Source organism: Rhodococcus sp. OAS809, assembly GCF_040546695.1.
GTDB classification, from domain to species: Bacteria; Actinomycetota; Actinomycetes; order Mycobacteriales; family Mycobacteriaceae; genus Rhodococcus_F; species Rhodococcus_F qingshengii.
Window position 1 is genome coordinate 3,267,878 of record NZ_JBEPOI010000002.1, and the last position, 57,671, is coordinate 3,325,548.

53 protein-coding genes, 1 pseudogene and 1 riboswitch (2 of these 55 running past the window's edge) are annotated in these 57,671 nt (G+C 61.6%); of the genes and pseudogenes, 24 read left to right on the forward strand and 30 right to left on the reverse strand.

Features of this window, described 5'->3' with window-relative positions; genetic code table 11:
• On the forward strand, positions 1–301 hold the final stretch of the coding sequence (locus ABIE52_RS18365; protein ID WP_054826799.1) for a TetR/AcrR family transcriptional regulator. Its footprint begins 341 nt before the window's first position; only the last 301 of its 642 coding nucleotides appear in the window; its start codon lies beyond the left edge, outside the window; it ends in the stop codon at positions 299–301.
• A 3-nt stretch (positions 302–304) separates the two neighbouring features.
• Here the strand turns inward: ABIE52_RS18365 and ABIE52_RS18370 are convergent, their stop codons facing one another.
• The 3 genes from ABIE52_RS18370 to ABIE52_RS18380 all read right to left on the reverse strand — a co-directional run bounded on the left by ABIE52_RS18370 (position 305) and on the right by ABIE52_RS18380 (position 4,426).
• Positions 305–1,843: a long-chain-fatty-acid--CoA ligase gene (locus ABIE52_RS18370; RefSeq protein ID WP_054826798.1), complete on the reverse strand. Its 1,539-nt coding sequence runs from the start codon at positions 1,841–1,843 to the stop codon at positions 305–307.
• Positions 1,844–1,934: 91 nt separating this feature from the next.
• Entirely contained in the window at positions 1,935–2,714 is a 780-nt protein-coding gene (locus ABIE52_RS18375) for an SDR family NAD(P)-dependent oxidoreductase (protein WP_354541515.1), read from the reverse strand.
• The gene (locus ABIE52_RS18380) at positions 2,714–4,426 is read right to left on the reverse strand and encodes a thiamine pyrophosphate-binding protein (protein ID WP_192711846.1); all 1,713 of its coding nucleotides are present in this window, start codon (positions 4,424–4,426) and stop codon (positions 2,714–2,716) included. The genes ABIE52_RS18375 and ABIE52_RS18380 overlap by 1 nt, the downstream gene beginning before the upstream one ends.
• A 99-nt stretch (positions 4,427–4,525) precedes the next feature.
• Here ABIE52_RS18380 and ABIE52_RS18385 point away from each other — a divergent pair, with 99 nt between their 5' ends.
• The 5 genes from ABIE52_RS18385 to ABIE52_RS18405 all read left to right on the forward strand — a co-directional run bounded on the left by ABIE52_RS18385 (position 4,526) and on the right by ABIE52_RS18405 (position 10,725).
• Entirely contained in the window at positions 4,526–5,461 is a 936-nt protein-coding gene (locus ABIE52_RS18385; RefSeq protein ID WP_192711845.1) for a helix-turn-helix domain-containing protein, read from the forward strand.
• Positions 5,462–5,573: 112 nt separating this feature from the next.
• Positions 5,574–7,013: an aldehyde dehydrogenase gene (locus tag ABIE52_RS18390; RefSeq protein WP_042451887.1), complete on the forward strand. Its 1,440-nt coding sequence runs from the start codon at positions 5,574–5,576 to the stop codon at positions 7,011–7,013.
• 121 nt (positions 7,014–7,134) lie between these two features.
• Positions 7,135–8,541: a 4-hydroxyphenylacetate 3-hydroxylase N-terminal domain-containing protein gene (locus ABIE52_RS18395; RefSeq protein ID WP_064443079.1), complete on the forward strand. Its 1,407-nt coding sequence runs from the start codon at positions 7,135–7,137 to the stop codon at positions 8,539–8,541.
• 32 nt (positions 8,542–8,573) lie between these two features.
• A complete protein-coding gene (locus ABIE52_RS18400; RefSeq protein ID WP_042451892.1) occupies positions 8,574–9,557 on the forward strand; it encodes an NAD(P)H-dependent flavin oxidoreductase in 984 nt (327 codons plus the stop codon).
• Positions 9,558–9,573: 16 nt separating this feature from the next.
• Positions 9,574–10,725 (forward strand): acyl-CoA dehydrogenase family protein, encoded by a 1,152-nt coding sequence (locus ABIE52_RS18405; RefSeq protein WP_192711844.1) that lies wholly within the window; start codon positions 9,574–9,576, stop codon positions 10,723–10,725.
• 78 nt (positions 10,726–10,803) lie between these two features.
• On the opposite strand, the gene ABIE52_RS18410 is transcribed toward ABIE52_RS18405, so the two are convergent.
• The 7 genes from ABIE52_RS18410 to ABIE52_RS18440 form a co-directional block, all read right to left on the reverse strand.
• Entirely contained in the window at positions 10,804–11,580 is a 777-nt protein-coding gene (locus tag ABIE52_RS18410) for an enoyl-CoA hydratase (protein ID WP_192711843.1), read from the reverse strand.
• A gap of 138 nt (positions 11,581–11,718) precedes the next feature.
• Complete coding sequence (locus tag ABIE52_RS18415; protein WP_192711842.1) at positions 11,719–12,813, reverse strand: CaiB/BaiF CoA transferase family protein; 1,095 nt, start codon at positions 12,811–12,813, stop codon at positions 11,719–11,721.
• Positions 12,810–14,357, reverse strand: coding sequence for an acyl-CoA synthetase (locus ABIE52_RS18420; RefSeq protein WP_064111573.1), 1,548 nt, complete (start codon positions 14,355–14,357; stop codon positions 12,810–12,812). The genes ABIE52_RS18415 and ABIE52_RS18420 overlap by 4 nt, the downstream gene beginning before the upstream one ends.
• Positions 14,358–14,416: 59 nt before the next feature.
• On the reverse strand, positions 14,417–15,385 hold the full coding sequence (locus ABIE52_RS18425; protein ID WP_064111575.1) for an NADPH:quinone oxidoreductase family protein: 969 nt from the start codon (positions 15,383–15,385) through the stop codon (positions 14,417–14,419).
• Positions 15,386–15,584: 199 nt separating this feature from the next.
• Complete coding sequence (locus tag ABIE52_RS18430) at positions 15,585–16,421, reverse strand: SDR family oxidoreductase (protein ID WP_019749697.1); 837 nt, start codon at positions 16,419–16,421, stop codon at positions 15,585–15,587.
• Between the two features lie 40 nt (positions 16,422–16,461).
• Positions 16,462–17,253: a maleylpyruvate isomerase N-terminal domain-containing protein gene (locus ABIE52_RS18435; protein ID WP_192711841.1), complete on the reverse strand. Its 792-nt coding sequence runs from the start codon at positions 17,251–17,253 to the stop codon at positions 16,462–16,464.
• Positions 17,254–17,266: 13 nt separating this feature from the next.
• The gene (locus ABIE52_RS18440) at positions 17,267–18,721 is read right to left on the reverse strand and encodes an aldehyde dehydrogenase (protein ID WP_073512052.1); all 1,455 of its coding nucleotides are present in this window, start codon (positions 18,719–18,721) and stop codon (positions 17,267–17,269) included.
• 115 nt (positions 18,722–18,836) lie between these two features.
• Between ABIE52_RS18440 and ABIE52_RS18445 the strand changes: the two genes are divergently transcribed.
• A complete protein-coding gene (locus ABIE52_RS18445; RefSeq protein WP_192711840.1) occupies positions 18,837–19,841 on the forward strand; it encodes an AraC family transcriptional regulator in 1,005 nt (334 codons plus the stop codon).
• Positions 19,842–19,883: 42 nt separating this feature from the next.
• Here the strand turns inward: ABIE52_RS18445 and ABIE52_RS18450 are convergent, their stop codons facing one another.
• Positions 19,884–20,771, reverse strand: coding sequence for a crotonase/enoyl-CoA hydratase family protein (locus ABIE52_RS18450; RefSeq protein ID WP_064111586.1), 888 nt, complete (start codon positions 20,769–20,771; stop codon positions 19,884–19,886).
• 160 nt (positions 20,772–20,931) lie between these two features.
• On the opposite strand from ABIE52_RS18450, the gene ABIE52_RS18455 reads away from it, so the two are divergent.
• The 3 genes from ABIE52_RS18455 (at position 20,932) to ABIE52_RS18465 (ending at position 24,557) form a co-directional block, all read left to right on the forward strand.
• Positions 20,932–21,519, forward strand: coding sequence for a TetR/AcrR family transcriptional regulator (locus tag ABIE52_RS18455; protein ID WP_042451920.1), 588 nt, complete (start codon positions 20,932–20,934; stop codon positions 21,517–21,519).
• Positions 21,520–22,161: 642 nt separating this feature from the next.
• Positions 22,162–23,526: an MFS transporter gene (locus ABIE52_RS18460; RefSeq protein ID WP_042451923.1), complete on the forward strand. Its 1,365-nt coding sequence runs from the start codon at positions 22,162–22,164 to the stop codon at positions 23,524–23,526.
• A 149-nt stretch (positions 23,527–23,675) separates the two neighbouring features.
• Complete coding sequence (locus ABIE52_RS18465) at positions 23,676–24,557, forward strand: iron-sulfur binding domain-containing protein (RefSeq protein WP_007726916.1); 882 nt, start codon at positions 23,676–23,678, stop codon at positions 24,555–24,557.
• Here the strand turns inward: ABIE52_RS18465 and ABIE52_RS18470 are convergent.
• Entirely contained in the window at positions 24,554–25,579 is a 1,026-nt protein-coding gene (locus ABIE52_RS18470; RefSeq protein WP_354541516.1) for a hypothetical protein, read from the reverse strand. The genes ABIE52_RS18465 and ABIE52_RS18470 overlap by 4 nt on opposite strands.
• 59 nt (positions 25,580–25,638) lie before the next feature.
• The gene (locus ABIE52_RS18475; RefSeq protein WP_192711838.1) at positions 25,639–26,550 is read right to left on the reverse strand and encodes a hypothetical protein; all 912 of its coding nucleotides are present in this window, start codon (positions 26,548–26,550) and stop codon (positions 25,639–25,641) included.
• A gap of 227 nt (positions 26,551–26,777) precedes the next feature.
• Here ABIE52_RS18475 and ABIE52_RS18480 point away from each other — a divergent pair, with 227 nt between their 5' ends.
• Both ABIE52_RS18480 and ABIE52_RS18485 read left to right on the forward strand, forming a co-directional pair.
• Positions 26,778–29,465, forward strand: a complete 2,688-nt coding sequence (locus ABIE52_RS18480) for a helix-turn-helix transcriptional regulator (protein ID WP_192711837.1) — start codon at positions 26,778–26,780, stop codon at positions 29,463–29,465.
• Positions 29,466–29,504: 39 nt separating this feature from the next.
• Positions 29,505–29,930 carry an HIT family protein gene (locus ABIE52_RS18485; protein ID WP_161121413.1) on the forward strand — a complete coding sequence of 142 codons (426 nt, stop codon included), beginning with the start codon at positions 29,505–29,507 and terminating at the stop codon, positions 29,928–29,930.
• Here the strand turns inward: ABIE52_RS18485 and ABIE52_RS18490 are convergent.
• Positions 29,915–30,652, reverse strand: coding sequence for an alpha/beta fold hydrolase (locus ABIE52_RS18490; protein ID WP_007726925.1), 738 nt, complete (start codon positions 30,650–30,652; stop codon positions 29,915–29,917). The two genes, ABIE52_RS18485 and ABIE52_RS18490, sit on opposite strands and share 16 nt — an antisense overlap.
• Positions 30,653–30,697: 45 nt before the next feature.
• Between ABIE52_RS18490 and mhuD the strand changes: the two genes are divergently transcribed.
• From mhuD to ABIE52_RS18505, 3 genes are all read left to right on the forward strand, one after another.
• Positions 30,698–31,006 carry a mycobilin-forming heme oxygenase MhuD gene (mhuD, locus tag ABIE52_RS18495; protein WP_007726927.1) on the forward strand — a complete coding sequence of 103 codons (309 nt, stop codon included), beginning with the start codon at positions 30,698–30,700 and terminating at the stop codon, positions 31,004–31,006.
• Between the two features lie 88 nt (positions 31,007–31,094).
• A riboswitch (cobalamin riboswitch) is annotated at positions 31,095–31,233 on the forward strand.
• Between the two features lie 25 nt (positions 31,234–31,258).
• Complete coding sequence (locus ABIE52_RS18500) at positions 31,259–31,453, forward strand: CbtB domain-containing protein (RefSeq protein WP_003945915.1); 195 nt, start codon at positions 31,259–31,261, stop codon at positions 31,451–31,453.
• Positions 31,444–32,220 carry a CbtA family protein gene (locus tag ABIE52_RS18505; protein ID WP_192711836.1) on the forward strand — a complete coding sequence of 259 codons (777 nt, stop codon included), beginning with the start codon at positions 31,444–31,446 and terminating at the stop codon, positions 32,218–32,220. The genes ABIE52_RS18500 and ABIE52_RS18505 overlap by 10 nt, the downstream gene beginning before the upstream one ends.
• A gap of 59 nt (positions 32,221–32,279) precedes the next feature.
• Here ABIE52_RS18505 and ABIE52_RS18510 read toward each other — a convergent pair whose 3' ends face one another.
• Both ABIE52_RS18510 and ABIE52_RS18515 read right to left on the reverse strand, forming a co-directional pair.
• Positions 32,280–34,115, reverse strand: a complete 1,836-nt coding sequence (locus tag ABIE52_RS18510) for a flavin-containing monooxygenase (protein WP_007726929.1) — start codon at positions 34,113–34,115, stop codon at positions 32,280–32,282.
• Between the two features lie 140 nt (positions 34,116–34,255).
• Positions 34,256–35,401: a hypothetical protein gene (locus ABIE52_RS18515; RefSeq protein WP_042451931.1), complete on the reverse strand. Its 1,146-nt coding sequence runs from the start codon at positions 35,399–35,401 to the stop codon at positions 34,256–34,258.
• 219 nt (positions 35,402–35,620) lie between these two features.
• Between ABIE52_RS18515 and ABIE52_RS18520 the strand changes: the two genes are divergently transcribed.
• Positions 35,621–36,400, forward strand: coding sequence for an acetoin reductase (locus ABIE52_RS18520; protein ID WP_042451932.1), 780 nt, complete (start codon positions 35,621–35,623; stop codon positions 36,398–36,400).
• 77 nt (positions 36,401–36,477) lie between these two features.
• Positions 36,478–37,746, forward strand: coding sequence for a GAF domain-containing protein (locus ABIE52_RS18525; protein ID WP_020968367.1), 1,269 nt, complete (start codon positions 36,478–36,480; stop codon positions 37,744–37,746).
• Here the strand turns inward: ABIE52_RS18525 and ABIE52_RS18530 are convergent.
• From ABIE52_RS18530 to ABIE52_RS18540, 3 genes are all read right to left on the reverse strand, one after another.
• Positions 37,725–38,354 carry a DsbA family oxidoreductase gene (locus tag ABIE52_RS18530; RefSeq protein WP_228232432.1) on the reverse strand — a complete coding sequence of 210 codons (630 nt, stop codon included), beginning with the start codon at positions 38,352–38,354 and terminating at the stop codon, positions 37,725–37,727. The two genes, ABIE52_RS18525 and ABIE52_RS18530, sit on opposite strands and share 22 nt — an antisense overlap.
• Before the next feature lie 91 nt (positions 38,355–38,445).
• Positions 38,446–39,072: a response regulator gene (locus tag ABIE52_RS18535; RefSeq protein WP_502944850.1), complete on the reverse strand. Its 627-nt coding sequence runs from the start codon at positions 39,070–39,072 to the stop codon at positions 38,446–38,448.
• Positions 39,073–39,148: 76 nt separating this feature from the next.
• Positions 39,149–40,504, reverse strand: coding sequence for a sensor histidine kinase (locus ABIE52_RS18540; protein ID WP_042451936.1), 1,356 nt, complete (start codon positions 40,502–40,504; stop codon positions 39,149–39,151).
• 24 nt (positions 40,505–40,528) lie between these two features.
• Here ABIE52_RS18540 and ABIE52_RS18545 point away from each other — a divergent pair, with 24 nt between their 5' ends.
• Both ABIE52_RS18545 and ABIE52_RS18550 read left to right on the forward strand, forming a co-directional pair.
• Positions 40,529–41,044: a DUF4352 domain-containing protein gene (locus ABIE52_RS18545; RefSeq protein WP_003945701.1), complete on the forward strand. Its 516-nt coding sequence runs from the start codon at positions 40,529–40,531 to the stop codon at positions 41,042–41,044.
• The gene (locus tag ABIE52_RS18550) at positions 41,041–41,523 is read left to right on the forward strand and encodes a hypothetical protein (RefSeq protein ID WP_042451938.1); all 483 of its coding nucleotides are present in this window, start codon (positions 41,041–41,043) and stop codon (positions 41,521–41,523) included. Before ABIE52_RS18545 ends, ABIE52_RS18550 begins: the two co-directional genes overlap by 4 nt.
• Here the strand turns inward: ABIE52_RS18550 and ABIE52_RS18555 are convergent.
• Positions 41,498–41,932, reverse strand: a complete 435-nt coding sequence (locus tag ABIE52_RS18555) for an OsmC family protein (RefSeq protein ID WP_003945839.1) — start codon at positions 41,930–41,932, stop codon at positions 41,498–41,500. The genes ABIE52_RS18550 and ABIE52_RS18555 overlap by 26 nt on opposite strands.
• A gap of 98 nt (positions 41,933–42,030) precedes the next feature.
• Positions 42,031–43,254, reverse strand: coding sequence for a TetR/AcrR family transcriptional regulator (locus ABIE52_RS18560; protein WP_039972781.1), 1,224 nt, complete (start codon positions 43,252–43,254; stop codon positions 42,031–42,033).
• Positions 43,255–43,593: 339 nt separating this feature from the next.
• Here ABIE52_RS18560 and ABIE52_RS18565 point away from each other — a divergent pair, with 339 nt between their 5' ends.
• The 3 genes from ABIE52_RS18565 (at position 43,594) to fadD5 (ending at position 47,044) form a co-directional block, all read left to right on the forward strand.
• Positions 43,594–44,583 (forward strand): NAD(P)H-dependent flavin oxidoreductase, encoded by a 990-nt coding sequence (locus tag ABIE52_RS18565; protein ID WP_019746804.1) that lies wholly within the window; start codon positions 43,594–43,596, stop codon positions 44,581–44,583.
• Positions 44,580–45,359, forward strand: coding sequence for an enoyl-CoA hydratase (locus ABIE52_RS18570; protein ID WP_042451942.1), 780 nt, complete (start codon positions 44,580–44,582; stop codon positions 45,357–45,359). Before ABIE52_RS18565 ends, ABIE52_RS18570 begins: the two co-directional genes overlap by 4 nt.
• A gap of 95 nt (positions 45,360–45,454) precedes the next feature.
• Positions 45,455–47,044, forward strand: a complete 1,590-nt coding sequence (fadD5, locus tag ABIE52_RS18575; RefSeq protein WP_042451945.1) for a fatty-acid--CoA ligase FadD5 — start codon at positions 45,455–45,457, stop codon at positions 47,042–47,044.
• A gap of 58 nt (positions 47,045–47,102) precedes the next feature.
• Here the strand turns inward: fadD5 and ABIE52_RS18580 are convergent, their stop codons facing one another.
• From ABIE52_RS18580 to ABIE52_RS18600, 5 genes are all read right to left on the reverse strand, one after another.
• The gene (locus tag ABIE52_RS18580) at positions 47,103–47,582 is read right to left on the reverse strand and encodes a nucleoside deaminase (protein WP_042451947.1); all 480 of its coding nucleotides are present in this window, start codon (positions 47,580–47,582) and stop codon (positions 47,103–47,105) included.
• A 77-nt stretch (positions 47,583–47,659) separates the two neighbouring features.
• Positions 47,660–50,203, reverse strand: a complete 2,544-nt coding sequence (locus tag ABIE52_RS18585; RefSeq protein ID WP_003945604.1) for an ATP-dependent Clp protease ATP-binding subunit — start codon at positions 50,201–50,203, stop codon at positions 47,660–47,662.
• A gap of 297 nt (positions 50,204–50,500) precedes the next feature.
• The gene (locus ABIE52_RS18590) at positions 50,501–51,370 is read right to left on the reverse strand and encodes an esterase/lipase family protein (protein WP_502944854.1); all 870 of its coding nucleotides are present in this window, start codon (positions 51,368–51,370) and stop codon (positions 50,501–50,503) included.
• A 26-nt stretch (positions 51,371–51,396) separates the two neighbouring features.
• A complete protein-coding gene (locus ABIE52_RS18595) occupies positions 51,397–52,293 on the reverse strand; it encodes an esterase/lipase family protein (protein ID WP_047269726.1) in 897 nt (298 codons plus the stop codon).
• A gap of 150 nt (positions 52,294–52,443) precedes the next feature.
• Complete coding sequence (locus ABIE52_RS18600) at positions 52,444–52,782, reverse strand: histone-like nucleoid-structuring protein Lsr2 (protein WP_003945673.1); 339 nt, start codon at positions 52,780–52,782, stop codon at positions 52,444–52,446.
• Between the two features lie 118 nt (positions 52,783–52,900).
• Here ABIE52_RS18600 and ABIE52_RS34030 point away from each other — a divergent pair, with 118 nt between their 5' ends.
• Positions 52,901–53,314 (forward strand): DUF8017 domain-containing protein, encoded by a 414-nt coding sequence (locus ABIE52_RS34030; RefSeq protein ID WP_473828759.1) that lies wholly within the window; start codon positions 52,901–52,903, stop codon positions 53,312–53,314.
• A gap of 110 nt (positions 53,315–53,424) precedes the next feature.
• On the opposite strand, the gene lysS is transcribed toward ABIE52_RS34030, so the two are convergent.
• From lysS to ABIE52_RS18615, 3 genes are read right to left on the reverse strand one after another with little or no spacing between them, the layout of a single operon-like run.
• On the reverse strand, positions 53,425–54,936 hold the full coding sequence (lysS, locus tag ABIE52_RS18605; RefSeq protein ID WP_003945834.1) for a lysine--tRNA ligase: 1,512 nt from the start codon (positions 54,934–54,936) through the stop codon (positions 53,425–53,427).
• An 11-nt stretch (positions 54,937–54,947) separates the two neighbouring features.
• Complete coding sequence (locus tag ABIE52_RS18610; RefSeq protein ID WP_047269656.1) at positions 54,948–55,451, reverse strand: anthrone oxygenase family protein; 504 nt, start codon at positions 55,449–55,451, stop codon at positions 54,948–54,950.
• The gene (locus ABIE52_RS18615) at positions 55,448–56,281 is read right to left on the reverse strand and encodes an NAD(P)H-binding protein (RefSeq protein ID WP_050656737.1); all 834 of its coding nucleotides are present in this window, start codon (positions 56,279–56,281) and stop codon (positions 55,448–55,450) included. The genes ABIE52_RS18610 and ABIE52_RS18615 overlap by 4 nt, the downstream gene beginning before the upstream one ends.
• Before the next feature lie 80 nt (positions 56,282–56,361).
• Here ABIE52_RS18615 and ABIE52_RS18620 point away from each other — a divergent pair.
• A pseudogene (locus tag ABIE52_RS18620) lies at positions 56,362–57,322 on the forward strand (AraC family transcriptional regulator).
• A 21-nt stretch (positions 57,323–57,343) separates the two neighbouring features.
• On the opposite strand, the gene ABIE52_RS18625 reads toward ABIE52_RS18620, so the two are convergent.
• On the reverse strand, positions 57,344–57,671 hold the 3' portion of the coding sequence (locus ABIE52_RS18625; protein WP_003945445.1) for a rhodanese-like domain-containing protein. It continues 95 nt past the right edge of the window; 328 of the gene's 423 nt are visible here — the last part of the coding sequence; its start codon lies off the right edge, out of view; it ends in the stop codon at positions 57,344–57,346.

Sequence of the window (57,671 nt, forward strand, 5' to 3'; positions counted from 1 at the left end):
GTTGGCAGCCCTCGAGGGGGAAGTGCGCTACCTCAGCCCCGAACACCGACAGCGATATCGTGTCGTACGCAAGGGCGTCGAAGAATTGGTGCTCGGCATAGTCACCGAGGGTTCGGAACGAGGTCTCTTCTCAGTAGCAGACGTGCCCGAGACCACCCGCGCACTTCTCGCGATGTGCCAGTCGATTCCGCGCTGGTATCACGCCAAGGGAGAACTCACCCCGGAAGAGGTAGCTCAGAAGTACGCCGTCATCGCACTGAATACGGTTGGATGCAAGCCCGGCCGCAAGCGTGCACGTTGATTCTCATACTGTCGAATATCGCGCCCGAAGTTCGCGCTTGAGGATCTTGCCCGTAGCACCCAACGGAAGTTCCGTGACTATCTCGATGGACTTGGGGCACTTGTAGCCGGCAAGTCGGCTTCGAACGAAACCTGAAATCGAGTCGGTATCGAGTTGATGCCCTGCAGCAGCAACTACGACGGCTTTGACCGCCTCGCCCCACAGTGGATCCTCCACTCCAATGACGGCAACTTGGGATACTCCCGGATAGTCGGCGATGACCGATTCGACTTCGATGGGATAGACGTTCTCTCCACCCGTGATGATCATGTCCTTCATCCGATCGGTGATGTAGACGTAGCCCTCGCTGTCGACCCGTCCCACGTCGCCGGTATGGAACCACCCGTCGGTATCTATCGCAGCGGCAGTCTCTTCCGGCCGTCGGTAGTAACCTTCGGTCGTTTGCGGAGACCTGACATAGATCTCGCCGGCCTCGCCGACCGCAACTTCCTCGCCTTCCGGTGACATCACCTTCAAGTCCACCCAGGGGTAGGGTTTTCCGACCGAGCGCAGCAGTCCGACCTTCTCGCCGTCCACCGCATGGTCACAAGAATCGAGTTGTGTTACTGCTCCATGCGTTTCGGTCAGCCCGTAGACCTGGAACAGGGGCTTGCGGAACGTCTCGAGAGCTCGCTTCAAGACCCATGGTGTGATCGGCGAGGAACCGTAAGCGATGGATCGGAGAGTTGCGAAATTGCGCTCTCGCGCGCCTGGTACGTCGACCAGCATCCCGATGACGGAAGGCACGAGAAAGGTATTGGTGATACTCATCCCTTCCAGTACTTCCAACAGACCGGCAGGTGTGAATTCTGGGAGAACGACGTTATGGGCGCCATTCGCAAGTCCCACGAGCGCCCAACCCAATCCACCGATGTGGAACAGGGGCATCGCACACAAGCTGACCGAGGATTCGTCGAATCCCCATGGCCCGCCGGTTCGCGTGCATGCCTCCAGGTTCCTGTTGGATGTGAGAACACCTTTGGGTTTTGCCGTCGTTCCGGATGTATACAGTTGCAGTACAACGTCGTCCAGGCTTCCGCGCCATCCCGGATCGACCGAACTTGCGCCTGCCGATCGCGCTTCGTAGTCGAACTCCTCGGAACCGTCGATCTTCACGACACGCAGCTTCGCCCCTTCCGATGCCTGCACCGCCGAGACCACACCCTCGAATTCACTGTGGAAGAACAACACACGAGCGTCCGCGTCGGCGAGCACCTCGGCAACCTCGGCGCCGGACAACCTCCAATTGATCGGGATTGCCACTGCCCCGATCTTCGCTGCCGCAAGTACGATCTCGACGACTTGAGTCGAGCCTCTGTCCACCACAGCCACCCTGGTTCCAGATCTACAACCCAGGTCGAGAAGAACGTTGGCCAGCCGACTGGTGCGGAGGTCGAGCTCGGCAAACGTCATCGACCCGTCTCGACCTGTCAACGCGAGGGCGTCTGGTCGTGCAGCAGCGTGGCGTCGAGACTCATCGGCAAGGCGATATTGCGAGCACATCGTGAAAAGCCCTTTCTGGATTGGACGTAACTTCCGGCCCGGGCGCGTGGACGACACCGGGCGCTATCAGAACCGACGAACTCTCGACGAGCTATTGCATCGCCTCGATGTGTTTCATCACGTCCGGGTACCGACGTAAGTGGGCACCCCCGTTGACATCGAGAACCTCGCCCGTGATCCACGAAGAAGCATCGGAAGCGAGGAAGAACACCGCTTCGGCAACGTCGCGTGGCAACCCATTACGTCCGAGCGGAGTGTTCTCGGTGAAGTCCGCCTGAATAGCCGGCACACCGGTGAGACCCTCGACAAGTGGCGTTTCGACAAGACCTGGCGAAACCGCGTTGACGCGTATCCCCCGGTCTCCGAGTTCGAGTGCCGCAACCTCGGTGAGCATGGCGAGGCCAGCTTTGGCGGAGCAGTATCCTGCAAAACCTGCAGCCGCCTGCCGTGCGTTCAATGAGGTGATCGAGACGATCGATCCACCGGCAGTCATGGCACGCGCCGCGTGCTTGATCACGAAGAAACCTCCGGTGAGACAGATGTCAACGGTGCGCCGCCAAGTCTGCGCCTCCAAATCCGTTATGTAGCCCAGCAGATTCACCCCGGCACAATTGACCGCGATATCCAACCGACCATGCTGCGCCTCGGCCCCCTCGAATATCCCCTTGACCGATTCTTCGTCGACGACGTCGACCCGGACTGCTTCAGCTCGCCCACCGAGTTCTACGGCGCGTTTCCGCCCGCCTTCGATGTCGATGTCGCCTATCACGACGCTCACGCCTTCGGCAGCCAGCAATTGCGCTGTTGCCCAACCGATACCGGATGCTCCGCCGATCACGACGGCTACTGCACCTTCCATTCGCCCCGGCATCAGCGAGGAATGTTCTCGTAGTACGGGACAACGATTTCGTCCGTACTCGTGACGTCACCGAGCATCATCGTCGTGATGGGGTGGACTACGTGCGGGTCCACCTCGACGTTGATACATGCGGGAACCCCCGCGTCGAACGCGCGTTTCATAGCGTCGGCGATGGAGGCGACATCCTTAACACGCTCTCCGTATCCACCGAAGGCCTCGGCAACCTTCTCGTATGCGCTGTCTGCGAGTTCGGGTACGACAATTCCTTCGTCCCCGTACACCGCTTCCTGGCCGTGGATCGACATCCCCCACACTGCATTGTTGAATATCACTGTCACAACAGGTATTCCATGACGGGCCATTGTGTCGAATTCCTGGATGTGGAATCCTGCCGCGCCGTCACCGGTAATGAGCACAACGGGTGATTCCGGTCGTGCCCGATGTGCGCCGATTGCGAAACCGGGCCCCACACCCAGGCATCCGAGGTAGCCGAGCCTCAAGACACCACCAACCTCTTCGGTGGTAGTGAAGAACTCGCCCCACGACGGCGCCTCGGCACCGTCCATCACGAAAGTAGTACCGGGCGGGCAGGCTTCGACGATCGCGCGCGCTGCAAAGTACGGATGCGCCTTACCGCTTTCCGTCGCTTCGTCCTCGAAACCATGCCGGTGCGCATGTTTCGCACTGGTGGCGGCATCGACCCAGGCACTCCAATCGGGCCATTGACGTTGATCAGCAGCAGTTTTCAAAGCGATGAGCGCTTCTCGACAGTCGGCAAGTATCGGAACGTCCACGTCCTGCATACGCCCGATTTCGGACGCGTCGACGTCGATCTGGACCAACCGCGCACCGGGGAACAAGCTGGTGCGTCCGCCGGTGAACATCCCGGCTCGGGCACCGACAACGAATACCACGTCGGGGGTCGGATACCCAAGGGCAGGCAACGAGCCGATCGCCAACAGTCCGCCGCCGGCCAGTCGATGGCTTGCGGGTACCGCTCCATCGGACTTCCCGGGGTAGAACACCGGCACGTCCACCGTTTCCGCGAACGCCACCAGCGCCGCGCTCGCATGGGAGAAAGTGACGCCACCTCCGATCACAATGGCGGGGTTCGTCGCTTCACCGAGCAGATCGAGAGCGACCTCGACCGCTGCAGCAGTCGGACCCGACCTCGCACTCACGGTGTAGTTCACCGGAAATCTCACGGTGTCTTCGTCGGCTTCACCGAACATCACGTCGATCGGCACTTCGAGCAGCACCGGCCCCGGAATTCCGGTCGTCGCCTTACGAATTGCCAGAGCAACTATCTCGGGGACGCGTGCCGGATCGGTGATGCGGTATGCCCACTTGGTCACCGGAACAGCTGCGGCAATCTGATCGAAACCACCCTGAAGCGGATTCGTCTCGGTCTCACGCATCGGCGGAGCACCGACGACGAAGATAGTCGGCGTGCGATCGAGGAGTGCATTGGTCAGCGCGGTGTAGACATTCGTGAAGCCCGGGCCGGAGGTGACTACACAAACGCCGTAATTGCCCGTCACTCGCGCGTATGCATCCGCAGCGTGTCCCGCAGTGGCTTCGTGTCGGGTGTCGGTGAGCCGGATGCCGTGACGTCGACAGGCTACGAGGAAAGCATCCAAGTGCCCTCCGTGCAGGGTGAAGACCTCGGTTGTGCCCGCTTCAGCTAGTGCTCTGGCAAGTAATTCGCCACCGTTGACAATCATGTATTTCCTTCCGGAGTTTGCCGCTTGATTAACGATCGCTAAGTCATTCCACCGTATCGTGGGTCACAGTGCGACGCCAGAGTGGCATTATGCGAACACATGGCACGAAATTCCCCTCAAACCGATCGAATCGTCATGCTGACCGAACTGCTGGCATCCGACCCCACGGCGGGGCGGAGCCTCGCCGATATCGCACGACACCTCGGCGTCGCAAAGGCGACCTGCTACCCCATGGTCGTCGCTCTCGCCGAGGCCGGCTGGCTCGTCCGCCACCCGATCCGCAAGACCTACCAACTCGGCCCGGCGCTAGTCCCCGTCGGCCAAGCCGCTTCCCGCGCAATCGATGTCGTCGATCTTTCACGCACCGTCATGCAAGAACTGGCCGACACATCCGAACTGGCCTGTCTCGGATTCATCCGATCCGGCGCCGACCTCGTTGTCGCCGAGGCAATTCAACCGATCTCCAGGCGCAGCGGAACTCTCGGGTTGCGCATCGGCGACAATGTGCTGATGGCACCTCCACTGGGTGCAGGCCTTGCCGCATGGCTCGACGAGAACGACCTCCACGAATGGTTTCTCCTCGGCAAGGAGGCATTGGACACGGAGGCCGCACTTCTACGGTCGGAGTACGAGCCAATCCTCACGGCCATTCGAGAGCGCGGGTTCGCCGTGGAATGCCTTCGCCAACAAGAACGTTCAATTTCCGACGCCGTCGCCGAGATGCGCGGCCCGGGAGTCGGCGGCCAGAGGGCAGCACTCGCACTGAGAGAAGCGCGACGTCTTCTGTCCGCGGATGTCGCGGTCGGAACACTCGACCTCGACGGCAATTATCAATTGCTGTCCGTCAATGCCGTCGCCTTCGCCCAGGACTCGACACCGGCGCTGATCCTCTGCTTGGTCGATGCCCCGTCACCACTGACCGGGGAGCGGATCGCCGCACTGGGCAAGCTCGTGAGTGAAGCCGCCGATCAGGTCACCACTCTCATGCACGGCCGGACACCTCGACCATTGACATCCACAGGCGGAGCAACATAGCTTGTGAGTCAAATGACTTATGTAACGATCGCTAAGTCATGAGTGTGGCGGTTTGCCTACGTCCACGTGAGCGCCCCGATCCCCGCACACCCACCCACCGCAAGGAGCCTGCATGATTCTCACTCACTCCGCCCTTTACATAGACGGAACCTGGCAATCACCGACGATTTCGGACGCCATCTCGGTGCACTCGGCCAGTACAGAAGAGAAGATCGGCAGCGTGCCGGGCAGCGCAACAAACGACGTCGATTCTGCCGTCGCGGCGGCGGGCCGGGCCTTTCGTACGTGGTCGCGACTCGAGCCTGCCGACCGAGCCGACGCCTTGGATCGATTTGCCACAGCCTTGGGGCGTCGCGCCGACCTCACAGCCCGATTGGTCAGCCAGCAGAACGGAATGCCCGTATCGATCTCCACTGTCGCTGAAGGACAGGGACCTTCAGGGCTTTTGAGCTATTACGCCGCGCTTGCCCGCACGACCGAGCTCGAAGAACCCCGTCACGCGCTGGCCGGAACGGGAACCACCATCGTTCGGAAAGAACCGATCGGTGTTGTTGCCGCGATTGCACCGTGGAACTTCCCATCTCTTCTCGCAATGATGAAAATCGCCCCCGCGCTCGCATCGGGATGCACCGTCGTACTGAAGCCGTCACCCGAGACCTTGCTCGACGCGTTCGTCCTCGCCGAGGCCGCAATGGAGGCCGGTCTTCCTGCCGGTGTTCTCAACATCGTCACCGGCGGACCCGAAATCGGCAAATACCTCGTCGCTCATCCGGGTGTACACAAGGTCGCGTTCACTGGCTCTACACCGGCAGGCCGACACATCGGAGCAACCTGCGGACGACTTCTGCGTCCGGTATCGCTCGAACTCGGCGGCAAGTCCGCCGCAGTCATTCTCGACGATGCGGACCTCGACGCGACGATGGCAGGTTTGGCGACGGCATCGTTGATCAACACTGGACAAACCTGCTACGCCTCGACAAGAATTCTCGCGCCCGTCGGACGCTACGAGGAAGTGCTCGATGCCGTCACCGCAATGGTCGAGTCGCTGCCGGTGGGCGACCCGTTGGATCCCACCACCTTTATCGGCCCTCTCGTGAGCGCCGGGCAGCGCGAACGTGTCGAGTCCTTCATCGCCGCAGGCACTGCGGAAGGCGCACGGATCACGACCGGCGGATCACGACCGCGCACACTCGAGCGCGGATGGTTCCTGGAGCCAACCGTTTTCGGTAACGTCTCCGCAAACCACACGATTGCAACCGAAGAGATCTTCGGCCCCGTACTCTCTGTCATTCCATACACCGACGAGGCACAGGCCATCGCAATCGCCAACGACTCCGAGTACGGCCTCGGTGGAACCGTGTGGACTGCCGACTTCGACCGCGGGATGGAAATAGCCCGCTCAGTCGATACCGGTTCGTTCGGGATCAACGGCTACACACTCGATTTCGGGGCACCGTTCGGAGGCACCAAGGCCAGCGGCATCGGTCGCGAGCTTGGACCGGAAGGCCTGGCCGCATACTTCCAGACCAAATCGATCTTCACCACGGCCTGATTCGTCACCTGCGCCATCAATGGCCGGAAATCGTCGAGCACATGATGATTGCACACTTACTTAACGATCGTTAATCTAAGTTGAATGCAATAACCGCGACAGAAGATCAAGGAAGTATCCAGTGGCCGTGCGATCCAGTGACCAGTACCGAAAAGGGCTCAGCGACGATCGCCGAGTCTTCTACCGAGGCAAGAAGATTTCCGATGTCTACGCCGAACCCGAACTGACTCTCGCAGTAGATCATTCAGCACTGTGCTACGACATCGCCGACGATCGACCCGACCTCGCGGTCACCGATGTCGACGGCGACCCAGTCAGCGCGTTCTACGTGGCGCCGACATCTGCGGACGACCTGATTCGTCGCGGCGCCCTGATCGAGGAAGTATCGCGGCGCGGCGGCGGAACCATCGTCCTCAAAGAGGTGGGCAGCGATGCGCTGTTCGCCCTTCTTCGTGCAACCAGCGGTGAAGGTCTCGAGAATGCGCGCGCTTTCTACAAGCGGGTCTGCGACGGCGATCTCGCACTCGCCGTCGCGCAAACCGACGTCAAGGGTGACCGGTCACTTGGACCGCGCCAACAGGCAGACCCAGACCTCTACCTGCACATCGTCGACGAGGACGCCGACTCCATCACCGTGCGCGGCGCGAAGTGCCACACTTCGTTCTCGGCGAACGCCGACGAGTTGATCGTGCTGCCCACCCGCGCAATGGGCCCCGAAGACGCCGACTACGCAGTGTCCTTCGCCATCCCGATCGACACACCAGGTCTCGAGCTGTACGTCTCTCCCTACGCAGCCGGAGAACGCAACTCCTTCGAATTTCCGATCTCCACGAAACACAAACTCCTCGAATCGCTCACCGTCTTCAACGATGTCCGAGTACCGAAAAATCGAGTCTTCCTCAACCGTCAACCCGAACTTGCCGGACCACTCGCGTTGGCGTTTGTCGATTACCACCGTTTCACCGCCATCAACTACAAGTTGCCCCTGCTCGACATCATGGTCGGAGCAGCTTCACTGATCGCCGAGGCCAACGGCATCAACAAGGCAGGCCACGTGAAGGGCAAGATCACCGAACTGATCACCTGGAGCGAGACCGTGCGCGGACTGGCTCAACTCGCCGCCGTTCGATCAAAGCCAGGAGCACACGGTGTCAGGCAACCAGATCCGCTTGCCGTCAACATGGCCAAATACCACTTCGCACATGGATTCCACAACGCGGTCGCCATCCTCACCGATCTCTCAGGTGGCCTCCTCGCCACCGGCCCCGGCGGTGAAGACTGGGAGAATCCCGAAATTCGTGTAGTTCTCGAAAAATACTACGCTGCAGCAGTTCCTGCCGAAAAGCGTCTCCGTCTACTCAACTTCATTGCGGATCTGACCGCCCGCGACTACGGCGGATATCAGTCAGTCCTGGCCACGCACGCAGAAGGATCACTCGAGGCCGAGAAACTGCAGATCTCACGCTCCTTCGATCCGACGAGGGCACGCGAATACGTCAGTGACCTCGCCGGAATATCCCACCTCTGACCATTCGTCCCGAGAGAACAACAAGGATTTTCATGATCTCGACAGCATTCACGGAAACGTTCGGCGTTCGCCACCCCATCGTCCAAGGTGGAATGCAGTGGGTCGGCAGAGCAGAACTCGTCGCAGCCGTTGCCAATGCCGGCGCATTGGGATTCATCACTGCACTCACGCAGCCGACGCCGGCCGACCTGGCGAACGAAATCGCCCGATGCCGCGACCTGACCGACCAACCGTTCGGCGTCAACCTCACAATTCTGCCGTCGATCACGCCACCGCCGTACGACGAGTACCGCCAGGTGATCGTCGACTCAGGCGTGAAGATCGTCGAGACCGCAGGTTCCAATCCCGGTCCTCACCTGCCGATCTTCCATGACGCCGGAATCAAAGTGCTCCACAAGTGCACAACAGTCCGGCATGCGGTCAAAGCACAGGATCTCGGTGTCGATGGAATCAGTATCGACGGATTCGAGTGCGCCGGCCATCCAGGGGAAGACGATGTCGCAGGCTTGGTCTTGATTCCAGCTGCCGCAGAAAAGATTTCGATACCCATGATCGCTTCCGGCGGCTTCGCCGATGCACGTGGTCTGGTCGCCGCGCTGGCGCTCGGAGCAGACGGCATCAACATGGGTACGCGATTCATGTGCACCACCGAGTCTCCGATCCACCAGAACATCAAAGAAGCCATCGTCGCTGCAGACGAAACACAGACCGAACTGATCTTCCGACCACTCCGCAATACTGCACGCGTGGCAAGCAACATCGTCAGCCGAGAGGTTGTCGACATACTCTCCCGCGGCGGACAATTCGAGGATGTGCGCGACCTGGTAGCAGGAGCGCGTGGGCGAAGCGTATACGAAACCGGTAATCCCGACGCCGGTATCTGGACGGTCGGCACATCACAGGGGCTGATCCACGACATCCCCACCGTCGACGAGTTGGTCCAGCGCATGGTGTCCGAAGCAGAGGCCATCATCGGGGCACGCTTGCGTTCGATGACCGAACGCGTTTCCGTCTAGGACAGGAGAGCAACCCATGCGTCGAACACTGTTCACAGCCGACCACGAAGCCTACCGAGAGACTGTGCGCGAGTTCATTGCCCGCGAGATCACGCCTCACTACGACAGCTGGGAAGAAGCCAGGCTCGTCGACCGATCAGCGTGGCTCGCGGCCGGCAAGATGGGTATTGTCGGCCTGGCCGTCCCCGAACAATACGGAGGCTCGGGTGAACTCGACTACCGGTACCGGTACGTGGTCGCCGAAGAGATCGCCCGTACCGGCACCACCTCGTTCGGCGCCGGACTAGGCCTTCAGGACGACATCGTCATTCCGTACATCGCCGACCTCGGCACAGACGAGCAGAAAGCACGTTGGCTACCTGGTATGGCTGCCGGTGAACTCATCTGCGCCATCGCGATGACCGAACCGGGTACCGGCAGTGATCTGCAAGGCATCAAGACCTCCGCTGTTCGAGATGGCGACGACTGGATCTTGAACGGACAGAAGACGTTCATCACCAGCGGAATTCACGCCGACATCGTCATCGTTGCGGCCCGCACCGATCGCAAAGCGGGGTCGCGGGGATTCAGCCTCCTCGTGGTCGAACGCGGGATGGACGGATTCACCCGCGGTCGCAAACTCCACAAGGTGGGGTTGGCGGGTCAAGACACAGCCGAGTTGTCGTTCGACAACGTAAGAGTCCCGGCAAGCAACCTCCTGGGCGAGGAGGGCGGAGGCCTCATTCATCTCATGGAGCGTCTTCCCCGTGAGCGTCTGTCGATCGCCGCGAGCGCAATCAGTTCCGCGCGTGCGGCCTACGAATGGACCAAAGACTACGCGTTCGACCGCACCGCCTTCGGCAAGCCGATCGGCGACTTCCAGAACACTCGATTCGCCCTCGCCGAGATGCTGACCGAGATCGACGTGACACAGGCATACGTCGACAACGCAGTCCTGGCCATCAACGACGACCAACTGTCAGCAGTCGAAGCAGCACAGGCGAAGTGGTGGGCCAGCGAACTTCAGAAGCGCGTCGTGGATCGCTGCGTACAACTACACGGTGGATACGGCTACATGATGGAGTACCCGATCGCCCGGGCCTACGTAGACAGCCGAATCCAGACCGTCTACGGCGGAACCACCGAAATCATGAAGGAGATAATCGGTCGCGACATCGCAAAGAGTTGATCAGCACCGAGAACGACCGTGGTCCCGAACATCCTGTGTTCGGGACCACGGTCGTTGTAAGCGCCGTTCTCGCTTCGTCTATCCGAAGACTGCTGCGCGCTTTTCCTGAAACGCCGCAACACCTTCGGCAAAATCACCACTACCCAACAGGTCGATCTGGCCTACGCGCTCGCGTGTGAACGCATCACCGAGTTCGGTGAGCGTAGCGTCGTTGATCGCCTTCTTGGTAAACCGAAAAGCAGGGGACGACCCGACGACCAATCGGTGGGTCAGGTCTGCCAATTCCACCGCGAAGGCGTCGTCCTCGCACACGTGTGAGACCAGGCCGCAGTCGAAAGCATCTCGAGCGGATAATCTTTCGGCCAGCAGCGCCATGCGCATCGCGCGCGCGCGACCGATCGACGCTGCCACCAGTGCGGTAGCTCCACCGTCCGGCATCAATCCCACCTTGGTGAACGCGAGCAGAAAGTAACTCGACTCCGCCGCGAGCACGAGGTCGCACGCCAAAGCCAGCGAAACACCCACACCTGCGGCAGGGCCTCGTACCGCAGCGACCACCGGAAACGGAAACTCTCGAATGGTCTGCACCAAGGCATTGGCGGCATCGATCGTGTCCGCCGACGGCGGACCGGACAACGTCACGTCCGCGAGGTCCGCGCCCGTGCAAAAGGCCTTGCCCTCTCCTTCGAGAACCGCCACCCGCACGTCCGAGGATTGTGCGTGCTCGACGAAGATCGTGGCAAGTCTCTCCAGGGTTTCGGTAGTCAACGCGTTCATTCGCGCTGGCCTGTTGACAACTATGCGGAGCACCCCGCCGTCTTGGCTCGCGTAGACATCCGGTCGCGTTTCGGTCATTGAAATTCCTTGTCAGTCAGACTCGATCGAGTTGTGCTACAAAAGTTGATCTTCGCGATCCATCGACGATGAGTAGGGGGGCAACGTAAGAACGATCGAGAGAGGCTGTCGCGACATTCCTCACCTGTACTTCTTCCCTCAGCCGCCCAGCCAATCCTTCGTCACGACGGTGGTGTCGGCCCCGGGTGGCCGAGCACCTGACGGCTGCGCAGTCCTGGAGCGGGAGAACCGCGGCGCGGGTGCCGCCTGCACTATTCCGTCGGCCTCGACAAGAGTTCCCCGCTGGGCAAGATGCGGGTGCAGCGCGGCTTCGGCGGGACTCAGGACAGGAGCAACACAAGCGTCCGTCGATTCGAACAGCCCTGCCCAGGCGTCTCGCGTACGCGACGAAAACGCCTCCGTGAACCGTTCTCGGATTGTGGGCCAACCCCTTCGATCCATCTGTTCAGGCAACGATTCCGGCGCGATATCCAGGCCTTGGAGGAGCGCCGCGTAGAACTGCGGTTCGAGGGCACCGACTGCTACGAACTTGCCGTCCGAACATTCGTAGGTGTCGTAGAACGGCGTGGAACCGTCCATGAGGTTGGTTGCACGTGAGTCACTCCACTGTCCGCTCCCTCGCAACGACCACATCATCTGCGCCAACACCGAAGTTCCGTCGACAATTGCGGCATCGACCACTTGTCCTTTGCCCGAACTCTCTCGCTCGTACAAGGCAGAGACGATTCCGAGGATCAAGAACATGGAGCCACCGCCGAAGTCCCCGACGAGGTTCAGCGGAACCGTGGGTTTCTCGGCCGGACCGATGGCGTGCAGGACTCCGGTCAGCGCCAGGTAAGTAATGTCATGCCCCGCCCGCTGCGCGAGTGGGCCGTCTTGGCCCCATCCGGTCATACGTGCGTAGATCAGCCGGCTGTTGAGTTCGGTGCACACGTCGGGACCGAAACCCAGCCGCTCGGTCACACCGGGCCGAAAACCTTCCAGGAGCACATCGGCTTTCGAGACGAGGGCTCTCACCAGGTCTCGGCCTGACTCGGTCTTGAGGTCGGCTTCCACCGACCGTCTCCCCCGCAAAAGTTGGTCCTGCTCCCGTGGCGAGATCTCGAGTCCACCAGACGGACGCTCGACTCGAACTACGTCCGCTCCGAGATCTGCAAGCATCATCGCAGCGTGTGGCCCCGGCCCCAACCCGGCGAGTTCCAGCACGCGAACACCGTGCATCGGGCCACTCATCCGACGGATACCTCCCCTGAATAGTGTTCGCGCAGTTTCCCTTTGACCAGTTTTCCGGTCGGAGTTCGAGGTAGATCCGTACTGAACACGAGTCGCCTCGGCAACTTGTACTTGGCGATCTGTCCGCGCAAATGAGAAAGCAGTTCGTCGCGAAGCGCATCGCCGGCTTCGGCTTCGGGGACTGGCTCGACGACAGCCATCACTATCTCCCCCATCTCGTCGTCGGGCAACCCGATCACCGCCGCGTCCAATACCGAGGAATGCTCGATCAGCACGTTCTCGATCTCCTGCGGGTATATGTTCACACCACCCGAGATGATCATGAAGGACTTACGGTCGGTCAGAAACAGATAACCCTCCTCATCCATGAAGCCGACATCACCCGTAGTCGTCCAGGTCGGGTGGGCGGGATGCTGTGCTTCCTTGGTCTTTTCGGGCGCATTGTGATAGTTGAAGGGCAATTCGTCACGTTCGAAGTACAGCGTACCCACCTCGCCGGAGGGTAGATCTTCGCCGTTCTCCCCACATACGTGGAGCACTCCCAGTGCGGCTCGCCCCACTGTGCCCGGCTTTCGCAGCCACTCGTCCGAGTGAACAATGGTCATGCCGTTGAGTTCCGTCGAGGAGTAATATTCGTCCAGAATCGTTCCCCACCAATCGATCATCTTTCGCTTCACATCGACAGGGCACGGTGCGGCTGCGTGGACGGCAAGTCGCAGAGACGATATGTCGTAACGGTCTCGGGTTTCCTGTGGCAGTTTGAGCATGCGCACGAACATTGTCGGCACCCACTGGCTGTACGTGACGCGATAACGCTCGATGTATTCCAGGGCCTTTTCCGGATCGAACCGATTCATCATCACTACGGTGCCACCCAGCGCCTGGACCGACGCGCACGTCCGGAGCGGAGCGGCATGATAGAGCGGCGCCGGGGACAGATAGATGTCGTCTTCGGTTACACCCCAAACACTTTGGTTCATTGTCGTCATCTGATCGCCGGGATCCTGTATCCGGCGATTCGGTAGAGCCGGTTTGATGCCCTTGGGACGGCCGGTTGTTCCCGACGAGTACAACATGTCGGCGCCGCGCGGTTGATCCGGGAGCGGTATGTCCGACTCCATGTCAGCCGCCTGGTCGAGGGAGTCGTATCCGTCTAGTTGACCGCCGAAGGAAAGCCTGGTCACCTGTCGGGGAACGAGTTCGGACAGCGTCTCTGCCAGCTCGCCCAGAGCAGCATCGACGATGACTACCTTTGCCTCGCAGTCCTCAACGATGTATGCACCTTCCGGAGCGGTCAGGTGCCAGTTGACCATCGTCAGGTAGACACCGGATCGCATAGCCGCCCAGTAGATGTCGAAGACCTGAACGTTATTGGTGGCGAGCACGGCCAGGTTGTCGCCTCGCCGCAACCCGAGTCCGTGGAGCACTCGCGCAATCCGAATCGAATTCGATTCCAATTGCGCGAACGTCACCGCTTCACCGGTCTCGGCAACGATTACCGCGGCCTTATCCGGGTTTGTCGCAACATACGCTCCGGGATACATGGTTTACTCCAAGGTTCGTTCGCTAAGGTCGTTTGTTCACAAAGTTGTTCGTGTAGAGATCATTCGAGAGACAGCGCGACTTTTCCTACCGCCGTACGCTCACGCAACGACTTCAATGCATCGGCGGCACGCGCCAAGGGGTAGAGGGTGGGCTCGGGCACCCTCAGAGCTCCCGACTCGAGCAGGGGGTAGAGCTCCTGCCATTGACGCGCCAGATACTTGGGATCAGTTTTCAGATATTCACCCCATCCTGCACCGGTAACAGAAATATTCTTCAGGAGAAGTCGATTGACTTTGACCGTGGGAATATCACCGCCGGTGAATCCCAAAACGACCAGGCGCCCGTTCGGCGCAAGGCTGCGCAGGCTGTCGGTGAAGCGGTCACCACCGACCGGATCGAGAATGATGTCGACACCGCGCCCATTCGTAATCCCTTGGACGCGTTCCTTCCACCCGTCGACCGACACGACGTGCGTTGCCCCGGACTCCGCGGCGATTTTCTCCTTCTCGCCTGTACTCACGACAGCGACGGTCTCCAGACCGAGCGCTGACGCGACATGCAACGCGGCCGTACCCAATCCACCGGCCGCGCCGTGAATCAGGACGGTCTCGCCGGCACGGTATCGCGCGCGTTCGTCGAGGGCGAAATGCGCAGTCAGATAATTCAGGAGAAATCCCGAGCCGGCCGAGAGCGAGACCGCATCAGGCAGAGCAAAGACATTGGACGGCGCGACCGCAACGGTCTGCTGCCACGCACCTTCCCCGGCCGTAAGCACGGCCACGCGCCGCCCGGGTGTGAAGCCGGACCCGGGTGGCGCGCTCCGAACGGTACCGGCGCCCTCAACCCCTAGCGCGCAGGGTAATTCGCGCACCGTTTGGTAGCTGCCCGTGGTCTCGAGAAGATCGGGGAAACTCACTCCGGCGGTGTGCAGATCAATTACCACCAGTGCCGGATCGACAGGTTCGTCGACATCGACCAACGACAGACCTCCGGGCCCCGTCGCCTCCACCAAGTGGACTGCTTTCATTCAAACTCCTCGGACTGGTCCCGGCGACTTCGTTGACAAACGGAATCCGCCGTAGCAACAGTTTAACGATCGTTAAGTAGGACTCTACGGCGACAGGCAGACCATGGCAATGGCGTCTGCCCGCGGGACGCCCCCGGGCCGTCGTCCTCGACGATGTTCGCGAAGCCACACTGGCAGGGAGCGGTTTTCGATCAGGTCGTCAGTACAGGTAATCCTCGCCGCTGGCGCGCACGGTTATGTCACTGATGCTGATACCCCATGGTTGATCAATGATGTGAACAACAGCGTCGGCCAGATCGTCGGGCTTGATCAGCCAGTATTCGATGGAGTCGACGTCCTTCTGCCCGGGGCTGAGGGTGCCGTCGGTTAGATGCCCGACGTTCTCCATGTAGGTTCCCGCACGTTGACCGGTGAGACCCAGGATCGCGTTCTCATTGACGATCCAGCTCGCCAAGTTTGTTCCTGTCACGCCTGTGGGCTTGACCGTCGTCACCTTGATCTTGCCCTTGGCTTCGATTCGCAGTGAATCCGAGATCGTGGTGACTGCAGCCTTGGTCGCGCTGTAGACGCCGGAACCGTCGATGCCTGCGTTTCCGAAGATCGACGAGATGTTGACGACTTGACCGCGTCCCTGCTCGATCATCTGGTCGTATACGGCGGAGATTCCGTTCACGACGCCCTTGATGTTGATGTCGATTGCCTTGTGCCACTTCTGCCACGCACGTTCGTGATCGGCGAAATACGCGAGAGGCATGACGCCTGCGTTGTTGACGAGTACGTCGAGCGCTCCGTACTCCGAAATGCCGTGCTGCGCCGCAGCGATGACCTGATCCATGTCGGTGACGTCGGCAATCTTGTAGGTACCGGTGAATCCCGCGGCCGCGATACCGTCGAATACAGTCTTCAGGCCCGCCTCGTTGATGTCCACGCCGACGACTTTGGCGCCCTGCGCTGCCACCTTCTCGGCGATGAGTTGACCGAACCCACCGCCTGCACCGGTGATGAGAATGACCTTGTCCTGCAAGTACTGAGACATAGCTGTTTCCTCTTGTTCTGGATCTCGGGTTCGTTGTGGGTCAGACGATGTCGATGGCATCGAGGACTGCGGCGACGGTCTTGCGGTCGCCGGAAACCTCGACGGCAGACCGCCATGCAGATCGGGTGGTCCCCCACCGCAGGAATTCGGTGGCCTGGGTGGTCGCGACGTTCTCCGGCACGTCGTCAGCTTCGGTGACGGTCACTCCCCCATCGACATGAGAGATGACGAAAGTGCGCTCGGTGGCGCCGTTGAGGCGCAGTGCCACAGGCGATGTCAAGGCGGAGGCGACAGCTTCGCCGCACATCTGCGGGAGCCCCGCAACCATCCAGTCGATCGCCGGATCGACAGCGGCCGCCACGTCGATCTCACCGTGAGGAAACGGTCCGAACGGCGACAGAAGATCCGACGTCAAATGGACGAGATGGTCGAACGACACTGCGTCACTGAGCTGATGAAGGCGATAAGTCCCGAGGTCGAGCATCTCGAGTGTGTTGTTGCGAAGCTCCTCTGTCTGCAGCGCGGCCAACGTCGCGAGTCCCGCTTCGGATTGTTCCCGGTAGTAGTCCAGGATCTGCTCGTGCGGTAGATCGGCACGCTCGCGGACGGCAGCATCGTTGAGCCGCTCGGACTTTCCACTGGGGTTCGGCGGGAACACCAGATCCGGATCGGCGATGAAGTTGAAGAAGAACGCCATGTGACCGATGAGATCGTGGACGCGCCAACCGTGGCACGCACTGTCTGCTTCCCACTCGGTCGTGCCGAACTGCTCGGCGATTTTCACTGTGTTTTCTGCCAGCGCACGAGCGCCGGCGAGTCCTGCGTCGGACATGGTGGCTCGATTCTTACGAGGATGCGAGGAAAATGGATTTGAGCTGCTGGTACGCCGCGAGCCCTTCGGGACCGAGTTCACGACCCAGGCCGCTGGCTTTGACTCCACCGAACGGTGAACCCCAGTCGAGGTTGAAGGTGTTGACACCGAACGAGCCGGTCTCGACACGTCGAGCAATTGCGATACCGCGTTCCTCGTCGGAGGTCCATACAGTCCCACCGAGGCCGTACTCGGAGTTGTTGGCAAGCGCGACAGCCTCATCGACGTCGTCGTATGAAATGACTGACAGCACCGGCCCGAATACTTCCTGCCGTGCGATGGTGCTGTCGTTGTCGACATCGGCGAACACCGTGGGCTGCACGAAGAATCCGGTGTCGAGGTCGGCGGGGCGTCCGCCACCCGTGGTGACAGTTCCGCCCTCCGAGCGTCCCTGGTCGATCAAGGACAGCACACGTTCCTGTTGCCTTGCGCTCACCATCGGGCCGACGAACGTCGACGGTTCCATCGGGTCGCCGACCTGCAGACCCTCGGCCATCGCGGTAATGGCGTCGACGTACGTCCGACTATGGCTGCGGGGAACCAAGATTCGAGTCGACATATAGCACGTCTGCCCACTGTTGAGCAGGGATGCAGTTGCCAGACCGGTTACCGTCTCCTCGACATCCGCGTCGTCGAGGACCAGGGCCGCCGACTTGCCACCCAACTCCAAGGTAACGGGGCGAAGCATACCGCCACACACCGTGCCGATGTGTCGACCGGCCGCAGTGGATCCGGTGAAGGCTACCTTGTCGATCCCGGGATGCGCCACGAGATACTGACCGATCTCCGGTCCGCCAGTCACGATGTTGATGACACCCGCGGGAAGTTCTGCCGCAATGGCGGCCTCGGCCAATATATAAGAGTCCAAGGTGGTTTCGGGAGAGGGCTTCAGCACGACGGTGCATCCCGCAGCAAGAGCCGGGGCGATCTTGAACATCGAAAGCACAGCCGGGAAGTTCCAGGGCGCGATGGCAGCAACGACACCGATCGGCTCGCGTCGCACGATTGTCGTACCCGGCATCGGTTGGCTGGCCCGTCGCTCTTCGGTAGGCATCGACTCGGCGAGGCCTGCGTAATAGCGCAAAAGCTGGACGGGTGCGGCCCCCTCGGCGAAACGGGCGAGCTCGATAGGCATGCCGTTCTGGTGAGTGACCGCCGACGCGCGGTCTTCGGATCGTTTCTCGAGTTCGTCGGCGAACCTGCGGATGACACGCGCACGTTCTGCGGCGGAAAGATCGGCCCAGTCATTCCGTCGCAACGCTTTTCGAGCCGCTGATACAGCTGCGTCGACATCCGTCGATACGGAGGCGGGGAACGAGCCTATCTGCTGCTCTGTGAAAGGTGATACGGCTCGGATGATTTCGGAAGTATCCGGTGCTCTCCACAGTCCATCGATGAACAGTGCAGTGCGGTCGGTGAGTGTTGTCATTTCTGGCTCCTCCAGGGATGGCGCTCGACGTTGAACCAGCCAACCTGTGTTGATCATCACTGCTCAGGCGACGAGAAAATTGACATCATGCGCCAATTTATTTACATTTCGACACATGGCAGATCTGATCAGTGCCTCGTCGCTGACGCGACTGCCCGAGTTGATCTCCGAACTCGGTGGAGATCCGTACGAATTCCTCGACCGTGTGGGCATCGATCCGGCCATCATCGGCGCGTACGACCACTTCTTGCCGTTCAGTGCCTTGTCCACGCTGCTCGGACTCTGTGCGGATGAATTGGAGTCGCCCGACTTCGCACTCAGGCTCGCAGGCAGACAGGACTCGGACATTCTCGGTCCGGTTGCCATCGTGGCCCGCAGTGCCGAGACGATCGGAGATGCGTTGCATGACGTCGCCCGGTACGCGCACGTGTACAGTCCGGCGTTGGCGGTCGATCTGACAGTCGGCGACACCGAGGTGTCCTACGGACTCGATACCGTGCTGCATCGACTTCCGTATCGGTCCCACGTCGTGGAACTGGCGATGGGCGTAACGCTTCAGACGTTCCGGATGATGGCCGGCCCGGATTTCCATCCGACGCACATCTCGTTTCAACATCCACGTATCTCCGAAATACGCAGGTACGTAGAGCATTTCGGTTGTTCCGTCGAGTTCAGCTCGGATCGGAATCTGTTGACCTTTCCGCGCGGAGTCATGCAGCGCCACCTGCCCCGGGTGGATCCGTTGGCCTACGACTTCGCCGTGCGTTTCATGGCGGGTCGAGATCCGGATGTCGCGTTCCACGACGCGGTGTCGGCTTTGATCGTGCGTTCCCTGCCTGCGGGTGCAGCCACACTGAAGCAAGTCGCGACATTGATGATGCTGCACCCGCGAACATTGCAGAGACGATTGGCGTTGGAAGGCAAGGCGTTCGAATCGCTCGTCGACGATTCACGACGCGAACTTGCTCTCGGTCTTCTCTCGAACAGAGACGTGTCCCTCTCCGAAGTGTCACGCCAACTCGGCTATTCCGAACCGAGCACCCTCACTCGAAGCTGTAGGCGTTGGTTCTCCACAACGCCCCTGGAGAAGCGGAGGGCACTTACCCGCCGCACTGATTGACCGCATGAGCTACAACGCCGACGGTTCGAAGGTCGTAGCGGCTCACCACCGGGGGCGTGGGAGATGGGATGAGAACAGATCTGGCATTGCGTCACTGCAACGGTCGGGAAACACCGCCTCTCGCTTTTCCAGAAACGCCGCAACACCTTCACGAACGTCAGCCTGAGCACCGCGAGCATTAATTCCGATGCTCTCGACGCGATGCGCGACCATGGGATGTTCGACTCCCAGCATGCGCCAGATCATCTGACGCGACAGGGCAACCGATACCGGCGCGCTGTCACGGGTCAGGCTATGCGCGAGCGCCGTCGCCTCCCCTGGAAGATCTTCGCGCGAATGCAGTCGGTAGACCAACCCGGCCGAAAATGCTTCCGCAGCAGTGAAGATCCGTCCGGAGTAGATCCAGTCGAGGGCTCGCTGGAGCGGAACCAGTTTCGGCAGCAACCACGACGAACACGACTCGGGCACGAGTCCTCGCCGATTGAAGACGAAACCCATCCTGGCGTCGTCGGCGGCCAAGCGAAAGTCGGCCGCAAGAGTCATGGTGATACCCACGCCGACCGCCGGTCCGTTGATGGCCGCAATGATCGGCTTCAATGAATCGAACATTCGCAGGACGACGCGTCCGCCGCCGTCCCGACGTAGATCGTCACCGTCCCGACGTAGATCGTCACCGTCCGCGTCAGTTCCGTTCGACTCGGCGCTCCATTCGGAGAATGTCTCTGCCCCCGAGGACAGATCTGCCCCCGCGCAAAACGCGCGGCCCGCTCCCGTCAGGATCACCGCGCGCACAGCGTCGTTCGCGTCGGTGGAGTCGAACGCTTCGATGAGCTCGTTTTCCATCGTCGTGGTGAATGCGTTCAGCTTGTCCGGTCGATCGAGGGTGATCACGGCGATACCGTCTTCGATACTCATCGATATGTGTTCCACAGGTACCTCTTTCTCCGGGTGGCGATCAGCGAACGATAATCGGTATTCTGCCCATATCGGCAGTTCAAGACGGTTCCTTTCCATCAGGTGTGTCCCGCGACTGTTCGGCTCTAAGCTGGGCAAGACGCAGGCACCGAGGAAATGAGAAGGAAACCGAACAATGAGTGGGGCGAAGACAGTCGTTGTCCGGCAACTCATACTCGATTCCGCTGTCCGAAACATGAACGAGCGCGGCTATCACGGGACGTCCATGCGTGACATCTCCGCCGGCGCCGATCTCACTGTCGCGTCCATCTACCACCACTTCAAATCCAAGCAGGAAATCCTTCAAGAAATCATGATTCGGGCGCTCCACGACGCCATCAGCATGACCCGCAGTGCACTGCTGCGCTCCGGCGGCGACCCGAAAGACCAACTGCAAGCAATCGTCCGCGCTTGGGTCATGTTCCATACGACCAGGCGCGAAGACGCCCTCGTAGGAGCGACAGAATTGCGCAGCTTGGACGAATCGGGTCACCGTCTGGTCGTAACCCTGCGTGACGAGCAGGAAAGCATGTTTCGCGACGTCGTCGAACGCGGCATTGAAGAAGGTGCTTTCCACACTCCCTTTCCCCGAGATGCCGTGCGCGCCATCATCAACATGGGGCAGCAAGTCTGTGTGTGGTGGCGCGTCGACGGACCGATGAATGCGGAAGATATCGCGTCTCGGTACTGCGCATTGGCGACCGCGATGATCGAATCAAGCTGAGCTGGGCGACACCTCCGCCAAAGAAGATCTGAAGGGTCGCATTGGCTGAAGCCACTCAACGCCGTCGATGTGCGAGACCAGCGTGCCTCGACTTTCGTCCGCACCCCCGCCGCTCGAATCGGTATCTCCATTCCTGAGACCTGCATCACTGACTAATCATCATCTCAGGCGAACGATCGTTTGGCAACAGATTTCGAATCGCACCCTCCTTGCGGAGAAAGTCGCTGCAAAAACGCACTTTTCCCGACTATTGACATTTAACGATCGCTAGGTCAATGATGACTCGCAGCCGAACGATCGTTTGGCAAATTCGGAACGAAGGAGTGCGGGCCACATGACCACCTCCGCATTGCCACGAGATGACGCTGCACACGTCGCCGGCGGCCTCGACGTGGTCACCTTCGCCACCCGACTTTGCGAGCGCCTCCGGTACGGCAATGGCGGCGAGATATGACTTCTCGTATCGAAGAACCCACTCGCACTTGGATATTGCGTCACCACCTTTCGACCCAATACCCGGCGAGCACGATTCCGTCTGGTGCCGGCGCTCGGGACAAGCTCGTCGTCGGCCGCACACCCAACTTGCCGCAACTCACGTCCTGACCGAACTCAACTGAACGACCCCACAGAGAGCGAATCGCGATGACCAACAACACCGAATCTGCGGTGGAGCGCCCGGGCAGATCTCGGCGCGCGTCCTTTGCAGCCGCTATCTCCACTTCCCTGGAGTGGTACGACTTCTTCATCTACGCGACTGCCGCCGCGCTCGTGTTCAACTCGACGTTCTTCGCCACCGACAGCGAGGTGGTCGCTGCAATGAGTTCGTTTGCCACCGTCGCAGTCGGATTCATCGCCCGTCCTATCGGTGGTGTGCTCGCCGGTCATTTCGGTGACCGGTACGGCCGAAAGCCGGTGCTCGTTGCCGCCGTGGTCCTCATGGCGGTGGCAACCTCCTTGGTTGGTTTCGTCCCCAACACCAATGTCGTGTGGCTTGCCCCGGCCATCCTCGTGACGCTGCGAATCTGCCAGGGCTTGGCCGTGGGAGCACAGTGGGGCGGGGCCGTATTGCTGGCCACCGAGAACGCACCGGCGGACCGCCGCGGGCTCTTCGGCAGCTTCGCCCAACTCGGTGTTCCGATCGGTGTGGTGCTGGGCAATATCGTGTTCCTGGTCCTGACAGCAACTCTTGCGGCTGATTCGTTCCTCTCCTGGGGATGGAGGATCCCGTTCTGGATCAGCTTGGTCATGCTTCCAGTGGCATTCCTCATCCATCGCTATCTCGAAGAAACCCCCGAGTTCAAGGCACTCGCAGAAAAACTCGCCGAATCTCCGGTCGTTCGGAAGTCCCCCATTCTCGAAGTGCTCAAGAAGAATCCAGGCACAGTCCTCGCTGCAGCAGGCGCCAATGCCATCGGCGTGATCTTCTTCTACACGATGATCACCGGTTCGGTTCAGTTCGCGACCACCTACCTGGAAATACCGCGGTCGACGGTCCTCACCTACATCCTGATCGCATGTGCAATACAGATTCCCCTGGTTCCGCTGGCGGGATATCTGTCCGACCTCTACGGTCGCAAACTGGTCTTCGGCCTCGGCACCGCAGCCATGATGCTCTGGGGTATCCCGATGTGGCTGATGATCGGTGGATCCAGCCCGGACACGATCTGGCCGTTTGCCGTCGCGGTTATCGTCGGCGTAGTAGCAATGTCCCTCCAAACTGGCACGCAGGGAACACTATTCGCTGAACTGTTCCCACCGGAGATTCGATTCTCCGGCGCTTCACTCGGTTATCAGATCTCCGCAATCATCGGAGGTTTCGCGCCGATGATCATGGTGATGCTGATCAACGGAAATCCGGACAACGCATGGAAGGTCGGTTCCTTCCTCGCCGCTGCCGGTGCTATCGGATTGATCTGCCTCTACGTGATCATTCGCCGATACTCCGGAACCTCGCCGACCGTCGCAAGCACCCGTGTGGAGACCGCGAACGCTCAGTACGCATCATGATCAACCTGGGGTGAGTGGTCTCGATGCCACTCACCCCAGGTTTTCGGGTACGAGAAATCACTGTCGGCGACTGCCGATAAAGTGGCGTCCACAAGTCGACGTGTCCTTCGTCGACCAGGAGCACAGGTTCGAGGAGTGTGTCGGTAGCAGTGGCAGTGGAATCTTCGGTGCTGCTGAAGTGGTACTCCGAGACGGCTCGCGACCTGCCGTGGCGACGCGAGGGCGTCAGTGCCTGGCAGATCCTGATGAGCGAGATCATGCTCCAGCAGACGCCGGTGGTGCGCGTTGCGCCAATCTGGGAAGAGTGGGTCGAGCGCTGGCCGGTACCGTCGGCGATGGCAGCGTCGAGCCAGGCAGAGGTGCTTCGCGCGTGGGGCAAACTCGGTTATCCACGACGCGCGCTGCGGTTACACGAATGCGCGGGCGTCCTGGCTGCCGAGCACGGTGACGTGGTCCCGGAAGACGTCGATACCTTGCTCTCGCTACCGGGAATCGGTTCGTACACCGCCCGCGCCGTCGCGTGTTTCGCCTACGGACAGCGAGTGCCTGTGGTGGACACCAACGTACGACGCGTAGTTGCGCGAGCCGTCCACGGCAATGCGGAACCCGGGAACCCGTCCAACACGCGAGACCTCGCCGACGTCGCGGCGCTGCTGCCGAGGACGCGTGCGCGCGCCGCCACCTACAGCGCCGCTCTCATGGAACTCGGTGCACTGATCTGCACGGCGCGGAACCCGAACTGCGAGAACTGCCCTTTGCCGAACTGCGCGTGGGTCGCTTCGGGCAAACCGGCACACACCGGACCACCCAAGAAGGTGCAGAAGTTCGCGGGCACAGATCGCCAGGTTCGTGGAAAATTGATGGCCGTTCTTCGCGAGAGTCACCGTCCGGTCGAGCGCGCGCAACTCGACATCGTCTGGCCGGCCGATCCGGGTCAGCGTGACCGTGCGTTGCATTCACTGCTGGTCGACGGACTGGTCGAGCAGACCGACGACGGCCTGTTTGCGCTGGCCGGAGAGGGTACGGCTTAGCCGACTCGCAGCGGGGTGCATTCTTCGGCTGTGGGTTCGTCGGTCTGGAGCGGTGCGACTTCCGGATCAGAACGCCGAAGTACTGCAGGAACGGCAGGCACCACTGGATCGCAAGGCGCAAGTGTCGGAATCTGTAGGGCAGCGCCGGGCGGGGGCCCGCTGGTGGAGGTCGCCGACTCGGCGCCGATGTTCGGGCTATCCGTGGACACCGCGCGCGACCCGTCTGGGGACAGCGCGATCAGCAACCCCGTCAACATGAGTAGAAGCGGCAGTACTATTGCCGCCGCCCACCGGACCCTGTTGACGGGCCGGACAGCCATGCCGCCACCGGACCGAACTTCGCTTCCGCGATCGGCCGCTACCAGCGCAGCCCCTATCGCCAGTTGGGTCCGCTCGCCGAGAAACAGGAAGCCGAGACCTGCCAGTTCAGCGGCTTCCGCGGACGGCTGCCGAGAGTCTTCCTTCACGAGCATCGCGACGAGCATCTTGGGCACAGGGTCTCGTTCGGCGACGAGGAGGTCCAATGTCGCAGCAAATGTCGAGCTGTCCGCAAGCAACTCGGCCGTGTCGTAACGATGCGCCGAGTCCACGACGCCTGCTCTCGGGTCGACGGCCGCGATCACGGTCTCACTGCCGTCCGGCCAGAACGCGAGAATCGGCGAAACACCAATGAGAGCGTCGACCGTCCGCAGGTAGGCAAGCCGTGCGTCGAGACCGTTGACCAACTCGATGTTCTCGAAAGGACTGGAGGACAACGAATCCGAGACATGTTCGCGCACGTCCGCACGCTCGCACATCACTCCGATGACGGTGGGGCACAGATTCGAGCGCAGGGCTCGACCGGTGGCGACCTCGGCCGCGGAGGCGAGTGCGCGCGCCGACGCTTGCGGAGAGGGAACAGTCCCGTCTGCACCCCAGGGGTGACGGAACTCGTCGATCGAGCCCAGAAGGGGTGTGTCCGCATCTACGAGAGCTGTTGAAATTGACTGATTTTCGAATACAACGCCCAGGCTTTCACGCACTGGATCCTCCATTGACTGCTACTGACTGTTACGAGTGTTGCCATTCCTGCGAAGCAGTATCAGAACGTCAGGCCACCGACCGCCATTGCACCTGGTTCCAGCACCACATCCACCGGCGCTCGGCCGTCGACCGTGACGCGATACGTCCCCGGTAGCAGTCCGACAAACGAGAAGTGACCCTCGAACGGTTTCACCGTCCGCGCTGTCGCGTGCCCGCATTGATCGACGCCGTCGATCACCACCGCCTCCGAGATGCCCGATGTCACCAGACCTGAGATTCGTCCATCTGCCGAGACAGCAGCCCACTGGCTTCTCTGACCACCAACAGAAATCCCGTACGGATCACACACTCCCGGGGTGGTCGCCACCCGCACCGTGACATCGCCCGACCGCACGCGAACCGCCCCCCGATCTGCGGTGACCAGTGCAGCGATCGGTAGACCGTCGGCGTCTTCCCGCTTTCCCGCAGTCATCGTCGCCGTTCGGGTGAAGTACCGGTCCGCGTCCAGATTGCCTATCAGGCAATGTAATCCGACCTCGTCGACACCCGAGCCGTCTTCGCAGTAGTCAGGCACGGACGGCAGAACGAAACCTCGAGGCACCGGAAGTTGCACGACCACGTCGGCGAGCGGGTTGCCCCGGACACCGATGTCGATGACATACGTCACCGGATCACCCTCTCGGACAATGCCGTTGGACGGTCCCGAATCGAGCCCTGGACCGTCAGCGGGATCGAAGGGCGGTGCACCGTCAATCGCCGTCAGCTCGACGGTGAAGGGAGGCACGAACTCTCCCTCGGCCGCCAATCGAACATCCGACTGCATCGGCAGCAAGCCGAGCGCAGCAGCGCCGACCACCAGAGCTCCGGTCACGACAACTATGCCGATACCTCGCACTCCTCGGCGCCACGCTCTCGGCCGGAGTCCGACGACAACGGCCTTCGACCGCACCTCTGACAGACGAGTTCTCACGACGCTCCTTTCGATGTCTGACTCTCTCGGGCCTCCGACAGGCGCTCGCGGCCACATTTGGCGAATCCCGAGCTACGTTCAATAGAAGTCGCTCGAGGGACTCGAAAGCCAATGGTGACGGCGTGATTGTGTGGGTGAACTTCTCTCAGCCGGGGTGAATTCCCGGGTGAATTGCCCGGGATGGCACGCTCTGGATTCGCACCAGCTACGCTCCTCCCTGTAGATAGATGGATCGAGACAATCCGCCCAAACTCTTCAATCATTGCGGGGCGCGAAAGCAGAAAGGGTCCGCGTTGATGTTCGGGATGGACGGCCACGACTGGGCAGCTATTCCCGAAAGGCGCACCCTCGCGACGTCGATTCCCCGGCAAGCGCTCTTCGACAAACTTGACCGACGTGCCGCGCTGACCATCGTCCGTGCACCGAACGGCCACGGGAAATCGTCGTTGATCGCATCGTGGCTGCGCGCCCATTTGGCATCCGAACGAATACTCGTCTGGGTCTCGGCCCCACGGCCCTCGTCGACACTCGAAGATTTCTGGGCCGTTGTCCTCGATCGAATCCACGCTGCCGGAATCGCACTGCCCGACGTCGACGATCTCGCCGATCCTTTCACCGCTGTCGCCAAATCCCTGAACGCCCTCAGCCGCCCCGTGCTGCTCGTGCTGATCAGGCCGGATCTGATATCGGAACCAGAGTTGGACGATCAGTTGATCGAACTCCTCGCCCTCTGTCACAACCTGGACCTCGTGGTCACGCTCTCGGGCTTCGGCATGTTCTCCGAGCCGTACCTGCTCGACACCGACCACGAGGTGATAAGCGCGAGTGAGCTGTTGTTCACGAGAGCCGATACCGCCCATTTGCTCGCACAAGCTGACGTACACACGACTGACGGTGATGCCGAACAAATCACATCCCTGACAGGTGGGCTGCCAGCGCTGGTTCGTGTCGCCGTTTCCGCCGTCCAGACATCGGGTAGCCGCAACCGCGAGCAGATGATCAGGAAGAACATCGCGCAGGCGATCGACGACTACGTGAACAAATCCGTTCTCATGACCGCTGATCATGTGGAACAACTCGAGTTCCTGCTCGCGACGGCCTTTGCGCGATCGATCACCGTCGACATCGCCGCCATGCTGTTCGAGTCCCAACACCCTGAGGATGGCGAGACCGTTCATCAGATTCGCGTGCGCCTGGCGATACTGGAGACAGCCGGGTTGTTGTCACGGGTCGAGACCGAAGCCGAAGAAACCTGGGAGCTGCCTCCCGCCATTCGTCGATCGATACTCGCGCACCAAAAGCGCGCTGGAGTCGATCCGGCGCAACGTCTTTCGTTCCTCGCACACAACCGACTCGACCACGGTCATCACGCGTCGGCGCTGGACTACGCGGTCGAGGCACAGAACTGGACCCTGGCAGTAGACATCGTCGAGCAACACTGGGTGACGATGATCGTCCACAATCTGGACTCGGTTCGCTCTGCTCTCCAACGGATTCCGGCGGAAGCTGCGGACAAACACTCTGCCGTGGAGGCGGGGCGCGCACTGTTCACGATGCATCCGAGCGAGCGCTCGACGGTAGTCGACTTGCTACCCGAATCGCCGGCAGAACTGTGGGCTCTCGGCGCTGAAGCCGGCGCGAAGGACGCCTTGAGCATTGCCTGCGTTCAATCGATCATGCTCAGGATGGCAGGCGAGTACGGGCTCGCAGCAGAAACCACCAGGCGCCTGTCTCATCTCAGTCGCAGTGCGCTGGAGAACAACCCGGAAGCGGTCAGCGCACAGCTCCCTCTCATGCGACTTCAATGGGCGATCAATTTTCAATTGAGCGGCAGGTTCACAGAATCCACGATCAAGGCTCGAATGGCGTACCACGGCGCCCTGTCTCATGGAGTCGACTTCATCGCTCGTAACTCTGCGGGAAGTGCCGCCCTGAATTGGGCGCTGGCTGGTGAGCCGCGGCAGGCCACACACTGGTCCGAACTCGAACAGAAGCATCCGGACCCCGGCGGTTGGCTCGAACCTGTGGTCAAGATCGCCGGCCTGACAGCACGGGCGCTCACTGCTCTCGACACACTCGACTTCGACGACGCACGTCTCGCATTGACCGAACTCGGTCTTCCGTCCGACACCGAGGAATTGTGGGCATTCGTCGTCTATGCGCATTGCCAATTCGCCTTGACCTCCGGCGACCACACTGCGGCACTACTGTTGCTCCACAATGCGATCGAAGCACATTCCAAGCAGTACACGGCTACATCTTTCGCGCTTCCTCTGTTGCAATCCGCAGAGATCGATCTCTTGCTCGCTCTCGGACAGGGGAACAATGCCGTAGCACTGGCCAAGGAGATCATCGATCCTGCCGCCAATCCGTGGACGCTCACGTCGGTGGCGCGTTTACGTCAGCGGATCGGCCAGAACGAGGCCGCGGTGGCGCTGTGTCACCAGTTCGACTGGTCTGGCGTATCCTATCCGCGGGCACAGATGGAATCGCTTCTGGTGCAAGCGGTTGCACACTCCGAGCTGGGTGAGCCACGCCTCGCCTCTCAGGAGTGGTCCAGAGCGTGCAGCATCGCGGATCAGACCGGACTTCTACGTTCGTTCGCGACCATCGCATCGGCGGACGTCGAGAAACTCGAATCGATGGCCGAAACGAAATCGCGTGCACTCGCCGAGTTCTCGAAAAGGTCGCCTGCGGAATCATTTCCGGAATTCGTACATATCGTGGAGTTGACCGAACGCGAGCAGAAAGTCCTCTCACTCCTGGCGCTCGGCATGGGGTCGGCTGCGATGGCCGACAAACTGTACGTGTCCGTCAACACCGTCAAGACTCAACTGCGCACTCTCTACAAGAAGCTCGACGTACACAATCGAAACGAAGCGATCACGAGGGCACGCCAACTGCGCTTGCTGTAGTCCGGGGTCGGATCTGATTTCGGACTACATTCTGTAGGCATGAGCACCGATTCCTGCGTCTTCTGCAAGATCGTCGCGCTGACCGAGCCGGCGATTCTCGTTCACGAGAGCGAGACAACTCTCGCATTCCTCGATGCACGGCCGGTGAGTCGCGGACACACCCTGGTGGTCCCCAAGCGTCACGCAGAGAACCTCGATGCTCTCGAAAGTCACGAAGGCGCAGAGATGTTCCGCGTCGGCACGCTCATCGCCGGAGCTCTACGCCGCTGCGACGTCGCCGCTGACGGAGTCAACTTTCTCGTCAACGACGGGCGTGCCGCGGGCCAAACCGTGTTCCACTCGCACCTGCACGTCGTCCCCCGCCATCGCGGCGACAAGGCGAAGTTCGCTGCCGGACTCCTGGCCAGGCGAGCCGTCGAGCTGGAGCAGGTGGGCGCGTCGATCCGAAGTCAGCTCACCGTGTGAAGGAATTCCGTCACCACTTCGCGATAGCGCTGCGGTTGATCGTCGTGGACCAGGTGGCCTGCATCGGCAATACGTACGTACCGAGTTCCCGGCCTCTCGGCCATCTCTCGCATCTGTCCCTCAGGGGTGATGGTGAACTCTCCCTCGATCAGCAAGGTCGGCACCTCGATCGCCTTCCACTGATCCCAGAAATGCCTCGTGCCCCACTCCTCCGAGATGTCGCGGAAGGTCGACACGTCGCCGTGCAGGTACCACCCGTCGTCGCGGCGGTCGAAAGAGTCGAGAAAGTACTGGCCGGCGACGGGGCCGAAGAATTCCTTCATCGCCTCCTCGGAAGCAAACGGCTGCGGCCACGCCGAGATCATCTGCGCCCAGTCCGCAGCGGTGCGTCCACGAAAGTCCGGGGCCATGTCTTCGAGGACCAGCGCACAAACCTTTTCGGGATGCGCGGCGGCGAAGCACCACGCATGCAGAGCCCCCATCGAATGACCGATCACGATCATCGGCTCCTCGATGGACGCAACCGCCGATGTCAGGTCCTCGACGAATGCCTCGGTAGTCAGTGCCGCTGGCGCCGGCCTGCCGTGACCGGCAGCGTCGAAGGTGTAGACGTGGCCGAACTCGCGGATCCACGGCACATGGCGTCGCCACGTTCGGGAGCTGCCCATGAGGCCGTGCAACAACAGAATCGGTTGTCCCGTTCCACCTTCGTCATGCAACACGAGTGTCACGGTACGCGGTGAAGGTGCGCGGGTAATGTCGCTTGCATGGCAGTCGTGAAGATCAATGCAATCGAGGTCCCCGAGGGCGCCGGCCCCGAACTGGAGAAGCGCTTCGCAGCACGCGCTCACGCAGTCGAGAACTCCCCGGGCTTTCTCGGATTCCAACTCCTCCGCCCCACCGCCGGTGAGAGCCGCTACTTCGTGGTGACTCAGTGGGAGTCCGAGCAGGCGTTCGCCGATTGGCGTGACGGCCCCGCCCGTGAAGCCCATTCCGGCGAGCGCGCGAAGCCCGTCGCTTCGGGTGCGTCGTTGCTCGAATTCGAAGTTGTCCTGGACGTCGCCGCAAAGAGCTGATCTCGAGCGATTGTGCCTGCCTTGGCGGGCACAATCGACGGTCATCTCGGCTTCACGCGTTGACACGGTGCGGGCTGTAGTGCAAAAGTTCGCATGTAAACGCGATGGTCCGACAGGAATCCGGTGAAAGCCCGGAGCGGTCGCGCCACTGTAATTCGAGGTGAAGTGCCTTTTTCGGCACGACAATTTCGACAGCCAGACACTTCGGCCATCGCATGGACCTAGGGGACGCGAAAATCCCAGGAGGCTTCGATGGCTCTCGCCTATTCTCCCGATACGTCGATCGATTCGACTCGTCTTGCTTTCCTCGCCGCTGCAGTAGTTCTGTTCGCGATGCTGGCTCTCTACCTGGTCGGATTCGACCAGGGCGCTATCTCTCGCACCGGCATGTACATGCATGAATTGATGCACGACGGTCGACACTTGATGGGCCTGCCGTGCCACTAGCCGACAATTTCACGAAGCTTCTCATTCGTGGTTTGTTGGCTGGTCTGATCGCAGGCATCCTTGCCGGCGGAGTTGCATTCGTGCTGGGTGAACCGCACGTCAACGCTGCCATTGCGATCGAAGAAGCCAACAGCGCCACCGGTGAGGTTTCCGGCGAAGCCGCTGGGCATTCGCACGGTGACGAAGAAGAACCACTGGTGAGCCGCGACGGGCAGCGCGCCGGGCTGTTCCTGGCCACGGCGCTTGCCGGACTGGCACTCGGGGCGATCTTCTCGGTCGTTGCCAATTACGCTCGACGACTCACCGGAATGTCCGGGCCTTTGTTGGCGATCACCATCGCCGTCGGTGGTTGGCTGGCTATCGAGGCTGTCCCCTTTTTCAAGTACCCGGCCAATCCGCCGGCCGTCGGAGATCCCGACACCATCAACCAGCGCACACTGCTGTGGCTGGCCGCCGTGATTCTCGGGCTGCTGTCCGTCACCGCGGCAGCAGCGGCGGCAAAGGCAGTTTCCGGGCACGAGTTCCTCAGCGTGCGCATCGCTGCTCCGGTGGCTGCGTTCCTGGTGATCGTCGCGATCGGTTACGTCTCGCTTCCCGGCATCAACGAGGTGGGCGAGGACTTCCCGGCAACTCTGCTGTGGGAGTTCCGACTTTCCTCGCTCGCTACGCAGGCGACGCTCTGGCTCGTACTCGGGTTGGCATTCGCCTTCCTTACCGAGCGCGCAACCAAGAACACCGAAGTAGCAAAGAAGTACGCCCTTCGCTGAACCTGCTGTGCGCCTTTATTAACCGCGGGCGGTTAATAAGGGCGCACAGCAGTTCCATTTCAGCTCAGATGATGCACTTCCTGCAGTCCGTACACCGGCGTCGGGATGCCCTCGTAACGCGCCTTCAATTGCAACGCCAAGTACAGCGAGTAGTGGCGCGACTGGTGCAGATTGCCTCCGTGGAACCACAGCGCTTCCTGCTGCGTCGGCTTCCACATGTTGCGCTGCTCGCCTTCCCACGGTCCCGGATCCTTGGTGGTGTTCGACCCCAGGCCCCACACCTTGCCGACCTTGTCGGCGGTGTCCTGACCGATCAGATCCGCCACCCAGCCGTTCATCGAGCCGTAGCCGGTCGCGTAGACCACCACGTCGGCAGGCAATTCCGTACCGTCTTCGAGAATCACGCTGTTCTCGGTCAGCTCACGAACATTGCCGTGCGCGAGCTTGATGTCTCCATTGGCAACCAGTTCGGCAGCGCCGACATCGATGTAGTAGCCCGAGCCACGGCGTAGGTACTTCATGAACAGGCCCGAACCGTCGTCGCCCCAGTCGTGCTCGAAGCCCGCCTTCTCGAGGCGATCGTAGAAATCCTTGTCGCGCTCACGGATTGCGTCGTACACCGGGATCTGGAACTCGTGCATGATCCGGTACGGCAGCGAACCGAACGTGAGGTCCGCCTTGTGTGTCGTCATGCCGGCGGCCAGTGCTCGCTCCGAGTACAGATCGCCCAAGCCCAAATCCATCAGCGAATCCGACTTCACGATGTGCGTCGAGCTGCGCTGCACCATCGTGACGTCGATGCCGTTCTCCCACAGTGCGCCGCAGATGTCGTGCGAGGAGTTATTGGCCCCGATCACGACGACCTTCTTGCCCACGTACTGATCCGGGCCGGGGTGCTTACTCGAGTGGTGCTGATCGCCGAGGAACTTGTCCTGCCCGGGGAACGTCGGAACGTTGGCCTTGCCGGACATACCCGTCGCCATCACCAACTGCTTGGGACGCAACGTCAGCTTCTCGCCGTTGCGGTTGACCTCGACGGTCCATTCCTGGGTCTTCTCGTCGAACGACGCAGAGGTGCAGGTCGTGGAACTCCAGTACGGAACCTCCATGACCTTGGTGTACATCTCGAGCCAGTCGCCGATCTTGTCCTTGGGCGCGAACACCGGCCAGTTGTCGGGGAACGGCATGTATGGCAGGTGGTCGTACCAAACCGGATCGTGCAGGCACAGGGACTTGTAGCGTCCACGCCACTGGTCGCCCGGCCGCTCGTGGCTGTCGATCACGATGGCCGGAACTCCGAGTTGGCGCATCCGGGCGCCGAGCGCGATGCCGCCCTGGCCGCCGCCGACGATCACGACGTAAGGCTGTGTGGTGTAACCGAGTTCGCGGTCTTCGATCTCCTTCTGCTCGGCCCACGTGATGCGGTTCGGGTCTGCCCCATGCTTGGCGCCGCGCGGACGACGAGTGCCCTTGCCTTCTTCGTGTCCCTTCAACTCCTGCAGCGACGTCAGCAGGGTCCAACCTTCATCTCCCTTCAAACGAAGGTGCCCGTGCGCGCGACCGGTTGCAGTCTCGAACTCGATCCAGGCTGACGTAACGCCGTCGGCCTCGTCGGGTGTCTCGGTCGTCCGAAATCCCGAAGGATCGGTGTCGTCGAGTCGCGCGGAGAGCATGTCGGCGATCTGCTCGCGACCCTCGACGGTCTTGATGTTCCAGGTGAACGACACCAGGTCTCGCCAGAAGCTGTCGAGTGCGAATTTGCCTGCCACACGCTCGATGTCACGAGCCGCGAGGGCCGACTCGAAATCCGCCAGCCAGGCGTCGACGCGCTCCTGAGGTGTCACCGCCGTCAACTTCACCTCGGGGGTGACTGCGGAATCGATGGTTTGCGTCATCACTTCTCCTTGTTTGTGAATGTGACACACAGCACATCCCATAAGTGGCCCCGGTCACAAGCGTTGCAGTCTGTTGCAATCAGTGGACGCGGTGCCGGCGTCCGATACCGGTTACCCGCACCGAGGTGCGGGCAACCGACTCACCCCTCAGCAGGCTTGAATCTGCCGAGTCCCAGCGACTGAAATCCCACGACGTAGAACAGCGTCCACAACACGGCCCAGTCCACGAAACCCAGTGCATTGCCGTGCAATCCGTCGACAACTGCCGGCTCGTGAAGAATGTGCTCTGCTGCAAAGCGGTAATAGAACAAGAATGTGACCACCGCGAGCACAAACGTGAGCAGCGCGCGGATCGCCAGGTTGACCCCGTCCGCAAAGCCCGTGGGTTTGTTACCGAAGGCGTTGGCCCAGAAGATCATCCAGAATGCCCAGCACACACCGAGCTGCGCCGGGAACTGATGGACCACACCGCCCAACTCGGCAACGGCATCGCTTCCCAAAAGTGCCTTCACCACTGGAAGCGCCACGAAGTACAAGCCGGTTCCGACGGCGAAGTTACCGATCGTGGCTGCGAGCGCCGTCTTACCGCCGCCGCCGAACAGTCGCCACGGCCAGTTGTCGAGCGTCTGGCCAGTCAGGATCACGACCACCACGACGCAGTAGAACCACCCGAGTACGGTGTCGACGGTCATCAACGGATCCGTGGCGGACAGCGACACGGACGGCAGACCGAACACGAAGTACAGCGCCAGCGTCGGAACGGCGACAAACGCGATCTCACACAAACCCACCAACGGCTGCTTCATCCCCAGGGAAGTCCACGGCCAATGCTGCCAGTTCAGGACCACCATCACCCAGGTCCCGAAGCCGAAGAGCACGAACAGCGCACCCGCGAAATATCCGAGGCCGCCCTCACGATCGGCCGCGAAATCCGGGTACAAACTCCCCAAGCCGTTTGCCAGGAGCCACGTCACCACGACGGCGAAGACCGCGGTTGCGACCATGATCGCCAGGCCTTTCGCCGGCTGCGGGAGTCGGTCGAAGCCGGCGAACTCGCAATTGAAGCCGATGAACACCACAAAAAGGATTGCCCAGAAAAGCGCCGCGTTGAACGGCAGAGGATAGAAACTCCAGGGACTGGTGGTCGGATCGGCGAGCAGGTACCAACTCGCAACCGCCAGCACGAGAACGATCACGAGGTTCGCGATCCCGAACCCGATCCAGCGGCGTGACGGTTGTCGGCTCGGCGTGGCCGGTTCCGTGGGTGTGTCGACTGTAGCGGTCATGTTCCCTCTCCCAGATTGTCTCGCAAGATGATTCGCGAAGTGGTTGCGCAACTATGGAGCCGTCGCGCGGGACATCGGGAGGGTTGCCGAGGGTTGCAACCGCTGCCCCATTCTGCGGAATTGCAACACGGTGCAACCCTTCCGCATTGTGGTCGCCGTCACATACAAATCACTCACCGGTTCACAACCGACTGGTTCACTGCTTACGAGGAGATCTGCATGAGCATCACGGGCAAGGTAGTACTGGTCACCGGCGCCGGCCAAGGCATCGGACGCGGAATCGCTCTCCGCCTCGCCCACGACGGCGCCGACATCGCGTTGGTCGACCTCGACCAGACCAAGCTGGATGCGGTTGCCGACGAGATCAGACGGATCGGCCGTCGTGCAACGACGTTTGTCGCCGATGTCAGCGATCGCGCGCAGGTTCACGCCGCAGTCGAACACGCGCACAGTGAGTTGAGCGGATTCGACGTCATCGTCAACAACGCGGGAATCGCTCTCGTCGGCCCGATCTCCGACGCGACGCCGGAAGAGGTCTCCAAGATCTGGAGCGTCAACGTCGACGGCGTCCTGTGGGGAATTCAAGCTGCAGCAGCAAAGTTCCAAGCTCTGGGTCAGCGCGGAAAGATCATCAACGCGTCATCCATCGCCGGCCACGACGGGTTCGCCATGTTAGGTGTTTACAGCGCAACAAAATTCGCGGTCAGGGCCCTCACTCAGGCTGCAGCCAAGGAATACGCGTCCGACGGAATCACCGTCAACGCGTACTGCCCCGGCGTCGTGGGCACCGACATGTGGGTGACGATCGACAAGAGGTTCGCCGAATTGACCGGTGCACCAGAGGGCGCCACGTACGAGAAGTTCGTCGGCGGAATTGCGCTGGGTCGAGCTGAAACCCCCGACGATGTCGCCGGTTTCGTCTCGTACCTTGCCGGGCCCGATTCCGACTACATGACCGGTCAGGCCGGTCTCATCGACGGCGGCCTCGTCTACCGCTGACCGCGGTGTCTTCACTGAAAGCGGTGTCTTCACTGAAAGCGGTGTCTTCGCTGAAAAAGCGGTTGCCCGAGCCCGCGATGCCGCCCGGTGAGGATCCTCGCGACTACGCGAGGACCCTCGCCGCGGTGTACGACGCGACGATGGCCGGAGACCGCGCACCGGCCCGCCCCAGGGACGTGGTCCGCCAATCGTGGCAACGCCTGCGCGAGTTAGGTATCGACCCCGAACACAACCGGGTCGAACCGTCCATGGACGTCGCCGAACTCGATCTCCGTCGTCGTGAGTCCGGACTGTACGACGTGCTCGACGACGTGACGCGTGGACTCGAATCGGTTACCGCGAGCGGTGAGAACATCATGGTCGTCGCAGATCTTCGCGGAACTGTTCTGTGGCGCAGCGGGTCCCATCGAGTACTGGACCAAGCTGCGCGTCTGGGATTTGTCGAGGGTGCGAACTGGGCCGAGGACAGCGTCGGCACCAACGCCATCGGAACGGCATTGGTGTCACGACAGGCGGTTCAGATCTTCTCGGCGGAACACTATGCGCGCAGCCATCATCCGTGGACCTGCGCGGGGGCACCCATCCGCGATCCGCGGGACGACCGTGTCATCGGCGTCGTCGACATCAGTGGTCCCGCCAAGACCGTCCACCCCACCACACTCGCTCTGGTCGACGCCGTCGCACGCCTCGCGCAATCACACCTACGCGACAAGCATCGGGACAATCTCGATCAATTGCGTTCTGTTGCAGGGCCGATGCTTGCACGTAGCGGATCACCGGCATTGGTGATCGATACTCATGGCTGGGTAGCGGCGGTCGATGCGCTACCTCATCGCTCGCGCGTGCTGCTCCCCGCGGCTCTGGCTCCCGGCAGGACGTGGTTCCCCGCTTTGGGTCTGTGCGAACTGGATCCACTTCCCGGCGGGTGGGTGGTCCGGCCGATCGCCACCGGCGAGAAAATCAGTGCGCCCACGGTGCATATCGATCTGCGCGATTCCGAGAACATGTCGGTGACCGTCACGTCGGGGTTGGGCGAATGGGCCTACTCCCCGACCCAGCGGCATGCGGAGATTCTGTTTCTCCTCGGATCCGAGAGGCGTGGACTGACCGCATCGCGGTTGGCGCAGGATCTTTTCGGTGACCCGGCCCGCACGGTGACCGCGCGGGCCGAGATGTCGCGTCTGCGCAAGAACCTTGCCGGAGTTGTTGCAGCGCAGCCGTACCGGTTCGTCGATGCAGCGCACGTCACGCTTTCCTGCCCCGACGACGGTGCACATCTGTTGCCGTTCTCGAACGCCCCGGCAGTTCGTGCCGCTCGCCTTACTCAGGCCGGTTCGGAGGCCTGAGTAAGCAACTGCAGAAACACCTCTTCGGGTTGAGCGCCGGATACTGCGACCGCACGGTTGGCGACGAAGAACGGAACGCCGCTGACCTGCAGTTGGCGGGCCATGGACAGATCTTCGCGAACAGCCTCGGCTGCGGCATCGGAGCCCAGTTGCTCGCGCACGACGTCGGCGTCGAGGCCGACGCTCACGGCCAGCTCGACCAGCACCTCACGGTCGTCGATCACCTTGCCGTCGCTGAAGTGCGCTTTGAACAGCGCTTCGAGGAGTTCGTTCTGCCGCTCACCCGCGAGATGCAGCAACCTGTGCGCATCAAAGGTGTTGGCGGCGATCACGGTGTCGAAGTCCAAGGTCAAGCCGACCTCGGCTGCCGTCGCGCTGACGTGGGCGAACATCTGACGTACCTGTTCAGGCGCCATCCCCTTCATCTCGACCAAGGCGTCGAGTTCGGTTCGTCCCTCTCCCACCGGGGTCTCCGGAGCGAGCTGGTACGAGCGCCAGATGACGTTGACGCGGTCCTTGTTCTCGAAACGATCCAGAGCCGAAAGGAACCTGGTCTTTCCGATGTAGCACCACGGACAAGCGACGTCAGACCACACTTCGATGGTCACGTCTTGGTCAATCACGATTTGATCAGTCACCGAAGGTGCAACAACGAACAGGGCCGGGATTAGTCCCGGCTCACGTCACGAGGTCACAGAATCACGTGACCAGACCACACCGGAACGCGATCAACGACGCACTCACCCGGTTGGGCACACCGAGCTTGGCGAACAACGAGGAGATATGCGTCTTGACGGTGGTCTCACCGAGGTACAGCCGCTCCGCGATGACGCTGTTGGCCGCGCCTGTCGCCAGGATTGTCAGCACTTCGCGCTCACGCTCGGTGAGCGAAGCGAGGGGAGTCAGGTCGGGTGCTTGCCGACGCGGCGCCGAGGCCACGATGGCACGTAGAGAATCGGAGCTGAACAACGAGTGGTCCGACGCCACCACCCGTACTGCCTGCTGGAACGCCTGTGGGGCCGCGTCCTTGCTCAGGAAACTGTGCGCGCCCGCCTCGACCGCTTGCACGACCATGTCGTCGACGTCGAAGGCGGTCATCGCAATGACCTTCGGCGGATTGCTCATGGTCATCAATTCACGCGTGGCCTCCAAGCCGCCGACCCGTGCCATCTTCAGATCCATCAGCACCACGTGCGGACGAAAACGAGTGACCTTGGCTGCGACCTGATCGCCGTCCTCGGCCTCGGCAACCACCACGATGTCCGGCGCTGCTTCCAGGATGTCTTTCATTCCGCGCCGAACCCAGGCGTCGTTGTCGACGATCAAAACTGTGATGCGCGGAGTCAGCGTCCATAGTGCGCTCAGATTACCCAGAGCCCCCGACAGTCGGAGGGTGGGAGGGTTACGACGACCAGGGCACCCAGCAACTGACGAGGAAATCGTCCCCCAGCGCGCCTGCCTCCACCTTGCCGCCGATCTCTCTTGCCTGTTCGGCCAACCCGCGTAGGCCGGACCGTGAACCGATCGACGTCATGGGTGCAAGCTCGCTCAGCTTGTTGCGTGCGAGGATACGAATTCCGTCGTGCGGCGACCCGGTCACCGAAATGACGAGCATCTGGTCGCTCGCGTACTTCTGGACGTTGGTCAACGATTCCTGAACGACGCGATAACAGACGTGGCCCGCCAGCATTCCGACATCACCCGGGAGCAACTCCGATTCGAGACGGCAGTGAATGCCCGCGGCGCGTGCACCGTTGACCAGATCGCCGATCGCGTCGATCCCCTGGTGCCCGCCGTGTTCGCGGCGATCACCGCTTCCCCTGAGCACTCCGACGATTCCCTTCAATTCGTCCAAAGCCTCGTGCGCGGTGGTTCTGATCATCGCAGCGGTGTTGACCACCTTCTCGGGATTGTCTGCCGCGCTGACCTGTAACCCACCGGCGAACAACGAAATCCGGCTCAGACTGGCCGCGATCGTGTCGTGCATGTCGCGCGCGATCCGCGTTCGTTCCTCGGTGCGAATCATCTCGTCGCGCATCACGTCTGTTTTCTCGGTGGCAAGATCCCGTACGTGTTCGGCCTCGACGAGTTCGGTTCTGGTCCGAATCAGGAGCGAGAGCGCCACGACGATGCCGACCATGACGGCTGCGACGAGCCACGGGATCCAGATGGCGACGTCGTATTGAACAACCGCCGAACCGTCCTTGGGTTTCATCGTTCCAATCGTGAGAACGGAGTACTCACGATTGCGAAAAGCGTCGTAGGTCAACGAAATTCCGCACGCGACGAAGACAGCTGCCGCAGCGGCAGCAAGCCGAGGCCCACGCGCGATCCGAGCAACGGCGAACAATGCGATGAGCGCCGCCGTCGCATCGGTGGGGAAGAACAACGGGCCGACCAGCGTGATCGCCAGAACCACCCAGGGATACTGATGGCGCCACACAAGCGATATCCCACCGGCCACGCCCAGGACGAACCCGATACCGACCAATACCGGTGGCATATTTCCCGACGCGCTTGCGATGCCCACCGTCATGAAGGAACAGAAAAGGCTGAACGCGACAGCGGCGGTAGTCCATACGCGTCGTCGCACAGCGGTTCCTTTGGTGGTGATCACCGAGCAAGCGTATCCACCGCCACCGACGCCTCGAATCAGCCGAACGGGTGGACGAACCGCCAGGCTCCGACCGAAAGGATGAGGCGGACCGATCTTTCGACCGAAGCGGTGAGCAGTCCTCACATCGTTGACTTGTGCCATACCAACTCTCGAAAGGCGCACATCATGCGATCACTCCGCACTCCCCTCGCCCTCCTCGCCGTCGGCGCAGCCCTGTTCGCAACCATCGCCTCGGGCGAGACCGACGAAGCGAAGAAGGTCGACGACAACGGTTCTTCCGCCGCACCTGCGGCCGCCTTCGGAATCGGTGACGTCGTCGAACTGGGCGACTGGCGCGTCCAGGTACACGGCGTCGTCGATCCCTACGTCTCGACCAATCAGTTCATCACCGCTGATCCCGGAAACCGTTACGTCGTGGTCGACACCGAGGTCACCAACAACAGTGACAAGCCGTCGACGGTCTCGTCGATGATGTGCTTCGAACTGCAGGACTCGGCAAACAAGTCGTACAACATCACGTTCACCGACAGCAGCACGTCGAGTGTCGACGGAGAACTCGCGCCGGGCGCTGCCAAGCGAGGCGAATTGGCGTACGAGGTCCCCGAAGCCGCCACCGGTCTGCGCCTTCAGTTCAAGTGCGATCTGTTCTCGTCCGGCTCGGCAACGATCAACCTGTCGTGAATCGTCCGGGCGATCTGCTGCTGAATCCGTGGGCACTGGTCTCGGTGGCCGTCATCTTGATCAACGACCACGTACTCAAAGGGGCATTCGGGAACACGATGACGGGCAAGCTGTCCGACGTCGCCGGTGTGTTCCTGCTTCCCATGCTTCTGCTCTCGGTTCTCGAGGTGCTCAGGCGAAGTCTGGTGGGGCGAGCAGCGATCGCCTGGTCCATCGTAGTCACGGGGATCGGCTTCGCCGCCGTGAAGGTGATACCGCCGATCGGCGACGCATACGAGTGGGTGATCGGGTTTCTCCGCCTGACCGCAGGAGGATTCCGCGGAGATCTCTTGCCGATCCTGGTCTATCGCGATCCCTCGGACCTGTGGGTGCTCCCGATCCTGTTCGCGAGCTACCTGGTCGTCACACACCACCGCACTCGGGCGCCGGAGGGGGCGCCCGAGCGCGAGATGATCAGTCCAGGGCCGCATCCAACGTGATGTCGACGCCGGTCAGTGCCTTGCTGATCGGGCAGGTTTCCTTGGCCGCCTGGGCAACCTTGGCAAAACCGTCGGCGTCGAGGCCGTCGACCTCGGCGCGAACGGTGAGCTTGATTCCGGTGAGCTTGAATCCGACCGTGTCGGGGCCGAGTGACACGTCCGCGGTGATGTCGAGGCTCTGGGGGGTCCCGCCGGCCTCGGCGATCAGGGCCGACAATTGCATCGCATAGCAGGACGAATGCGCCGCGGCGATGAGTTCCTCGGGGCTGGTGGTTCCGCCGGCCTCCTCAGCTGCGCGCTTGGGGAACGACACGTCGAAGGTGGCGACGCCCGAGCTGGTGAGTTCCACCTGTCCCGATCCGGCCTCGAGGGTGCCGTTCCAGGCGGTGCGTGCGGTACGAGTTGGCATTGCTGTCCCTACTTCCGTCTTCACATGATTCGGTGAACGCCTTGCGATCACGAACCTACCCGCGATACGTGAAGTCACACCTACTGTTTCGGGCGGGACTACCCGAGGAGCGTCGCGGACAGCAGTTTCTCGACGCGGGCCTGCGCGGAGTTCTCCGAGGAAAAGTGCACGATTCGGCCGATGTCGAAGACCAGTCCGAGCGCCGCGTGAACGAGGAACCGCGCTTGGACGATCGTCAACTCCGGACGCGCCTCGACACACAAGTGCGCCCACTCCTCGACGTTCAAACGCTGAATGTTGCGCAACTCGGTCCGTGATCGATCCGGCAAGCTGCCGATCTCGGCAAAGTACACGGCCAACAGTTCGCTGGTTCCGAACGAAACCTCGACGTACATCTTCGCCAACGTCTCGACGGCCGCGAGAGGAGTCTCCGACTCAGCCAACGCCGAGCCCAACGTCATAGTCAGACGATCGGACGCACGGTGGAAGGCCGCAGCAAGAAGGTCGGCCTTGCTCGCGAAGTGCCGATACACACTCGACGCGTTGATACCCGCCGCGGCACCGATCTCCTCGATGCTCACGTCGTGGTAGCCGCGCTGATAGAACAGCAACACTGCTTCCTGAAGCAGCACTTCGCGTTTCGACGTCCGTACGAGGCCTGTTTTGCGTTCGGACGCCCCTGCCCTCGCGCCGTCCTCCTCGGCAGCGGGCAATTCGACGCCGATGACGGACCAGCATGCCGCAAGAATCAGCGCTTCGATCTGCTTGGCGGACAACGCGGATCGATGACCGGTGATACTGGCGATCACACTGAGCACGGCGGGCGCGATGAGTTCTACATCCGCCGGGTCGAGTTCCGGACGAACCGCTGCCAGCGGCTCGGCGATCCGAAGATTGAGCGTGCGCATTCCCACCCGCAATTGCTCACGATCCTCGTCGACCAGATACCTGCCCTCCCATCGGTAGAGCCCTCCCCGGCGCCGATTCTCGATCGTCGCGCGGATGACACCCACCATCGTGGAGTTCAACTGCTCGCGTGGATTTTCGTTTCCGTGCACAGCTGGATCGCTGGCATCCAACAACGCCTGCGTCAGGTTGTTCACGGTGTAGACGAACAGGGCGTATTTCGTGGGGAAATGACGATAGAGGGCCGGACCGGAAATTCCGACCTTCGCTGCGATCTCGTCGATGCCCACCGCGTGGTAGCCACGTTCGCTGAATGCTTCCGCAGCAGCGGCCGCGATTTGCGCCTTCCGATTCTTCGGACGCGTCCGTGGTGCAGGGTCGCCGCCACGCACGGAGACGCGTGTCTGTCCGGGCACCTGACCCTCCACTTCCGTTGCTTTCTCTTGCACTGCCTTCGTCCGCTGCACCGCACTTCCACGGGCGCGAGTCCGAACGGATCATGTTAACCGTCGCGAAGGTCGCAATTCGCGCCCGGTACTGCTTCACCCGAAACCCTACAACGCAGTTGTAGCGGCGGACGGATTCCGGAAAAAGAGTCTTGACACCCGCTCTCTCAGCGGTGTTATGTTAGTGACGATTCGCACAACCTCGCACGTAGTCCGCTGGCGGGCTCGTTCCCTGCGGCGTGAAGTTTTCTTCGCCCGCAAGAGGGTTCGATGCCGAATGACCGACCGTAAGAAAGTAGTTGTGAGCAGATGATTCGCACTCGCTTCACCGAAATGTTCGGCGTTGACCATCCCATCGTGCAAGGGGGCATGATGTGGGTGGGACGGGCAGAACTTGTTGCGGCCACGGCAAATTCCGGCGCCCTCGGGTTCTTGACGGGCCTCACTCAACCCACACCGGAAGACCTCGTCAAGGAAATTGCTCGAACCCGCGATCTCACCGACAAGCCTTTCGGCGTCAATCTCACTATTCTGCCGTCGATCACGCCGCCGCCGTACGCCGAATACCGTCAGGCGATCATCGAATCCGGGATCAAGATCGTCGAAACCGCCGGTTCCAATCCGATCGATCATCTTCCGCATTTCAAGGACGCGGGCGTGAAGGTTATCCACAAGTGCACTGCAGTTCGACATGCGGTCAAAGCCGAGAGACTGGGCGTCGACGCCGTCAGCATCGACGGCTTCGAATGCGCCGGGCACCCAGGCGAGGACGACATACCAGGGCTCATTCTGATTCCGGCGGCCACGCAGCAACTCACGATTCCGGTGATCGCTTCAGGCGGAATCGCAGATTCACGTGGACTCGTCGCGGCGCTTGCGCTCGGAGCAGACGGCGTCAACATGGGAACTCGCTTCATGTGTACCGTGGAATCCCCTGTCGCACAATCGGTTAAAGAGCAGATTGTCGCAAACACCGAACGCGACACCAAGCTGATCTTCCGGACCCTTCACAACACCGCGCGCGTAGCCGCGAATGCGATCAGTGCCGAGGTCGTCGACATCGAAGCACGTGGCGACGCGCAGTTCAGCGACATTCAGCATCTGGTAGCCGGAGCCCGCGGACGCAAGGTCTTCGAGGACGGCGACCTCGATGCAGGCATCTGGTCCGCCGGACAGAGCCAAGGATTGATCAACGACATCCCGACCGTCGCAGACATGATCGACCGCATGGTCTCGGAGGCCGAACACCTCATCACTTCACGGCTTTCCGGATTCGTCACCGCTGTGAGCGCGGCATGACCGCCACCGCCGAGACGGGCTTTCGCTCCGAAATCACCGACGGTGTACTGCGATTGACCTTCGACCGCCCGAAGCGGATGAACGCGATCGATCTGCCCACGATGACTGCTTTCGCAGCTGCCGTCCACGACGGCGGCGCAGACCCGGCCGTTCGCACCATCGTCATCACCGGATCCGGTCGAGCGTTCTGCACCGGCGCCGACCTCGCCGCAGCGGCCGTCAACCCCGCAGACCCGAAAGTCGTCATGGATGCGGCGACGTCGCTGATTCGCGCCATCACCAGCGCCCCGGTCCCGGTGATCGCCGCGGTCAACGGTCCGGCCGCCGGCGTCGGAGTGTCCATCGCTTTAGCCGCGGACCTGACGTACGCCGCATCGAGCGCCTATTTCCTCCTCTCCTTCGTCAACATCGGTCTGATGCCCGACGGCGGCGCCAGTGCGTTGGTACCGGCAGCGATCGGACGCGCCCGAGCGGCCGAGATGGCATTGCTGGGCGAGCGAGTTTCCGCCGAGGACGCAGAGCGGTTCGGGCTCGTGTCCCGCACCGTCGCCGACGACGCGTTCGACGCACTCGTCGACTCCGTGGTCGATCGCACGTCGAAGGCTCCCCGACGCGCCCTCGAACTCACCAAGCGCGCACTCAATGCGGCGACACTGGACCGCCTCGATGATGCGCTGGAGCTCGAAAATACCGGTCAGGCAGAACTTCTCACTGGCGAGGACTTCAAAGAAGGCGCGATGGCGATGCTGCAGAAACGCGCGCCCCACTTCAAGTAATCACTGCGAATTTTCGTTAACAAAACCACTGTACGAATCGACGGCTCACTGTAGCCTGAGTCACACAATCACCCACGCATGAGAGGAACCCATCGATGGCCTCCACCGATGCAGTCTCCGAGGCGCAGCGTTCACGCCGCACCAACTGGAACAATCAGATCGCCAGGCATGCGCAGATGATTCCCGATCGCACCGCACTGCGATTCCTGGGCGATTCCATCACCTGGAGCACCCTCGACGCACGCGTCGAGAAGCTGGCGGACGCTCTTGCCCGACGCGGCGTCAGCTTCGGCGACCGCGTGCTCATCCTGATGCTCAACCGCCCCGAATACCTCGAGGTCGTGCTCGCGACCAACGCACTGGGCGCCATCGCTGTTCCGGTGAACTTCCGTCTGACACCACCCGAGGTCGCTTATCTGGTAAACGACTCCGGCTCCAAAGTCATTGTCGCCGAAGGACCGTTGGCTCCGTTGGCCGGAGCTGCGCGAGCCGCGTCCGAGGGTATCGACATCTCCATCACCGTAGGCGCCCCCGCCGAGGGTGACAGCCTGAATTACGAGGACTTGATCAGCGAAGAGGGCGAGTCGCACGCGTTCGTCGACATCCCGGACGACACTCCTGCACTCATCATGTACACCTCGGGAACCACCGGTCGCCCCAAGGGCTCGGTGCTCTCCCACTCCAACCTGTCTTCGCAAGCATTGACCTGTATCAGGGCCTTCCACCTGTTCAATGCCGATTCCATCGGCTTCTGCGCGTCGCCCATGTTCCACATCGCAGCCCTCGGTTCCATAGCGCCGAGCCTGCAACTCGGCACGACCACGGTGATCCATCCGGTCGGCGCATTCGACCCGGGTCAACTACTCGACATCCTGGAAGCCGAGAAGGTCACCAGCTTGTTCCTCGTGCCCGTGCAATGGCAGGCCGTGTGCGCCGTACAGAAGGCGCAACCTCGAGCACTGTCGCTGAAGAACATCTCGTGGGGCGCCGCACCGTCGTCCGATACGATCCTGCGGGCAATGGCCGAAACCTTCCCGGACGCATTCAATGTCGCGGTCTTCGGTCAGACCGAGATGTCGCCCATCACTTGCGTTCTCGACGGCGAGGATGCGATTCGTAAGCTCGGATCCGTCGGTCGGGTCATCCCGACCATCTCGGCCAGGGTCGTCGACGAGAACATGGACGACGTGGCGCCCGGTGAAATCGGTGAAATCGTCTACCGCGGGCCCACGATGATGAGCGAATACTGGAACAACCCCACCGCCACCGCTGACGCCTTCCACGGTGGATGGTTCCACTCCGGCGATCTCGTTCGAGTCGACGACGAAGGCTTCGTCTACGTCGTGGATCGCAAGAAGGACATGATCATCTCCGGCGGAGAGAACATCTACTGCGCGGAGGTGGAAAACGTTCTCTACGAACACGAATTGATCGTCGAAGCGGCCGTCGTCGGTCGCCCCGACACCAAGTGGGGCGAGGTGCCGGTAGCGATCGTCGCGATGGCGCCAGGTTCAGCCGTGGACCTGACCATCGAGGAGCTGAGCAGCTTCCTCAACGATCGTCTCGCGCGCTACAAGCACCCGAAGGACATCGTCGTCGTGGAAGCACTGCCGCGCAATGCAAGCGGCAAGGTCGTCAAGGGTGAACTGCGAGAGAAGGTTCGAGCGGTCGACGCAGTTTCCTGACTTCACACGCAAACGGGCGGCACCTCCAGCGAGGTGCCGCCCGGTTTGTGTGTGCCCGTCAAGCCCTCTGCGAATGCAACTTCCGATGCAGTTCTCGCACCAGCGGAACCAACTCCGGCACCGGGCCTTCGACCGGGACGTTCGGCGCAACCTCGTTGACGGACAGAGACTTCACCGGCGCCGGGGACACACCCCACTCCGCGAGCCAGTCGCCGAGTTGGGCCGAAGAGCAGATGTAGACGATCCGTCCGAGGCCCACCCACGCGTGCGCGGCCGAACACATCGCGCAGTGCTCTCCCGAGGTGAACACCGTTGCCGTCGAACGCTCGTCCGGCGTCAGATACTGGGCCGCCCACCGAGCCAGCTCGAACTCGGGGTGGCGAGTGTTGTCGCCGCCCGCGATCCGGTTTCGATCTTCCGCCAGAAATGTTCCGTCGGCCGCTGCCAGGACGGAACCGAAAGGTTCGTCGCCCGCATCCAATGCTTCCGTTGCCAATTCGACGCAACGACGCAGGTGACCCAGTTCGATGTCGTTCATGTGTACGCCCTCTCCCGTGATACACGAAACGGGCGGCACCGGTGAGGTGCCGCCCGTTCGTTACCTACTCTGCTGTACTACTCTGCTGCGCTTTCGCTTTCGCCGGCCTTGGTCAGCTCGATCGGCGGTGCGTCCGGCACGTCGATCGGCTTCTTGGTAGGCGTGAACGTGAACTTCGCGTCCTCGCCCGAGCCTTCGCCGTCCCAGTTCTCGACGTCGACGAGCACGATGTGGCCGGGTCCGATCTCTCCGAAGAGGATCTTCTCGGACATCTGGTCCTCGATCTCGCGCTGGATGGTGCGACGCAGCGGTCGTGCACCCAGTACGGGATCGAATCCGCGCTTGGCCAGAAGCGACTTGGCCTTGTCGGTGACCTCCATGGCCATGTCCTTGTTCTTGAGTGCCGCCTCGACGCGAGCGAGCATCAGGTCGACCATCTGAACGATCTGCTCGTTCGTGAGCTGATGGAAGACGACGATGTCGTCGATACGGTTCAAGAACTCGGGACGGAAGTGCTTCTTCAGCTCGTCGTGAACCTTGAGCTTCATGCGCTCGTAGTTCGACTCCGTGCCCGTTCCCGAGCTGAAGCCCAGGCCGACTGCCTTGGAGATGTCCGACGTACCGAGGTTGGACGTGAAGATCAGCACCGTGTTCTTGAAGTCGACGGTACGTCCCTGACCGTCGGTGAGACGGCCGTCCTCGAGCACCTGCAGGAGGGTGTTGTAGATCTCCTGGTGTGCCTTCTCGATCTCGTCGAACAGCACGACGCTGAACGGCTTGCGGCGCACCTTCTCGGTGAGCTGGCCACCCTCTTCGTATCCGACGTACCCGGGAGGGGCACCGAACAGACGTGAAGCGGTGAAGCGGTCGTGGAACTCGCCCATGTCGATCTGGATCAAGGCGTCGTCGTCGCCGAACAGGAAGTTGGCGAGCGACTTCGCGAGCTCCGTCTTACCGACACCGGACGGGCCGGCGAAGATGAACGAGCCCGAGGGACGCTTGGGATCCTTCAGACCTGCACGCGTACGACGGATCGCCTTCGAGACGGACTTGACCGCCTCTTCCTGGCCGATGATCCGCTTGTGCAGTTCCTCTTCCATGCGGAGCAGACGAGTGGTCTCCTCCTCGGTGAGCTTGAAGACGGGGATACCGGTCCAGTTGCCCAGAACCTCGGCGATCTGCTCGTCGTCGACCTCGGCAATGACGTCCAGGTCGCCCGCACGCCACTGCTTCTCACGCTCAGCGCGCTGAGCAACGAGGGTCTTCTCCTTGTCACGCAGGTTCGCAGCCTTCTCGAAGTCCTGCGCGTCGATCGCGGACTCCTTCTCGCGACGCGCGTCGGCGATGCGATCGTCGAATTCGCGCAGGTCCGGCGGTGCAGTCATCCGACGGATGCGCATTCGCGCGCCCGCCTCGTCGATGAGGTCGATCGCCTTGTCCGGCAAGAAGCGGTCGTTGATGTAGCGGTCGGCCAGCGTCGCCGCTGCCACGAGAGCACCGTCCGTGATGGAGACACGGTGGTGAGCCTCGTAGCGGTCACGAAGACCCTTGAGGATCTCGATGGTGTGCTCGACGGTCGGCTCGCCCACCTGAACGGGCTGGAAACGACGCTCGAGGGCAGCATCCTTCTCGATGTACTTGCGGTACTCGTCGAGCGTGGTGGCACCGATGGTCTGCAGCTCACCGCGAGCAAGCTTGGGCTTGAGGATGGAGGCCGCGTCGATAGCGCCCTCGGCCGCGCCCGCACCCACGAGGGTGTGCAGCTCGTCGATGAACAGGATGATGTCGCCGCGGGTGTTGATCTCCTTGAGAACCTTCTTCAGGCGCTCTTCGAAGTCACCGCGGTAACGGCTGCCGGCCACGAGCGACCCGAGGTCGAGCGTGTACAGCTGCTTGTCCTTGAGGGTCTCGGGGACCTCACCGTTGACGATTGCCTGAGCCAGGCCCTCGACCACAGCGGTCTTACCGACACCGGGTTCACCGATGAGAACCGGGTTGTTCTTGGTACGACGCGAGAGAACCTGCATGACACGCTCGATTTCCTTCGAGCGGCCGATGACCGGGTCCAGCTTGCCTTCGAGGGCAGCTTGCGTCAGGTTGCGACCGAACTGGTCGAGCACGAGCGAGGTGGACGGCGTGCCGGCCTCTCCGCGGGTGCCACCGGTTTCGGTGGGCTCTTTGCCCTGGTAGCCCGACAGCAGCTGGATGACCTGCTGGCGGACGCGGTTGAGATCGGCACCGAGCTTGACCAGAACCTGGGCTGCTACGCCCTCACCCTCACGGATGAGACCGAGCAGGATGTGCTCCGTACCGATGTAGTTGTGTCCGAGCTGCAGCGCTTCGCGCAGACTCAGCTCGAGGACTTTCTTGGCGCGCGGTGTGAAGGGGATGTGACCGGACGGAGCCTGCTGGCCCTGGCCGATGATCTCCTCGACCTGGCTGCGGACTCCCTCGAGGGAGATACCCAACGACTCCAACGACTTGGCTGCGACACCTTCGCCCTCGTGAATGAGGCCGAGAAGGATGTGCTCCGTGCCGATGTAGTTGTGGTTGAGCATCCTGGCTTCTTCTTGAGCCAGGACAACAACGCGCCGCGCGCGATCGGTGAACCTCTCGAACATCGCTCTCCCTCACACTCTCCGGCGGGCAGGTTCGAGACCGGATGTCTCGTCCCTGGTCGCCGCGTTTCGCTCCGGCACTACAGACTGATCGCCTCGCCGGTCAGCGGACTGACGTCCACGAATCGACAAAGGTTGCACGACCCCACTTATTACTCTAGAGGGCGCGAAGTCCACCTGCTGCTCCTCCACCCGATTGGCGGCGGAAGCCGGACTGCTTACCGTTCACAACGTCGCAGCTGAGGGAATCGTTTCCCGGTTCCTGTACGCCTGAAGCGAACAGCGATTTTCGACGCCTGATCAGCCGAATATCGGGAGTACCCGAGCGCACGGCACCTCACGCGGATTCGACGGATCCAGCGCGTTGAGCGTCAGAGTCGCCGTTCGCTGCGACGCCACCAGCGCGATGTGATCCGACAGGTCCTGCTCGCAACCGTCCTGAACAACTATGTTCGACGCGTTCGACGCGGCCAGTATTCCGCTGCTGTACGGAACGACCACTTGATCGAACCGAGTCACGATGTTGGTGTACTCGACGTCATCGGAGTAGACGCCCGCGTCGCGCAGTTCGGTGACGAAGCTGGCGTTGTCGAAATCCGGTCCCCCGACGCCTTCCGGCGGGCCGACCTCCGAGCCGTCCCACAACGGAGCGATGGAGACGATCTTGGAAACGTGCGTGTCACCGCCGAGGAACTTGGCGTAGTAGGCACTGACCGTCGTCCCCTGGGAGTGCCCGATCAGGTCGACCTTCGAGGCACCCGTCGCAGAGAGAACGTCGTTGACGAAGTCCGACAGCTGCCCTGCGCTGTCTCCGAGTGGTGCGAGACCGCCGGCTGCGGAAATCGGCCACGGCTGGTCCGTTCGATTCCCGAAGGTGAGCGCAAAAACGCAGTATCCCTCGTTGGCTAGTACGGGTGCGAGTACGCCCCAATTGGTCTGACGGTTGGCCGCCGTCCCGTGCACCAGGACGACTGGATCAGGATGAGCAGCGGAAGGCGTGCACGAGAAGTCGTTGGTGCCAGGGGCCGATCCGCCCGGGCTGGTCGCTTCGAGGGCGATTCCACTGAGGAAACCGGACGGAACGGGAAGAGGTTCGTTCGCCGACGCAAGAGACGGCGCGGACACGGCCACGGCTCCCGCCACAGCGAGAGCGCCCACGCATGTTCGAATCCCCACCGAAGGCCTCCGCAAAGTGATCAACCCACGACGGGCAATACCGAGTTGCACGGTACCGGCCGCTGATGCGCGGGGTCGAGTGCATTGAGAGCAAAAGTCGCGGCGCGCAGCGATGCCGCGATGGCGAGGTGATCGGAGATGTCTTGCTCACAACCGTCCTGGACGACGATGTTGGTGGCGTTCGGCCCAGGCTCCAGCCCATTTGTATACGGCAGCACCAGTTCGTCGTAGCGGGTCGTGATGTTCGTATAGTGAACACCCGGCGCGTAAACGCCTCCCGCACGGAGATTTTCGATGAACTCCGAGCCTGCCCCCATGTTCAGACATGCCTTGCAGATCGGGAATCCGGCCTGCGCTGCCTCGGATACCCCGAGTTCGCGAAGGCTGCGGCCGACACTTGCCTGCTCGTTTCCGAGCGTTCCCTTCCACAGCGACGCCACCGAGACGATGTTGTCCACTTTGTCGGCACCACCGAGGAACTTCGCGTAGTACCCGTTGATGATGGTGCCCTGGGAATGTCCGATCAGATCTACCGATGTAGCACCCGTGGCATCAAGTACTTGATCGACAAAATTCGACAATTGCGCTGCGCTGGAAGGAATTTCCTGCATTCCACCGATGGCCGACAACGGCCACGGCTGCTCGGGGAAGTTGCCGTATGTCAGCGCGAAGACGCAGTAGCCCTCGTTGGCGAGCAACGGCGCATAGGTGGCCCAGTTGGTCTGCCTGTTTCCACCCGTTCCGTGAACGAGCACAACCGGATTGGGATGTTCGGCAGTCGGTTTACACGAAAAGTCATTGGATCCAGGAGCTGAACCGCCAGGATTTCCCAACTCCTGAGGAACACCGGCAAGGAAGGCATTGGGCACGGGCAACGGGGCCTGAGCCGAAGCCACGGAGGTGAACCCGACGAGCATCAGAGCGGCAAGAACCACGCCCCCGAACAACCTGTTTCTGTGCACGACCGACTCCTCTACGAGAGATGCGAACCGTGCAGACGCTAACAAACTAGAACGCGTTATCAATCCGTTTCGGCAAAATGCGCCCGAATCCATTCGCGATCCATTTCAGACGGCCTTTTCGTAGGCTCGGCGCACCTCGGTGGAAATACGACCGCGGGCCGAAATCTCGAAGCCGGCACCCTTGGCCCATTCGCGGATGGCGGCACTCTGATCGCGGTCCGCAACGGGACGGGATTTGGTCACCGCTCCGTTGACTGATTTGGCGGAATTCGACTTTCTCGCATGAGGAATCCACTTTTTCAGTGCATCGCGCAGTTCCGCGGCGTGGGCGGCGGTGAGATCGATTTCGTAAGCAACTCCGTCGACGGAAAACTCCACAGTTTCGTCCGCGGGCGATTTTTTGTCCAGATCGTCAACCATCGTGACAACAACCTTTTTCACCACGACCATTCCTCCCCAGATCCTTCGATAAGCAGCGACAATAGCACCTGGACAAACGTCCTGTCTTGGCTCGTCAGGATGATTGGGACTTCTCGCCGCCGGGTATGCCGGTCGACTTGTCTTGCGACAAGGACAGTGCCGATACACTCCTCGCGACGCATCGGGGGATGCATCCAGACGGGGGAATCATGACAGACGACGGCTCGAGAAAAGACCTCTACCGAGCGCAATCTTCGCCTCCAAGAACGGCACTCTCGCCAGTATCGCTTACGGCGGACCCACGAATTTCACCATCTCCGGACGCCCGGCGATCCGGCACGCCGCAACCGTCACAAATATCCCGGCGGACAACGAATGCTATCCGCCCTCAGCACAATTCGATGTCGTCACCACACCCGGATACTCCACAGCCGAGGTCATGGTCTTCCTTGTCCAGTCGGATCAGGGACTACCTGACGCACTCAACCAGGGCACGATCGACCAAATCATCGCAACAATTCGAGAGTCCGAAACTCGGGCGACCGCGCATGGATGAATCCTTTGCCGCAGGCGAATGTCGTTGGGAACTATCGAATACCTTGGGAGCGCCCCAACTGAAAAAGGTTCGGCCGCAACATGTGCGGCCGAACCTTGATCGAAGTAAAGCTAGCGAGCGGACGGACGAACGATCGGGAAGAGGATCGTCTCGCGAATACCGAGACCAGTCAAAGCCATCAGCAGTCGATCGATTCCCATGCCGGTGCCGGTGGTCGGCGGCATGCCCTGTTCCATCGCGGCGAGGAACTCCTCGTCCAGCACCATCGCTTCGTCGTCGCCTGCCGACGCGAGGCGCGCCTGGTCGACAAAGCGCTCACGCTGGATGACCGGGTCGACAAGTTCGGAGTAGCCTGTCGCCAACTCGAATCCGCGGATGTACAGGTCCCACTTCTCGGTGACACCCTTCTTGCTGCGGTGATCACGGGTCAGGGGCGACGTCTCGACCGGGAAGTCACGGACGAACGTCGGCACGTACAGCTGATCGCCGCACTGGTGTTCCCACAGCTCCTCGACGAGCTTGCCGTGGCCGTAGCCCTTGTCCTTGGGAACCTCGAGGCCGACCTTCTCCGCCAGAGCGAGAAGCTCGTCGACCGTTGTATCCGGCGTGACCTCGGTGCCGATGGCAGCCGACAGCGACGGGTACATCTCGAGAACCTGCCACTCGCCACTGACGTCGTACTCGGAACCGTCGGCGAGGGTGAGGACCTGCGTGCCGAATGCTTCCTGCGCAACTTCCTGGACGAGTTCACGAATCATCTTCGCGGAATCGTCGTACGTGCCGTAGGCCTCGTACGTCTCGAGCATCGCGAACTCGGGCGAGTGAGTGGAGTCGACGCCCTCGTTGCGGAAGTTGCGGTTGATCTCGAAGACCTTCTCGATACCGCCGACGACGCAACGCTTGAGGAACAGTTCCGGCGCGATACGCAGGTACAGGTCGATATCGAGGGCGTTCGAGTGCGTGACGAACGGGCGAGCTGCCGCGCCGCCGTGCAGCGTCTGCAGCATCGGCGTCTCGACCTCGAGGAAGCCGCGGCTCTCGAGTGCATTGCGCAGCGCACGGACAACAGCGACGCGCTTGCGGGCGTTGTCGCGAGCCTCGGGGCGAACGATCAGATCCGCGTAGCGCTGACGCACCCGGGACTCTTCGCTCATCTCCTTGTGAGCGACCGGCAGGGGGCGCAGCGACTTGGATGCGATCTGCCAGGCATCGGCCATCACGCTGAGCTCGCCGCGACGGGAGCTGATGACCTCACCGTGGATGAAGACGAAGTCGCCGAGGTCGACGTCGGACTTCCAGGCAGCCAGTGCCTCTTCGCCGACGCCGGCGAGGCTGATCATGGCCTGCAGCTGGGTACCGTCGCCTTCCTGCAGAGTCGCGAAGCACAGCTTGCCGGTGTTGCGCATGAAGATGACGCGGCCGACGACGCCGACCAGCACGCCAGTCGCCGTGTCCGGCTCGAGTTCCGGGTACTCCGCGCGGATCTGCGCGAGCGTGTGGGTGCGATCGACCGAAACCGGGTACGCCTCCTGCCCCTGCGCGAGGATCCGTTCACGCTTCTCGCGCCGGATACGGAGCTGCTCGGGGGTGTCGTCGACTGGCTGGGCTTCTACATCACTCACGGGGTACAAGACTACTGGGCCGTGTCCACCGCGTTTGTTGCTGGTAGCACCGCGGCCACCGCGAGCACGATTCCCGACAGCAGGTACAGCCCGACCCGAACGTGATTCCACATAGTCCAACCCGCCTCGTACGACGCCCATGCGGCCGCGTCGATAGTGCTGACCGAGGCAAACGCGTCGTTGCGAGGGACGTGGTAGATCGCGGTCACCGCGAAGGACGCGAGCACCCCGACGCAACCGACGACAGCAAGGACCCAGCCGTCCGGTCTGGAGATCGCTGCCCAGATTCCAGCGGCGATCGCGGTGAGCGCCGATCCGACCAGCGGCAGCATCAACGCACTACGCGGCGCTTCGACGTTGATCGCCTGCATCGACGTGATCGCGGTATGTGCATCGACCGACCGCAGAGCGGGCATCACGAAGGACGAGAAGGCAAACAACGCACCACCGGCGACGAGCGCGCCGAGGGCAGTCACCCCGAGCAGCAGCTCCAAGAAAATCTCGGATTTCTTCACGACCAGACCCCCGTTCGAGCAGCCTCGGCGGCAAAAGTGGTGAAATCTCGAGCGGGTCGTTCCAGGACCTCTTCGACGACGCCGGTCACACTTTGATTTCGTCCGTCGAGAACCTCGGCAAACAGGTACCTGAGTAACTCCACGACGTCACTCGGGACGCCGACCTCCGCCATGCCGTCGGAAAACTGTTTGAGTCCAATTCTTTCGAATGTCACGAGACGACCCGACGCCGTCGAAATCGCATCCACCGCCGCCGCGAAAGTGAGCAACTCCGGACCTGTCACCTCGAGAACTCGGCCGAGGAGGTCGGTTCGAGTCAATGCGGCCACCGCCACGTCGGCGAGATCGTCGACGTCGATGAACGGCTCCCCCACCTCACCGACCGGAAGTGCCAGGTGGCCTTCCCGAATCGGATCGAGTAGGTACCCCTCACTGAAGTTCTGGGCAAACCAACTGGCCCGCACCACAGCCCATTCCAGACCGCTGTCGGCGAGAACCTGCTCGGCTTTCTGCGCCGCCGGTTCACCGCGCCCGGACAGGAGCACCATGCGACGAACCCCTTCGCGGTACGCAAGCTCCGCGAACTCCTCGATGTGGGTGCTCGATTCCGGAACAGCCAGATCTGGCGCATACGTCACATATGCCACGTCGACGCCGGACACTGCTGGCTGCCACGTCGTCTGATCGTTCCAGTCGAAACGCGCCCCGGATGTTCTCGATGCGATTCGGGTACGGATTCCCACCGCCGTCAGCCTCTGCGCAACGCGCGCACCGGTCTTGCCGGTACCACCGATCACTACTGCCGATTGAATGTCGCTTGTTGTCGTCATGCACTCATTCGACCGCGGAGCGTCAATACGATCCATAGCCGAAGGTCACAAAAACATACGCCAGCGTCTACGGTCGAAGCATGGATGCATTGTCGATGATGCTGGCCGGATCGCGGGCGGAGGGCGCTTTTCTACTGCGCTCGCTGCTCGATCCACCGTGGTCATTACGTATCGAGGACCACGCACCGATCACCGTGCTGGTTCTGGTTCGAGGCAGCGCGGTCGTCGTCTCCGACACCGGCCAGACAGAAGATCTCGAGGCCGGCGACGTTGCACTGTTGCGCGGCCCCGATCCGTATACGGTCGCCGATCACCCGGACACACCAGTCCACGTACTGATCGACGAAGCACAGAATTGCGCTGCGGTCGACGGCACACCGCTCGAGGACATGTCGGTTCTCGGCGTTCGCACCTGGGGCAACTCGACCAGTGGCCAGACCGTCATGCTCACGGGCACATACCGTTTGGACTCCTATGTCAGCCGTCAGATCCTCGACAGCCTGACACCCGTCGCGGTAGTACGACGCAGCATCGAAACCGCGCCGATGACAAACCTTCTGGAACAACAGATCGCCGCCGACAGGCCAGGACAGGAAGTGTTGCTGGACAGGCTCCTGGACCTTGTCCTGATATCGGCGGTCCGTACGTGGTTCGCCGAGAACCCGAATCGATCACCGCGATGGATCAAGGCCTACGAGGATCCCGTCATCGGGCATGCCTTGCGGCTCATACACAATCGGCCGGAACACCCCTGGACAGTCGCGAGCCTGGCCCAGGAGTCCGGCAGCTCGCGAGCGGCCTTCGCGCCGCCGGTTCACCAGCCTCATGGAGCTCGGACCTGTCGGCTATCTGACCGAGTGGCGACTGTCCGTGGCGGCGGATCTACTCGCAGACCCGGCACGAACGGTGTCGTCGATCGCGCGAGAAGTGGGCTACTCGAGCCCCTTCGCCCTCACAACCGCGTTCACCCGTCATCACGGAATGAGCCCGAAGATGTACCGCCAGACCCGCTGTGCGCCTTTATTAACCGCCCGCGGTTAATAAAGGCGCACAGCAAATACCTCAATGAGCTGACACAGCCGCCAACTCGCGGGAGCAATGACGCACTCCGCTGAGCGCACCGAGCAGGCCGGCGGCCTTGATCGCCTGGTATCCACCCACGAGATCGGTGGCCTTGTGCAGACCCAACTGCTGCAACGACGCTGCGGCCAGGCTCGAGGTGTAACCCTCGGAGCAGACGATCACCCACTCGACGTCGTGGTCGGTGGCCAACGCGAGGTGTGCGCTGCTGGTGGGGTCGAGGCGCCATTCGAGCACGTTTCGCTCGATCGCGAGTGCACCGGGAAGAGTTCCCTCGATGGCGCGCTGCGCCTGCGGGCGAATGTCGACG

Bases quoted from the DNA above. Each gene is read 5' to 3' on its own strand.
- ABIE52_RS18370 (WP_054826798.1), bottom strand. From the start codon at position 1,843: ATGTGCTCGCAATATCGCCTTGCCGATGAGTCTCGACGCCACGCTGCT.
- ABIE52_RS18375 (WP_354541515.1), bottom strand. From the start codon at position 2,714: ATGCCGGGGCGAATGGAAGGTGCAGTAGCCGTCGTGATCGGCGGAGCA.
- ABIE52_RS18380 (WP_192711846.1), bottom strand. From the start codon at position 4,426: ATGATTGTCAACGGTGGCGAATTACTTGCCAGAGCACTAGCTGAAGCG.
- ABIE52_RS18385 (WP_192711845.1), top strand. From the start codon at position 4,526: ATGGCACGAAATTCCCCTCAAACCGATCGAATCGTCATGCTGACCGAA.
- ABIE52_RS18390 (WP_042451887.1), top strand. From the start codon at position 5,574: ATGATTCTCACTCACTCCGCCCTTTACATAGACGGAACCTGGCAATCA.
- ABIE52_RS18400 (WP_042451892.1), top strand. From the start codon at position 8,574: ATGATCTCGACAGCATTCACGGAAACGTTCGGCGTTCGCCACCCCATC.
- ABIE52_RS18405 (WP_192711844.1), top strand. From the start codon at position 9,574: ATGCGTCGAACACTGTTCACAGCCGACCACGAAGCCTACCGAGAGACT.
- ABIE52_RS18410 (WP_192711843.1), bottom strand. From the start codon at position 11,580: ATGACCGAAACGCGACCGGATGTCTACGCGAGCCAAGACGGCGGGGTG.
- ABIE52_RS18415 (WP_192711842.1), bottom strand. From the start codon at position 12,813: ATGAGTGGCCCGATGCACGGTGTTCGCGTGCTGGAACTCGCCGGGTTG.
- ABIE52_RS18420 (WP_064111573.1), bottom strand. From the start codon at position 14,357: ATGTATCCCGGAGCGTATGTTGCGACAAACCCGGATAAGGCCGCGGTA.
- ABIE52_RS18425 (WP_064111575.1), bottom strand. From the start codon at position 15,385: ATGAAAGCAGTCCACTTGGTGGAGGCGACGGGGCCCGGAGGTCTGTCG.
- ABIE52_RS18430 (WP_019749697.1), bottom strand. From the start codon at position 16,421: ATGTCTCAGTACTTGCAGGACAAGGTCATTCTCATCACCGGTGCAGGC.
- ABIE52_RS18435 (WP_192711841.1), bottom strand. From the start codon at position 17,253: ATGTCCGACGCAGGACTCGCCGGCGCTCGTGCGCTGGCAGAAAACACA.
- ABIE52_RS18440 (WP_073512052.1), bottom strand. From the start codon at position 18,721: ATGACAACACTCACCGACCGCACTGCACTGTTCATCGATGGACTGTGG.
- ABIE52_RS18445 (WP_192711840.1), top strand. From the start codon at position 18,837: ATGGCAGATCTGATCAGTGCCTCGTCGCTGACGCGACTGCCCGAGTTG.
- ABIE52_RS18455 (WP_042451920.1), top strand. From the start codon at position 20,932: ATGAGTGGGGCGAAGACAGTCGTTGTCCGGCAACTCATACTCGATTCC.
- ABIE52_RS18460 (WP_042451923.1), top strand. From the start codon at position 22,162: ATGACCAACAACACCGAATCTGCGGTGGAGCGCCCGGGCAGATCTCGG.
- ABIE52_RS18480 (WP_192711837.1), top strand. From the start codon at position 26,778: ATGGATCGAGACAATCCGCCCAAACTCTTCAATCATTGCGGGGCGCGA.
- ABIE52_RS18485 (WP_161121413.1), top strand. From the start codon at position 29,505: ATGAGCACCGATTCCTGCGTCTTCTGCAAGATCGTCGCGCTGACCGAG.
- mhuD (WP_007726927.1), top strand. From the start codon at position 30,698: ATGGCAGTCGTGAAGATCAATGCAATCGAGGTCCCCGAGGGCGCCGGC.
- ABIE52_RS18500 (WP_003945915.1), top strand. From the start codon at position 31,259: ATGGCTCTCGCCTATTCTCCCGATACGTCGATCGATTCGACTCGTCTT.
- ABIE52_RS18510 (WP_007726929.1), bottom strand. From the start codon at position 34,115: ATGACGCAAACCATCGATTCCGCAGTCACCCCCGAGGTGAAGTTGACG.
- ABIE52_RS18515 (WP_042451931.1), bottom strand. From the start codon at position 35,401: ATGACCGCTACAGTCGACACACCCACGGAACCGGCCACGCCGAGCCGA.
- ABIE52_RS18520 (WP_042451932.1), top strand. From the start codon at position 35,621: ATGAGCATCACGGGCAAGGTAGTACTGGTCACCGGCGCCGGCCAAGGC.
- ABIE52_RS18525 (WP_020968367.1), top strand. From the start codon at position 36,478: ATGCCGCCCGGTGAGGATCCTCGCGACTACGCGAGGACCCTCGCCGCG.
- ABIE52_RS18540 (WP_042451936.1), bottom strand. From the start codon at position 40,504: ATGGCACAAGTCAACGATGTGAGGACTGCTCACCGCTTCGGTCGAAAG.
- ABIE52_RS18545 (WP_003945701.1), top strand. From the start codon at position 40,529: ATGCGATCACTCCGCACTCCCCTCGCCCTCCTCGCCGTCGGCGCAGCC.
- ABIE52_RS18555 (WP_003945839.1), bottom strand. From the start codon at position 41,932: ATGCCAACTCGTACCGCACGCACCGCCTGGAACGGCACCCTCGAGGCC.
- ABIE52_RS18565 (WP_019746804.1), top strand. From the start codon at position 43,594: ATGATTCGCACTCGCTTCACCGAAATGTTCGGCGTTGACCATCCCATC.
- ABIE52_RS18570 (WP_042451942.1), top strand. From the start codon at position 44,580: ATGACCGCCACCGCCGAGACGGGCTTTCGCTCCGAAATCACCGACGGT.
- fadD5 (WP_042451945.1), top strand. From the start codon at position 45,455: ATGGCCTCCACCGATGCAGTCTCCGAGGCGCAGCGTTCACGCCGCACC.
- ABIE52_RS18580 (WP_042451947.1), bottom strand. From the start codon at position 47,582: ATGAACGACATCGAACTGGGTCACCTGCGTCGTTGCGTCGAATTGGCA.
- ABIE52_RS18585 (WP_003945604.1), bottom strand. From the start codon at position 50,203: ATGTTCGAGAGGTTCACCGATCGCGCGCGGCGCGTTGTTGTCCTGGCT.
- ABIE52_RS18595 (WP_047269726.1), bottom strand. From the start codon at position 52,293: ATGCTCGTCGGGTTCACCTCCGTGGCTTCGGCTCAGGCCCCGTTGCCC.
- ABIE52_RS18615 (WP_050656737.1), bottom strand. From the start codon at position 56,281: ATGACGACAACAAGCGACATTCAATCGGCAGTAGTGATCGGTGGTACC.